The organism is Paenibacillus sp. GXUN7292 (assembly GCF_050864975.1).
Taxonomy (GTDB): Bacteria; Bacillota; Bacilli; order Paenibacillales; family Paenibacillaceae; genus Pristimantibacillus.
The window spans coordinates 1-57671 of record NZ_JBOZWO010000025.1; the positions used below are offsets into that span (position 1 = coordinate 1).

The 57671-nt window shown below is 46.3% G+C and carries 41 protein-coding genes and 1 pseudogene; 9 read left to right on the top strand and 33 right to left on the bottom strand.

Features of this window, described 5'->3' with window-relative positions:
* Positions 1-6 precede the first annotated feature (6 nt).
* The 8 genes from ACRRU2_RS18820 to ACRRU2_RS18855 form a co-directional block, all read right to left on the bottom strand.
* Complete coding sequence (locus ACRRU2_RS18820; RefSeq protein WP_331699009.1) at positions 7-2229, bottom strand: AraC family transcriptional regulator; 2223 nt, start codon at positions 2227-2229, stop codon at positions 7-9.
* Positions 2230-2320: 91 nt separating this feature from the next.
* Positions 2321-4438: a right-handed parallel beta-helix repeat-containing protein gene (locus ACRRU2_RS18825; RefSeq protein WP_432504040.1), complete on the bottom strand. Its 2118-nt coding sequence runs from the start codon at positions 4436-4438 to the stop codon at positions 2321-2323.
* Positions 4439-4466: 28 nt separating this feature from the next.
* Positions 4467-5102, bottom strand: coding sequence for a hypothetical protein (locus ACRRU2_RS18830; RefSeq protein WP_432504042.1), 636 nt, complete (start codon positions 5100-5102; stop codon positions 4467-4469).
* The gene (locus ACRRU2_RS18835; RefSeq protein WP_432504044.1) at positions 5095-5946 is read right to left on the bottom strand and encodes an amidohydrolase family protein; all 852 of its coding nucleotides are present in this window, start codon (positions 5944-5946) and stop codon (positions 5095-5097) included. The genes ACRRU2_RS18830 and ACRRU2_RS18835 overlap by 8 nt, the downstream gene beginning before the upstream one ends.
* Before the next feature lie 22 nt (positions 5947-5968).
* On the bottom strand, positions 5969-7096 hold the full coding sequence (locus tag ACRRU2_RS18840; protein ID WP_432504046.1) for a glycoside hydrolase family 88 protein: 1128 nt from the start codon (positions 7094-7096) through the stop codon (positions 5969-5971).
* 234 nt (positions 7097-7330) lie between these two features.
* Entirely contained in the window at positions 7331-9178 is a 1848-nt protein-coding gene (locus ACRRU2_RS18845) for a hypothetical protein (RefSeq protein ID WP_432504048.1), read from the bottom strand.
* A 12-nt stretch (positions 9179-9190) separates the two neighbouring features.
* Entirely contained in the window at positions 9191-10108 is a 918-nt protein-coding gene (locus ACRRU2_RS18850) for an aldo/keto reductase (RefSeq protein WP_331699015.1), read from the bottom strand.
* A 14-nt stretch (positions 10109-10122) separates the two neighbouring features.
* A complete protein-coding gene (locus ACRRU2_RS18855) occupies positions 10123-12036 on the bottom strand; it encodes a hypothetical protein (protein WP_432504050.1) in 1914 nt (637 codons plus the stop codon).
* Positions 12037-12151: 115 nt separating this feature from the next.
* Here ACRRU2_RS18855 and ACRRU2_RS18860 point away from each other — a divergent pair, with 115 nt between their 5' ends.
* Positions 12152-13036: a helix-turn-helix domain-containing protein gene (locus ACRRU2_RS18860; RefSeq protein ID WP_432504052.1), complete on the top strand. Its 885-nt coding sequence runs from the start codon at positions 12152-12154 to the stop codon at positions 13034-13036.
* 57 nt (positions 13037-13093) lie between these two features.
* Here the strand turns inward: ACRRU2_RS18860 and ACRRU2_RS18865 are convergent, their stop codons facing one another.
* The 8 genes and pseudogenes from ACRRU2_RS18865 to ACRRU2_RS18900 form a co-directional block, all read right to left on the bottom strand.
* Positions 13094-13882 (bottom strand): IclR family transcriptional regulator, encoded by a 789-nt coding sequence (locus ACRRU2_RS18865; protein ID WP_432504054.1) that lies wholly within the window; start codon positions 13880-13882, stop codon positions 13094-13096.
* Positions 13870-14781, bottom strand: a complete 912-nt coding sequence (locus ACRRU2_RS18870; RefSeq protein ID WP_331699019.1) for a fumarylacetoacetate hydrolase family protein — start codon at positions 14779-14781, stop codon at positions 13870-13872. The genes ACRRU2_RS18865 and ACRRU2_RS18870 overlap by 13 nt, the downstream gene beginning before the upstream one ends.
* A gap of 15 nt (positions 14782-14796) precedes the next feature.
* Complete coding sequence (locus ACRRU2_RS18875) at positions 14797-15570, bottom strand: SDR family NAD(P)-dependent oxidoreductase (RefSeq protein WP_331699020.1); 774 nt, start codon at positions 15568-15570, stop codon at positions 14797-14799.
* 365 nt (positions 15571-15935) lie between these two features.
* Positions 15936-16283, bottom strand: a pseudogene (locus tag ACRRU2_RS18880) (MFS transporter); the annotation flags it as partial.
* Complete coding sequence (locus ACRRU2_RS18885) at positions 16280-16732, bottom strand: MBL fold metallo-hydrolase (RefSeq protein ID WP_331699021.1); 453 nt, start codon at positions 16730-16732, stop codon at positions 16280-16282. The pseudogene ACRRU2_RS18880 and the gene ACRRU2_RS18885, both read right to left, overlap by 4 nt.
* Positions 16733-16987: 255 nt before the next feature.
* Positions 16988-17953, bottom strand: coding sequence for a helix-turn-helix transcriptional regulator (locus ACRRU2_RS18890; protein ID WP_432504057.1), 966 nt, complete (start codon positions 17951-17953; stop codon positions 16988-16990).
* A 545-nt stretch (positions 17954-18498) separates the two neighbouring features.
* Complete coding sequence (locus tag ACRRU2_RS18895) at positions 18499-19668, bottom strand: stalk domain-containing protein (protein WP_432504060.1); 1170 nt, start codon at positions 19666-19668, stop codon at positions 18499-18501.
* A gap of 50 nt (positions 19669-19718) precedes the next feature.
* The gene (locus tag ACRRU2_RS18900) at positions 19719-20075 is read right to left on the bottom strand and encodes a DUF4870 domain-containing protein (protein WP_432504062.1); all 357 of its coding nucleotides are present in this window, start codon (positions 20073-20075) and stop codon (positions 19719-19721) included.
* A 259-nt stretch (positions 20076-20334) separates the two neighbouring features.
* Between ACRRU2_RS18900 and ACRRU2_RS18905 the strand changes: the two genes are divergently transcribed.
* Together ACRRU2_RS18905 and ACRRU2_RS18910 are read left to right on the top strand one after the other, a co-directional pair.
* Entirely contained in the window at positions 20335-22401 is a 2067-nt protein-coding gene (locus ACRRU2_RS18905) for a hypothetical protein (RefSeq protein ID WP_432504064.1), read from the top strand.
* Between the two features lie 429 nt (positions 22402-22830).
* Entirely contained in the window at positions 22831-23742 is a 912-nt protein-coding gene (locus ACRRU2_RS18910) for an SDR family oxidoreductase (RefSeq protein ID WP_432504066.1), read from the top strand.
* 88 nt (positions 23743-23830) lie between these two features.
* Here the strand turns inward: ACRRU2_RS18910 and ligD are convergent, their stop codons facing one another.
* Entirely contained in the window at positions 23831-26257 is a 2427-nt protein-coding gene (ligD, locus tag ACRRU2_RS18915; RefSeq protein WP_432504068.1) for a DNA ligase D, read from the bottom strand.
* Between the two features lie 310 nt (positions 26258-26567).
* Between ligD and ACRRU2_RS18920 the strand changes: the two genes are divergently transcribed.
* The 3 genes from ACRRU2_RS18920 (at position 26568) to ACRRU2_RS18930 (ending at position 30762) form a co-directional block, all read left to right on the top strand.
* Positions 26568-27950 carry an ADP-ribosylglycohydrolase family protein gene (locus ACRRU2_RS18920; RefSeq protein ID WP_432504070.1) on the top strand — a complete coding sequence of 461 codons (1383 nt, stop codon included), beginning with the start codon at positions 26568-26570 and terminating at the stop codon, positions 27948-27950.
* A gap of 279 nt (positions 27951-28229) precedes the next feature.
* Positions 28230-29078 carry an AraC family transcriptional regulator gene (locus ACRRU2_RS18925; protein WP_331699029.1) on the top strand — a complete coding sequence of 283 codons (849 nt, stop codon included), beginning with the start codon at positions 28230-28232 and terminating at the stop codon, positions 29076-29078.
* A 508-nt stretch (positions 29079-29586) separates the two neighbouring features.
* Complete coding sequence (locus ACRRU2_RS18930) at positions 29587-30762, top strand: patatin-like phospholipase family protein (RefSeq protein ID WP_432504072.1); 1176 nt, start codon at positions 29587-29589, stop codon at positions 30760-30762.
* A 112-nt stretch (positions 30763-30874) separates the two neighbouring features.
* On the opposite strand, the gene ACRRU2_RS18935 is transcribed toward ACRRU2_RS18930, so the two are convergent.
* Complete coding sequence (locus tag ACRRU2_RS18935; protein WP_432504074.1) at positions 30875-31525, bottom strand: glycosyltransferase; 651 nt, start codon at positions 31523-31525, stop codon at positions 30875-30877.
* 281 nt (positions 31526-31806) lie between these two features.
* Here ACRRU2_RS18935 and ACRRU2_RS18940 point away from each other — a divergent pair, with 281 nt between their 5' ends.
* Positions 31807-32886: an NCS2 family permease gene (locus tag ACRRU2_RS18940; protein ID WP_331699031.1), complete on the top strand. Its 1080-nt coding sequence runs from the start codon at positions 31807-31809 to the stop codon at positions 32884-32886.
* Positions 32887-32903: 17 nt separating this feature from the next.
* Positions 32904-33455 carry a phosphoribosyltransferase family protein gene (locus tag ACRRU2_RS18945; RefSeq protein WP_331699032.1) on the top strand — a complete coding sequence of 184 codons (552 nt, stop codon included), beginning with the start codon at positions 32904-32906 and terminating at the stop codon, positions 33453-33455.
* Positions 33456-33667: 212 nt separating this feature from the next.
* Here ACRRU2_RS18945 and ACRRU2_RS18950 read toward each other — a convergent pair whose 3' ends face one another.
* The 14 genes from ACRRU2_RS18950 to ACRRU2_RS19015 all read right to left on the bottom strand — a co-directional run bounded on the left by ACRRU2_RS18950 (position 33668) and on the right by ACRRU2_RS19015 (position 55796).
* Complete coding sequence (locus ACRRU2_RS18950) at positions 33668-35287, bottom strand: response regulator transcription factor (RefSeq protein WP_432504077.1); 1620 nt, start codon at positions 35285-35287, stop codon at positions 33668-33670.
* Positions 35288-35319: 32 nt separating this feature from the next.
* Positions 35320-37038: a cache domain-containing sensor histidine kinase gene (locus tag ACRRU2_RS18955; RefSeq protein ID WP_432504080.1), complete on the bottom strand. Its 1719-nt coding sequence runs from the start codon at positions 37036-37038 to the stop codon at positions 35320-35322.
* A 78-nt stretch (positions 37039-37116) separates the two neighbouring features.
* Positions 37117-38742 (bottom strand): extracellular solute-binding protein, encoded by a 1626-nt coding sequence (locus tag ACRRU2_RS18960; protein WP_432504083.1) that lies wholly within the window; start codon positions 38740-38742, stop codon positions 37117-37119.
* 54 nt (positions 38743-38796) lie between these two features.
* Positions 38797-39666 carry a carbohydrate ABC transporter permease gene (locus ACRRU2_RS18965; protein ID WP_432504085.1) on the bottom strand — a complete coding sequence of 290 codons (870 nt, stop codon included), beginning with the start codon at positions 39664-39666 and terminating at the stop codon, positions 38797-38799.
* A 26-nt stretch (positions 39667-39692) separates the two neighbouring features.
* Complete coding sequence (locus tag ACRRU2_RS18970; protein WP_432504087.1) at positions 39693-40643, bottom strand: ABC transporter permease; 951 nt, start codon at positions 40641-40643, stop codon at positions 39693-39695.
* 66 nt (positions 40644-40709) lie between these two features.
* Complete coding sequence (locus ACRRU2_RS18975) at positions 40710-42539, bottom strand: FAD-dependent oxidoreductase (protein WP_432504089.1); 1830 nt, start codon at positions 42537-42539, stop codon at positions 40710-40712.
* Positions 42526-43371 carry a hypothetical protein gene (locus ACRRU2_RS18980; protein WP_432504091.1) on the bottom strand — a complete coding sequence of 282 codons (846 nt, stop codon included), beginning with the start codon at positions 43369-43371 and terminating at the stop codon, positions 42526-42528. Before ACRRU2_RS18980 ends, ACRRU2_RS18975 begins: the two co-directional genes overlap by 14 nt.
* Positions 43372-43510: 139 nt before the next feature.
* Positions 43511-44440, bottom strand: a complete 930-nt coding sequence (locus ACRRU2_RS18985) for a dihydrodipicolinate synthase family protein (RefSeq protein ID WP_432504093.1) — start codon at positions 44438-44440, stop codon at positions 43511-43513.
* A 15-nt stretch (positions 44441-44455) separates the two neighbouring features.
* Positions 44456-45634 carry a mandelate racemase/muconate lactonizing enzyme family protein gene (locus ACRRU2_RS18990; protein WP_432504096.1) on the bottom strand — a complete coding sequence of 393 codons (1179 nt, stop codon included), beginning with the start codon at positions 45632-45634 and terminating at the stop codon, positions 44456-44458.
* The gene (locus tag ACRRU2_RS18995) at positions 45631-46671 is read right to left on the bottom strand and encodes an aldose 1-epimerase (protein WP_432504098.1); all 1041 of its coding nucleotides are present in this window, start codon (positions 46669-46671) and stop codon (positions 45631-45633) included. The genes ACRRU2_RS18990 and ACRRU2_RS18995 overlap by 4 nt, the downstream gene beginning before the upstream one ends.
* Positions 46668-47483 carry an SDR family NAD(P)-dependent oxidoreductase gene (locus ACRRU2_RS19000; RefSeq protein WP_432504100.1) on the bottom strand — a complete coding sequence of 272 codons (816 nt, stop codon included), beginning with the start codon at positions 47481-47483 and terminating at the stop codon, positions 46668-46670. The genes ACRRU2_RS18995 and ACRRU2_RS19000 overlap by 4 nt, the downstream gene beginning before the upstream one ends.
* A gap of 285 nt (positions 47484-47768) precedes the next feature.
* Positions 47769-53918 carry an S-layer homology domain-containing protein gene (locus ACRRU2_RS19005; protein WP_432504102.1) on the bottom strand — a complete coding sequence of 2050 codons (6150 nt, stop codon included), beginning with the start codon at positions 53916-53918 and terminating at the stop codon, positions 47769-47771.
* Positions 53919-54172: 254 nt separating this feature from the next.
* Positions 54173-54811: a bifunctional 4-hydroxy-2-oxoglutarate aldolase/2-dehydro-3-deoxy-phosphogluconate aldolase gene (locus ACRRU2_RS19010; protein WP_432504104.1), complete on the bottom strand. Its 639-nt coding sequence runs from the start codon at positions 54809-54811 to the stop codon at positions 54173-54175.
* Entirely contained in the window at positions 54804-55796 is a 993-nt protein-coding gene (locus tag ACRRU2_RS19015) for a 2-dehydro-3-deoxygalactonokinase (RefSeq protein WP_432504106.1), read from the bottom strand. Before ACRRU2_RS19015 ends, ACRRU2_RS19010 begins: the two co-directional genes overlap by 8 nt.
* A gap of 382 nt (positions 55797-56178) precedes the next feature.
* Between ACRRU2_RS19015 and ACRRU2_RS19020 the strand changes: the two genes are divergently transcribed.
* Positions 56179-56865, top strand: coding sequence for a TetR/AcrR family transcriptional regulator (locus tag ACRRU2_RS19020; RefSeq protein ID WP_432504108.1), 687 nt, complete (start codon positions 56179-56181; stop codon positions 56863-56865).
* Between the two features lie 164 nt (positions 56866-57029).
* On the opposite strand, the gene ACRRU2_RS19025 is transcribed toward ACRRU2_RS19020, so the two are convergent.
* Positions 57030-57626 carry a TetR/AcrR family transcriptional regulator gene (locus tag ACRRU2_RS19025; protein WP_432504110.1) on the bottom strand — a complete coding sequence of 199 codons (597 nt, stop codon included), beginning with the start codon at positions 57624-57626 and terminating at the stop codon, positions 57030-57032.
* Positions 57627-57671 lie beyond the last annotated feature (45 nt).

Below are 57671 nucleotides of genomic sequence, written 5' to 3' on the forward strand. Positions count from 1 at the left end.
TATAGTTTAAGATTCCAATACAACTTGCTTGGATCTTTCCAAGTTGCGATATTGCAGCGGGGTAATTCCATACTTTGCTTTGAAGCGTGTACAAAAGTATTGCGAATTTCTATACCCTACGGAAACAGCAACTTCTGCTACCGTTAATTTTATCTGGTCTACAAGCATATCAGCGGCACATTCTAGCCGTACCCTGTTCAAATATTCTGAGAAGGATTCTCCCGTTATGGTGCCAAACAAGGTGGAAACATAATTGGACGACAAATGGACACGGGCCGCTAAACTTTCGAGTGACAAATCCTCGGCTAAATGCTCCTTCATGAATTGCTTTAATTCATTCATTTTTTCAGCATGGTTATCGTTTCGGCTTTCATTCATATACTCAGCAATGCTGATCGCCTGCTCTTTCAGAACAAGCACCATTTCATCCAGGGTGCAATGCTTCATTTGATCGTGGATATTCAGAGCTGAAAACATGCCGCCAAGCTTCTGTTCATTGGCAATCTGCGAAATAATTGTACCTAGACGCAAACAAGCAAGCTCAATGGCATCAATGCTTATATTCTGAGAACTCAGCTCTGCTTTGGAATGATTGAACCATTGCTCTACTTCGCTTGCATTGCCTGCTAACATTTTATTTTGCAAAATAGGATAGGACAGCTCGACAGATAATATCGGCTTCTTGTCAACAGATACTTCCTCGTACAAAACAATAGCTGTACGTCCCTGCAGAAATGTATATCTGTAAGCATGCTTGGCATCTTCGTAAGTACGATGGATATCATCGATGGAATCCGCTATTGATCCAATACCTGCTGCAAACGGAATATCCGAAATCGCATGCAAGGCATAAAGCTCTGCTTTTAAAGAAGCTATTGTGTCATTTATATCCTCATAGATGAATCCTAAGAGCACCCACTCTGCAGCGCTAAGTTTGATAACCTCTGATGCGAGGCTTGTGCGTTCTTTTATGAAATAGCAAAGTGCTTCCCCTCCCTCCGGCTCAGTTACTATATAAGCAGCAACATAGCTGCACTCCAGAGGAATAGCAGGCATCTGATCAAAACTGGCAGCCGTTTGCTGCCCAGTCACCAGGCCGGCTAGCTGTCTTATGCGCACTTCGTCTTTCATCTTCAATAAATTTAAATCGATAAACTTCAGCATATGATGAATCGCATTATACTCGGTACCTTCGGTCACTTGAGCCGGCCCATTGTATAAATCCCGTATGGAGTAGAGTAATTTTTTGAGAGGCATATAGAAATGACGAGACAGTAAGAAGGCGATTAAAATGCCAACCAGCAGCGCAGCCATGCATGCCGCCCACACTTGATGCTTCATTTTATTGGCGGATAAAAGAAACGACTCCATCGGCCGAACGACAGCATACGTCCAGGTATGGGCAGATTCATTACTGGATAGCACAGATATAACATTATCATTAATTCGTGTCGTAATATTTCCATGTGCCGGTTCATTGCTGAGCATATCATTAACGGCATTTTTGACGATAGTCATTTCCTCATTATAATGCTCATTTCCAACAATCGGGGTTCCGTGTTCATCGAATACATATAACTGGGTTTGAGGGGAGTTGAGTGCCAATTCCATCGTTTGAGTCAAGTATCCAATATCAATATCTAAATACAAATATCCTGCAATGCTTGTTAGATTATTTCTGCTAGGCAGCGCGTACACATAGGTCAGCACACTTGTATCTATACCGGGTTTTTCGCGAATGAACCAGGATTGAACGGGGACGGAACCAAGCGTTTGGATAAATGCAAAGTCAGACGAGTTTGCGGGACCCTCATAGTATCTTTGATCGTCGACGACATAATGCCCATGCTTAAAGTAAACAGTAATTCCTTCAATACCTTTCGTCATTTCCTTAATGAGGCTTAAATTCATTATAAAACTGACAATTTTGCTTGAATTCCCTTGTGCAGTTGCATCAATCAAATAATTAATTACATCTTCACTTCGCGGACTGACTAGTGAAAACACTTGATTATTAAAAACACCTTCATAAGATTGCAAATAATTTTCTTCTACTACACTCTTTACCTTTTGCAAAGAATAATTTGTATCCTTTGCTACTTCATTCATGACCATATCGTTTGCGTTGTTAAGTAAATATCCTCCCGTAAAGCCGATTAAAACAAGCGCCAGCACCGTATATGAAATGACCAGACGAATATAATAGCTGCTTCTCCATCTTGTAACCATTAGCAATGCCTCCTATTCTTTGTTCATTGAACGAATAAGGGGAAAGGAACACAGGATAAAGCTTCTATCCTGCATTCCGATTGCCGGCATTTCACTCATTCTTTAATCCTATCTTTGCAAATGGGATGTTCTCAAAGCCTGGAATATGACGGAACACGGGAGAGTCCGGCTTCAAAGCGAAGTTTTGTTCATTGGCATCAACAAAAGACAACTCCTCGCTCGTCACCCAATTTTGTTCAACAACGCCGTATTGTCTAGCATATTTGTGTATCAGCATCGTATCTTCATGATCAGAGACAGTATCGCCATCTACGTTGCTCGTTACGCCAGTCTTGTAAATTACATTTCGTTCGACCACATTGTATTTCGGGCATGACGGCATATCTTCCCAAAGCGTTAATAAGGCAGGGTACTTGCTGCGCCATGGCTCAGCATGAATGGGCATGGAAAGCAGTCTGCGGTGCATCACTTGCCCTTCCAGCGAATGATTGGCTGCCCATTCTCCCGGCATAGAACGCGCATCCAGCTGCACGGAACGAGCACAATTTAATATTAAATTGTTGCGCAATATGTTGCTGCGCCCGCCGCCTATCAAAACAGCCAAATCAACATCGTACAGCACATTTCCGTACATCTCTACACCTGAAGCCATATCATCCAAATAAATACCCATATGAGCCTGTGACACGTCGTTATGAATATGATGAATAAAATTATAGCGGATCGTATTTCCTTGTTCTGTCCAGTCGCGCCCGATATAGATCGCTCCAGCGTCCCCGGTTTCCATAAGTACCTTGTAAACCTCGTTGTACTCTACGGTATGATCATTGCCATACAACAGAATGCCAACATGCGGCGCATGATGAATATAATTATTGGCCGCTATATGACCGACACCCATTAATTCGACCGCAGCGCTATACGTTAGTTTTAGGCGGCTATAACGTGAAATATCATTGCAGCGCGCGTAATTGCCGCCAGCCTCGAGCGTTATTCTGTCACCGCCGGACAGTAAAATCCCGCCTGTACCTGTATCGTAGATTTTACAGTGAACGACGCCATTTCGCCTGCCTCCGCGAATATACCTTTCCTCGCGTTCCTTCGTGGCAGAATCTGCATTTCCGCTGCTTTCTTCGCCAATAATGACGGCCATGCTGCCCAATCGGCGCAACGTACATCCTGCAACGATATTATCCGATCCTCCAATGATTTGTATGCCTGCTCCGCGAGACACTTCAAAGGTCAAATGGCTAAAAGTAACATGGCTAGTATTTCGCAATAAAACAAGCGGCGCTACGAGGAGAGAAAGCTCTGCTTCAGCTGTTTCCAGCGGACCGGGCGGATAAAAATATAATATCCCCTTCTGCCGATCCAAGTACCATTCTCCCGGCGTATCCAATTCTTCTAAAATGTTGTAATAATAATAGCGTTGGTCGGCACGCATACTGTAATAACTCGCGCCTTCTGTCGTCAGTGAATGGCTGGAGGCATCAATAGAAGCTATTCGCAGATTACCATCCGCCCAATCCCATTGCCAATAACCGTACATCCATATATCTCCAGTATTGATCCAATGCAAAGGCCTGTCATCCTTGAACCGGAATGTCGCGGCTTTAGTCAGCTCCTCCGCGATTTTTACTTTGTCACCGTCATATTCACGCGGATTGCCTCCCGGATCGATGACCTTTTCTATTTTGACATAGCCTTCATTCGGATAGCGGGCAAGCGTCATCGTAGAGCCATTAAAAAACAGCTCCGGATTGGCTGCAACTGCCGGAAACCCAAAACCGCTTTTGGAGATTTGGCCAAATTCATTCAGCCCTAATGCCTTCAAGTCGATTTGCAGTACACGGTCACGTACATCTGCCTGCAATCTGGCTCTAACCGCTTCATCTGAGACCGGTAGAAAATGCTCTGCTGACAATGGAATTCCGCCGCTTATTCTAACCTCTTCTCCTTCGGCAGCTGTGTAGACGATTGGTGCTTCTGGTGTCCCGGAATCTTGTTCTTCCAGCACAAATGACTCCTCATGCCTATATAAGCCTTCACGAATATAAACGGTAATTCCGCCTTTAGGCATGCCATTGGCATGTTTAATAGCACGAATAGCATCGCGCGCCCCCGAAAGCGTTGCCAACGGTGCGTTTGCTGTTCCTGAATTACGATCGTCGCCGCTCGGGTCTACATAAAGATTAAAGGTTGCGCTCATTCGTAAAACTCCCCTTCTAAATGCTTATTTAGTAGGCAAACCATATATCTAGTTTAGTCCATACCGATTTTTCTGAAGCTTGCCCTGTCGTGAAATGCCTGGCCATTACGTCATGCCAATTCGATGGCGTATGATTAGTCGCCAGCTTGCCGACGCGGCTTGCTCCCTTTATCGCAGGAAGCTCATAGTACGAAAATAAAAGCGCTCCATGAAGCCCGATACAATAAGATTGGTTAAAGCTTCCCGGCATTTCTTCCTGCATCTGATAATGATAAAATACGTAACTGCTCACCATATCCGGCTTCAAGACAGCAATCGAGCCTATTCGTTCTATGCTCTCCCGCTGCTGTCGGCAGATTTGCGCTTCTGATACTGTTCCATCGTAAAACACATTCGGCATAAACACTTGATAGGTGTGCTCCTCAGCCAAATCTGGCCACGGCTCCAGCCATTGGTGAACTTCCTCAGGCCAACTCCAATCCTTGCTGTCAAAAGCAGCCTCTACATAAATAAACAGCGAGTGCTCAAAGGCGAAAATGCTGCAAGTCTCCGCCCCTTTTTTGACAAGAGCTTCCTTCCAGCTCTCCTGCACGTCTCTGAGAGCCTCCTGCAGCAGCTGCTGTTTCCCAGGTTTTACTTGTGCCCGATACATCCACCTATTCACTCGCCGCAGCCTCCTCTTGCCCGATGCCATAAAACCGATACCCATTGCTGCAGCGCACCGCGTGGCGCTCCGCCTCGCCCCATTCCGCCGGCAGCAGCTGTTCAAACAGCCGGATCACTTCATCATATGTGCCGCCCAGCAGTGCAACCGGCCAATCACTTCCAAACAACAATCTTCCGGATTTGAATGTACGTGTCAAATACTGCACATACGCCTTAAGCAGTTCGGGCTTATATCCTCCTGCTTGCGTAATCATACCTGACAGCTTCACCATCGTTTGCGGCAGAGCTTCTATGGAGCGCATATCGTTCATCCAAGTTTCCATCAACTGTTCTTTCACAGGAGGTACGCCAAGATGATTAATGACCGCTTTTAACTGGGGGACAGCGCTTAAGTAAGGGATAATGGCAGGCAGCTGATGAGCTCTGGCTAATAGATCGATGGAAAATTGATCCTTCTGGAGAAGAGCAAGATGATCGAGCAGCAGCTTATGTGTCCGCTCATCCGTCTGTTCGAATCTGGAACCATTCACGCGTATGCCTACGAATTTCTCCTTGGAGCGCAGCCTCCTATAGTTTTCCTCAAATGACTCTTGTGTCAAATCAAGCCCGCCCACTACACCTTTGATCCAACGATACTCCGCTGCCAGATTGAGCATGTAATCGATTTCGTCTGCCGTCGAGGCCGCTTCAACAAGAATTACCCCCGTAACACCACATGCTTCCAAAACAGGCTCCAATTGCGAAGGAAGCCGATCTTGGAATAGCATTTTGTTTTCAGGAGAGATCCAGCTATAATCCCCCCGATCCAGCTTCCAAAAATGAACATGACTATCCAAGTACATAAGCTTCCCTCCTGACCTCTCGTTACCAGTAACTCAATTCGTTGCCGCGCAATTTACTAATCGCCTCGGCGAAGTAGTAGTCTCCATAAATAATAGGAACTTCGACAAAATGCTTTTTAGGATAATTTGCAGTAGCTCTTCTGATCAGGCCTTCCTCGTTTGAATCATCCCATGTCCCGTAATATTGGTCTAGCAGCTGCAGTATTTCAATGGCCTTCTGTTCGTAGAACACAGCTTCCTCTTCTGTCACATGCTTGGCAAGCTCAAGCAAACCGCTGGCTGTACATGCCGCTGCGCTGGAATCCTGAATGGCCTTCGAGTCTGCCGGTGCTCTAAAATCCCAGGACGGCGCTTGACCAGGCTGCAGTTGTGACAGGAAGTATGCTGCTGTTTGCTTGGCCGCTGCCAAATAACGAATATCCTTCGTATACCGGTAGCTGAGCGTAAAGCCATAAATTGCCCAGCTCGTTCCTCTTGCCCAGGCGGAATCCTCCGAATAGCCCTGCCCGCTGATCACACTGATTCTTTCTCCCGTCTCTGGATCAAAGTGTACAATATGCCGAACCGATCCGTCCGGGCGAATAAATTCACGCAAGGTCGTATTCGCATGTTCGACCGCGATATGGTGAAATCTTGGATCGCCTGTTATTTCACTAGCCCAGTAAAGAAGAGGCAAATTCATCATGCAGTCGATGATAGCCCAGCCAACACGCTCTTCCTGGTTCCAGGCACGAATGAATTTTCCTTTTGCATTATATCTTCCAGCCAAGTGGCTGGCTGCGGTTAAAGCTCTTCGCTTGGAGGCTTCGCTGCCTAATAATTTGTAATGTGCAATGGCTGTCGGCGTCCACATAAAGCCTACATCATGATGCAGCCCAGTAAATGCATGCAAAGGCTCATCTAATTTCTCTTCGCATGCTGCGGCGATCGACTTAAGCCTTTCATTGCCGTTATGCTGATAAATAAGCCATAACAATCCCGGCCAAAAGCCGTTTGTCCACCAATCTGCGTCTTCATCTGTATAAGTGCCGTTAACCGAAGCATAAGGAAAGCTGACGCCAATTCTTTGGCTTGTCTGGCTGACCTTATTGACAATTTTATCCCAAATCTCATCGGCCCATCGATTTAATGTCTCATTCTGCAGCTTCATCACTTCCTAGTTATATTATCCAACTATGGTGAGAGGTCGCGCTACGATCAAGATTGGACTTACGACCGCTGTTGTATTCCAATTTTTTCGATTTTGTAATCCTATTATGGATAAAATTGTAATACAAAGGCGGCCACTACCGTTTCTCCAGTTCCAATCTTGCTCATCCGCTTGCCCATTCTTTGCCCCACTAATGTTGTGAGCAATTAATCAGTACTCTCATGGCTACTCTTACTAAAAGTCAATGCTTATACTAAAATTCAAGCTCTGCTCCGGCTCGATGCTCGACAGAAGAATACGATAAATCGTATGCTTATCCTCATATAGATACTTTACCTGATGTGTGTCAACATCAAAGGAGAACCTCTGTGCGTCATAGCTAATGACAGCCTCATCCAGCTTGATGCGGCCTGCCTCGATCAATTCAGGCTTGATTGACGATACTAGAACCTCTACGAATGATTTTGGTTTTTTTGAAAACTGAGCCTGGTCAGTAATCGTTAAACGGAAGTGCCCCTTATCACAATCAACCCGCTGCCAATTATACACTCTTGTCAGTTCGTTCAAATGCGTGCAATCATAAGCGTTAGTCAGATCCAGCTTGAATTCAACAGCCGCTTCTGTTGATGCATACTGGATGACCTCTGTTCTGTAATTTTCCCCAAAGCCTTGCCGGAAGCCGTCTACAATCGGAACGGAATGTCCGTGAGAGCCGGCCGTTATCATCTCATAGCGCGTGACTGGCTGGAAATATTCCTTCGTATAAAAGCCTGAGCCCAAATCCGCAAGCATCGTTTTCCCGTTCATATGGACGATGAAATGCCCTAGATCATTATGATTATGAGGCTCGGCATTATGTCCTCCTTTGGCTGCAAAAGCGTACAGCCCTTTGGGCGTCCATGTCTTCGATATGACCCATTGGTGTCCCTGGAAGAACTTGTCGTCAATAGCTTGTGCAGGCACATCCTCAGACACTGCCTCCGAGGTCCATAGCAATATTCGTGCAAAATGTGCCCAGTGATCAAACAAATCATTGAACTCTGGCTTCATCTTTGGAATGGCTACGTCAGGAAAATGCTCCTTCAGCCTGCTAAGAAGCCCGATGTTAATAGGAATATCTTCAACGGAATCAGAAAAGTTGACCACTTTTCCACCGCTAAGCATACATGCATTTGGGAATGTGGCTATACGGCCGATCTGTTCGCCTGCGAGCAAGTTAACTCGGCCATTCGTGCGATCCCTTAACATTTCTGAGAAGTAGACATAAAAACCAAAGCCGAACTGCCAATAGGTTACACCTTCCGGAGTTGCTCCTTCCTCGTCAAAGCCGCTCAAATGCTTTCGCATCGCTTCAATTACTCTCCATAGCATGCCGGCTAGAAGCTCGCTGTCCTTCACCTCATATATAGCAGTTACGCCAATGCCAGCCGAGCATACGGCCGGCCAATTATTCGTTTTCAGCTCCCAATTTTGCGGAACAGGATCGTAGAAGTAGACTTGTATAATTCGGCGGTCAAGCTCTTTGTGAACCCGCTCCACTACCCATGGATGCAGAGCGTCGCCAACGAGACTAATCGTCTCTGATAAAGCAAAGGCAGTAATAGAGGAGAACAAATCTATCGTTTCTCTTGGCGCATGCTCCCTATCCCAAATACCGCTTGGATACTCATTCACATAAAGTCCAACATGAGCCGGGATTACCCAGGTCGATTCCTCGCAAATGGCCCATATTAAATTTTCAAGCGCTTCTCCCCAGCGTTCCCTTCCTTCCGTTAGTACTAAAACCGTAAGTACAGATAAACGCTTTCTTCTCTCAAAATATTTACTTTCAAAAACTTTACGGTCACCGACCGTGCCGAACATAATAAATTCCGAAAATTTAAGCTCCTTTAAGGGGGCATGAACCGTTTCTTCCCCGTACTCGCGAATATCTTTCCACACTTCTGACATCAATGAGCTGTGAGCCAGCTTATTCCAATTATTAAGATCCCTGCTTTCAGGAAACAATTGATACCCTTCCTGTGCCGACTGCTCCAGTGCCAGCTTCAATTGCTTCAAGGTCAGATCATACATACCTGGCATTGTATTTTCCTCCTAGTATTCAAATAACGGCTTTTTGTTTTCTAATAATTGAAACACTCTGGCTTGTTCTTCTTCCGGTAATCCTGTCCCATCACAGCATGCGACATTTCTGAGCAAGGATTGTACGGACGTTGTACCCATCAAGGTTACGGCAATATCCGGACAATTCAGGCTGAATCGCATAGCTGGCTCGATCAAGCCTTTCGGTTCTGTTTTCCTTAGAAAAGAGATCTGCTGCTTCCGCTTCTCGGCTTCTTCCAGCAGCTGCTTTTTCGGCAGCAGGAAACTGGCCGGAGCATCCGCCAATATCCCCATTGCCAGCACACTGCCATTTATAACCCCTACCTTATTTTCACGAGCCAATGGAAATAGCTCTTCCTTCGCCGAGCAATCGATCAGCGTATAACGTCCCCACATTTGGACCGTATCAATTTGCCCTGTCCGGATGAATGGGAATAACTGCTCCACTTTTCCGCCATTAACGCCAATGGCCCTTACCTTTCCCTGCTCCTTCAATTTGAGGAAAGCAGCTACAGTGCCGTTCATTCCTTCCTCGAACGTTGTCATTTCAACTTCGTGGAGCTGTATTAGATCGATATAATCCGTTCCCAATCTTTTTAGGCTCTCTTCTACTGAACGCATTGTATTTTCATAGCTGTACGCTTCACCGCGCATAACAGCTTTCGTTGCCAGCACAACCTGATGACGCTTGCCGCCAGCCAGTGCCTTCCCTATTCTTAATTCACTTGCCCCATTACCGTACAATGGAGCCGTATCCATAAACGTAATGCCACTATCAATCGCTGCGTGAACGACATTTTGAACGATGTCATCATTCGTCTCACCGAAGCCGCCGCCGAAAGGGGCTCCGCCTAGACCAAGCCTCGATACTTGTATTCCTGTATTGCCCAGCTTCGTATATTGCATCATTAGTCCCTGCCTCTCTAAAGCTGTCTTCCTGCCAAAAAAGGTTTTGCAGCGTCTGCCACTGTCCATGGAGTATCATAGGACGGCCTATTCACATATCTGCTCATTTGGAAAACGAGCCTTGCTCCTGCCCCTTTGCCCAAGTGAACCTTAAACCATTTGCCTTCTAATGACTCCGCTCCTATTTGCTCACCATTCTCGTCATACAGCACGACGGATTCAAAAGCATGCTCGCCAAAGCTTCCCGCCTGCAAGATTACTTCCCTGTCCTCGAACAGGCTGAGATTGACCAAAGTTACTGTGACAGACTGATCTGTGAGTTTATCGATTAAAGCGCCGACAGATTCTGGCAATCCAGGCCTCTTATTGATCGCGTCGAAGTACCGAATTCTAGCATGTTGGAATCCCCCATGAGAAATATGCATAGGAGCGCCCAAAGTCAATTGAACGAGCGATTCCATATAAACAGGATTCATCTCCTGCCACTTATGAATGCCGTTAATATCTTCCCAATCCCATCCGGCCGGATTGCCGGCTTCCGATCTCATCTTCTCCAGCTGCTGTACAATGAGCCGATGATTTGCCTCCAAGATTAGATTAGGATAATCCGGATATTCACCTTGCATGAATAGAAACCAAGGAATAGTATTTCCTATAAAATGCTTCGTTTCCTTCTTCGTAACCGGATTGCGTCCTGATACAACGGGCACATCAATCTCCTTCAGGCTATCGGGGATCGTAATGCGTTGAATTCTTTCCAAATCCTCTTCCTGCATCGATACCATCCATAGCTGAATGGGATACACTGCGTTCTGAGTCCGATAATCGGTCCAGCCGCTGTCAAAATGCTTGTTCGGCGTTACCCAAACGCCATCCTGCTCTTTACCGAGCTTCCAGTTGTAGTCCAGCTGTCCCCTCGCCAGATCAAGCCACTTGGCATCCCCTGTTAACAAATACGCATTCATGACCGCGTTAACCATTGGCTCAATTATCGTCATGAAGCCATGCGGCCAGCGCCAGCCGTAATATCCGCCCCACCATTTGCCGTCGTTATATTCCCCTATCTCGCCCGACAGGCCGATATTGTCAGGGGTTAGCCCGCCGTTGCGAGCCGTGCGCTCTATCCATGCTTCCACATACTCCAATACCCATTGCTTATACTTCTCATTGCCCGTATACAGAAAAGCATTAGTAATCAGTCCAGTTGCGTTTAAATTTAACGGGACATCGCCTTTAGCTATCCGGCTGTTCATCTTGGCTATAATTTGTTTATATATCGCATCATTAGACCATGCGCACTTGCCGCTTTCAAAATCAACCCCGTCTATATCTTCAAAAGGCGCCAAATAATCATCGAGCACCCCTCTATGCGTAACCCAATCCTCTTCCGTCATCTCGAATCTAGGCCCGCGGCTTCCTGTAATAGGGGAGCGAATCAGTTTTTTCTCTGTATCATAGTTGGGAGCGAGCGGATCTTCACCCGTATACATACGAGCGAATTGGACAGCACGCTGTTTGTTTTTTAAAGAATGCGGATTGCTTAATCCGAGAAAAAAAATATAAAGATAACCCTCACCATGATGCATCCAATCATAATAAGCATCAAATTCACGATCAATTTGACCATATTGCGTCCACTGCCACGTAAGCGCTTCCCACATTGATTGAGATAGCTCTTTTACCTTTTCGCTGCCCCCAAGCGTATATAACAAGGACAGATACATAAAGGCTTCGTAGGGGTCGTCGGAGCCATCCATGCCCGGCCAATCCTGTCGCCAGATTAATGTTCCATCCTCACGCGTATAACGCTTTACATACTCAACCGCGCTTTGATTCAAAATATCTATAAGCAATCTTTCCATTAATGCCCATTGCGGGGGCGTCCAGCTTGTATAAACCTGCACTTCTGGTATCTGATTGTTATGAGGCATATTTTGATCTCTCCTTATAGCTTATATAACTATAAGGATACTAAAAGAATCCGTATCAATGTATCTCTACGATGTGCTAAAATACGGTTATATTGATCAGAGGAAGAGATGCCAAATGAAGCTCATTCATGAAATGGATTTAACTAAAATACCTTTTCATCTCAAGTTCCATTATGCTGCCTATTCCGAGCTGCCCAACTTCTATCATTCGCATCAAGGCTTGGAAATGATCTATATATATGCAGGACAAGGCGATATTCTAGTCAATCGCAAAGTATATGAAGTCCGTCCAAACAGCCTGTATATTTTTCAGCCCTACCAATTGCACCGGATTCGCCTTCATGTTACTACAGAAACCCCTTATATCCGTTCAAAATTTTTAATAGAGCCGTCTATTTTTTATGATCGTCTGCAGCATATGCCGCTGCTGCAAAAGTTTTTTTTGCAAATATGGAAGCATGAAATTGCCCAGCCCGTTATATATGACATGCAAAGCAATCCCTTTGTACTCGAGTTGATGAAAGAATACCAATCACGGATTAAAACGCCGTCACCTGCTCCGGAAATTCAAGAAGAAGGCTTCTTGTTTCTGACACAGCTTTTCCAGCTGCTCAAAAACAATTGGCAAACGCATCTGTTCGGTGACGCGCCTGGTGTACTGCAGAAGAGAGAGTATCATCAAGCCGAGCATGTGATTCATTGGCTGGAAGAATATATGCATGAGCCTTTGGAGCTCGATCGTATTGCAGATGAACTTCATGTCACCAAGCATCATTTGTCGCGCTTGTTCAAAAAAGCGACAGGCAGCACCATAAGCGAATATATGACTGTTCTCCGAATACAAAAGGCGCGCAGACTGCTTGAAACGACCGAGCATTCCATCGAGCAAATTTCCCAGGACATCGGGCTCGGCAACGTATCCTATTTCTGCGAAATATTCAAAAAGGCAATGGGCATTACACCGCTGCAATATCGTTTGTTTTTGCTGAAGCACCCTTAAAAAAGCAAGAAGTCCCTCCTGCGTTATGTTTTACGCAAGAGGGACTTCAAACTTAATTTATTGCTGTGCTGCTTGCGTGAGCTTGCGAGCCAGCGTCTTTATTTGCAATGCAGCTCTGTCTTTCTTCTCTTCCCAAACTTGCTGCAGCATCGAGCAGCTTACCGCAGCCACGACTTCCCCGCTGCTATTCGTAATAGGAGCTGCCACGCAACAGAAGCCTATAACCGCTTCCTGCAGATCAAATGCACAGCCCTGCTTTCTAATTTCGTCCAACTGCTTGAATAGCTCCCCGGAGTCTTTAACACTATTAGGCGTTGGCTGCTCCAAAGCCTGACCCGCATAGCGCAATCGAACCTCTTTATCCGTTAACCCTGCCAGCATCACCTTGCCTAGCGCAGTTATATGAGCGGGATAAGTCATGCCGGGCTCACTGACTAAGCGTACACGGGAATAGCTGCATTCTTCTTTTGCCAAATATACAACATCCGTATGCTCCAATCGAGCCAATTGAATCGTTTCGCCAAGCTCCTCAGCGTACAGGGAAGCTTCTTTTCTGAATTCGCTTATCAAATCATTATGCCTGTAGAAAGAAGCTGCCCACTGGGCAATAACTGAACCATTAGAGTAAGTGCCATCAGGTTCCAATACAATCCAATTTAAAGCCTCCATCGTCTGCAAAAGCGAAAACATGGAGCTTTTATTAATTCCAGTCTCATGAACCAAATCCATTAGCCGATACTTTCGCGGAGATGAGCAAACCAAATTCATAACCAAATGCGCCTTCTCGATCGCCGGTACCCAATATTTCGGCTTTTCCTTCTCTGTGATATGATTCACCTTCTCCATTCTGATCGCTCGTCTTTTTCCTCAACAAAATGATTCGTCAGCTGTCCGAGCTTTTCAATTTCTATCGTGACGACATCGCCAGGCTTCAGATAAACCTGCTTATCCTCTGGCAAGCCAAGCACAACGCCTTCAGGCGTACCTGTCAAAATAATATCGCCAGGCGTCAAAGTCATATGCTGTGAAATATAGCTTACAATCTCAGCGCAATTAAAGATCATATCCGACGTGTTTGAATTTTGCCTTACTTCACCGTTGACAATCGCGCGAATTTCCAATTGATTAGGGTCTCCTACCTCATCGGCAGATACAAGATAAGGACCGAGCGGGCTAAAGTCATCGCATGTTTTGCCAAGCAGCCATTGTGCAGTGCGCAGCTGCAAATCCCTTGCAGACAAATCATTAACCATCGTGTACCCGTAAACATAGCCCAGCGCATCTGCATTAGATACATATTTAGCTTCCTTGCCTATAACTATGACAAGCTCAGCTTCATAATCCAGCTTATCTGTCACGCGGGGGATCGCCACGTTTTGCTGATGGCCTGTAAGTGTATTATTGAATTTATTAAATAAAATCGGATAAGTTGGATAAGGAGCATTTGTCTCATCGGCATGTTTTCTATAGTTCAAGCCGATGCAAATGATTTTGTTCGGACGGGTTACACTCGGTCCCCATACGATGTCTTCTTCCTTCAGCCATAATTCTGGATTGGACTGAGCTTTGGCTGCTAAGGCTTCCAGCTCGGCCATTGCCGCAGTACCTCCAGCTATTAATTCCATATCAGTACGGGGAGCAGCGCCGCCGTAAATATTCCAGGCAGCATCAACATCCAAAATACGTTCAGCATCCTTCAGCCCAAGAGCTGGCATGCCCTTTTTCATAAATGTGATCGTTTTCATAGTTAAGCCTCCTAATTATGCATTTTTTCCAAAAGTAACGCCGCCGTCGATATACAAAGGTGAACCCATCATAAACGATGACTCATCCGATGCCAGAAACAACGCCGCCTTAGCCACATCTTCCGGACGGCCAATCTCACCGCTTAACTGCCTACGCTTAATGGAAGCAAATGCCGCTTCAGGATCACTGTAGGATTCTGTTAAGTACTTCTCAACAAACGGTGTCATAATCGTTCCTGGAAGCAAAGCATTCACCCTAATATTATACGAAGCATAGTCCACTTGCATAGATTTTGTTAAAGAAAGCACGGCACCTTTTGTAGCCGAGTAAGAAGCTCTTCTAGCCAGCCCTATCTCCGCAATGCAGGACGACATATTAATTATATTGCCGCTTCTTTGCTTCATCATTTGCAGGACAGCATATTTGCTTGGCAGAAAAACGCCTTTCACATTCACACTCATAATTCGATCCCACGTATCCGCCTCGACTTCGTGCAGAGCACCTACTCCGCTAATCCCGGCATTGTTCAGCAGCACATCGATCTTTCCATACGCTGCTACAATTTGATCGATCATATCCGATACGGATTCTGCAGCGGTTACATCTGCGTGGATAAACAAAGCCTGGCCGCCCTGCTCGCGAATTTCTTCAACGGTTTGCTTACCCGCAGCTTCATTAAGATCATTTACTATAACCGTCGCTCCCTCATTGGCAAACAGAAGCGCTGTGCTTCTGCCTATGCCTGACCCGCTGCCTGTAATTAAACATACTTTTCCGGATAATCTCATCGTTTTCCTCCTCATTATTGACTAAACGGTATTATCCACGACGTATTGCTATTACATTCTTAAAGTAACTTTGCCCAAGCATTAGTTAAAAACCATTCTTTTGCGTTCTTTAGTAGTTTATTATAAGGAACTAGGTTTTATATATTAATTTTTAAGTATCTTAGCACGTAACTCTAATCTCGTCAATTGTAAATTACAGCCGTTATTATGCGAGGCAACTTTTGTATGGAAAATCGTACACAGTGGCTGCTTCGGCACTGCGTAAACCCCTTGGGTATACTTTCCCAATAAACAAAAAGCTCAAGCAAAATCCGCTTGAGCAAAATAGAATTATTTCAGCTGTCTACAGAAACATTAGTGAGCGGAAAAACGAAACCCAAGCCATGCTCGTCTAGATGCATGACGAACGGAGAATAAGCCAGCAGGGTAAAAAATCCAAAGTTATACAGAAGCGCTGCGATCCCCAGTATGAGCAGGGCCGGATATTTTAGAGCACGAAACCGGTCCAAAATCGATGTCTTTTGGGCGGGTGGCGCCGCTTTCTTCAATGCTGCATTAGGATTGCGGGAGGGCATCATAAACAGAAGCAGCAGAAACGCTATCCCCATTAAGCAAGCCACACCATAAAACGGTCCTCTCCAAGAAATCGAACCGAGGCTGCCACCAAGCAGTGGTCCTACAGAGATTCCCAGCCCAATGGCCGCTTCGTTTAAATGATGTATGGACGCAATTCTACTGCCATATCCGTATGTCGGAACACACTTCTAGATTCTGCTTCAAGATCTGCCAAATCCTCAATTGTAATTTCCACAATCTTAATCGGATAACCCAAATGAGTTCCCGTTATCCGCAAATTCGTCTCCACATATTCACACAATCCTGGAGGTCCATAAATTTCCAAAGATTCTGTACATCCAAACGATGAGCGGCTACTTAATAAACCCGGGATACCATAGACGTGATCCCCGTGTAAGTGTGTAATGAATAATTTCATCAATCGATTAAGGTTCAAAGAAGTTTTCAACATTTGCTGCTGGGTACCCTCCCCGCAGTCAAACATCCAAAAAGATCCACTATTCTGATTTATTCGTATGGCTACAGATGTAACATTCCTTCCGCGAATCGGCATACCTGCACTTGTACCAAGGAACCAAAGCTCCATTTTACCTCACCTCTGAAATGTTTAACTTTTCTAATCTGTCATATATTATTTCACTTCGTGCTAGCTATTCTACAGTCTATTGTCTGTTTGAAATCTCAATAATATCCATATGCATAAGTAGTCAAGGATAAACGGCTTCCGCCGCCCTCTCGACGTGCGCGTTTTGTGAAAAATTTATAAACTCTTATATTTAAACAAAAAAGCAGTCTCAAGGTTATGTCCTCCGTTGACTGCTCATCATACCCATATTTTCGATTAATCCGCGTCATACATTTCAATAATATACTTTGCTTGCTGAACTATTTTCCCAATTAAATATTCAGGTTCCACCAGCTTCATCGCCCCGCCGAAACCAAGTACGTAAGCGATAGCTTCCTGCTCCGTGTTAAAGTTTAATGTAACAAGAATTGTGCCGTCTGTTAGCTGCTCATCTGCATCCACTTTTTCCACAAATTTATCCGTAAATGTCATACGGCCTACGGTTGTTGGATCTGCCAATACTTTCACTTCGAAAGAAGGCAATGATTCGGTAAATTCGCGTTTGCTTTGCTTCCAATACTCATTTAACTTAAAGTGCTCTGGTCTTGCAAATCCTTCATGTCCAGCTTCAGCCTGAACGATTCTTGACAATCTGAAGTTACGGTATTCACCATCTTCATTTAATCCAACTAAATACCAAGCACTTCCCTTCGCCACCAGGCCCAAAGGGCAAACAACTCTGTTTGAGCAGACGCCATCTGCTTTTTGGTACATCATATTAAGCTTCTTGTCCTCCCATAATGCTTGCTGAACGATAAGAAAGGTTTTATTTTTTACTTCGGATGTCTTCCATGAGCCTGTATCTATATAGATCTTCTCTAGATAATGCCGCCCTTCTGTTTTCGTTGAATGAGGCAAAGATGCCAGCAGCTTCTGGCGGATATCTGACCCATACGTCTGAACCCCCAAATCTTCCAGCATTTTTTCAGAGGGAAGGATAAATAATGCCTTCATATCCTCCAGCTTCAGACCGCTCAATTGTGATTGAAAATGATCCATTAGCCGCCATCCTCCCGTTTTTCCCCGCTCAGCAACAACAGGTATTCCAGAAAGACTCAAGGCATCCATATCACGTAAAATAGTCCGATCCGACACTCCAAGCTCGCCAGCCAGCTCATTTGTTGTCATTTGCATATTATTTTGGAGCAAAATCATAATACGAATAAGTCTGTCAGCTCTCATATTTTTCACCTCTGCTTGATCCATTCAATCATTAATCTTTTTCAGTTCTTTTGCCGGTACTCCTGCGACAACCGTATTCTCTGGCAATGATTAAGAGTAGCAATCACAACATTCATGCCAGTCATTGAACCCGTCGCGAGCTCTGATTCCGCCTCTTTACCTTATCCTGAATCGCCATATATAGTCCTCGCTCGAGAAAATAAAGTTTTCAATGAAATCATAGAATGATATGACTCAAATATCAATTGCACGACCTAGAATAGAATTAGGAACAGTTTTATTTGCAAGAGGGAACCGGAAAATCACATTAACGGAAGAACTACTGTCAGCAATGAGCTATCATACATCAAAACAGCAAGCTTTGCTTCATACCATTAAGTCCTCGATTAGAAGCTGACTTAAATTTCATTTGGAAAAAACATCAAGTATTTTCTAATGCAGTAAATAAATTTTTGGATCAGCTACGGAATACTATTAAAAAATAACGCAACCTAGACAGGTTGCGTTTTACTCATTGCTCTATCGGTTTCGCTTGCTTCACAGCATTAAGGAAATTGCAGTTCAAGTTGAATAAGATGATGGCCTGTAAACGGACTTTTGAAATTTGCCGTAATTTTCTCTTTATACTGTTCATTTTCCTTAAGGCTAACCAATAATGGAACTGCCTTATAACCGTCAGGTTTCCAAATAGCAGAAATTTCGTATGTGCCAACCGGGATTTGCATCAACCGATCCCCATCATGGCGAATAGGAAATCCGGTTATCGTACTGCCTGTACTTCCGTCTACCAGCTTGCCAACCGGTTTCAGCGTAAGCTCAACATCTTCCATCTCGAACCATGGCGCATTGTCATCATACGGGTATAAACTATCCCAGCTGTGTACTTCAATTTCTCCAATGTTGATATCAAGCGTAAAATCTCTTATCGCTCCAGTGCTTCCGGCAAAGCCTTGATTTGACTTCGGCTCCATATAAAAGCTATAAGTTTGACCTTCATACTCTGTATCTAGTCTTGCTCCCATCCGGTAAGATGTATTTGCATTCGGAAGTTCCAATCGGTAATAGCCGTTGTTATCGGTCGCCCCCAAGATATTGCTATTATACAGGAGCGTATTGTCTGCCCATACTTCTGCCCCCGGCACCGGTTGGCCCTCGATATTGACGATGCGGCCCTTAACCACAAAAGGCTCCACTTTATTATCAATCGGCGGCGTGGATGGCTTCGGAGCAGGCGGATTCTTCACAATGCCCGGATCTGCCGATTCCTCCGTGGCGCCAATTCCAATGATGAAAGTACCTGCATTATCAGCAAAATAAACATGAAACCCGCTGTTTTCTGATACGAATCGCAATGGGACAAGCGTTCTGCCGTTTCGGATCTGCGCTGGCACATCCAATGCAACAGTTTTCCCGTTGACTATTGCCTTATTGCTGCCAATCGTCAATTCAATCGTCAAGCCTGCCTTCTTGCCAATCACCTTGCGTACTTTTCCCTCAATCCACTCTATTTCAAAACCAAGCGTTTCAAAGATTTTACGAAATGGAACCATCGTGCGACTATCGATCAGTATCGGGTCAGTATCTTCGAATTTCAAGCGTTCTCCTTCAAAGTACACTTGAATTTCTCTGGAATTGGCTTCTGCCCCTTGCCCATTGACAGGAATCAAGGCGACGCAGAGCAAACATAACAGAAATATTCGCATTATTTTCTTCATTAATCACAATCCCTTCATTATTTAATCGATATTGCCAGTATTGCATAGGCCTATTTCAGTTGCTTCTCCGCCATGTCTCCGATAATCGGCAATTTGAACCATTGGCCTTGATAAGCTTTCATCATTAAAACAATCCACAAAACGAATGCTGCCAGCATGATAAAAATGCTGATTATAAGTCCTAATATCGGAATAAGATTTATTACCAGATTCAAAATTATGATCGCTGCAGATACAAAAATAGATTGCAACGCATGGAACCGCACAAAACGATTCTCTTTTTCAATAACCATAAAAATAATTCCCGTTATAAACCCGCATAAGTAACACAAAACGCCGGCCAGATTCTCATCCATTCCGGAACTTGTTGTACCTTTTTCCCTTCCAGATTGTTCATGTCTGTCCATGAGTTCACCCTTTCATAAACTGTTTTCGAATAGCTAGCTTGTTTTAGATCCCTCCTCAAGATTTCAACACAGTAGCTACAATTATACATTTCAAAAAATCTCAAATAATACGCCAAATTACTCTCATATTCATGCTTGTACACAAAATAATGAAAACGCTTCATTCATTCCGTCTATGATATAATTAGCTGTATTGAACTGGCTCGGCGGCGACCTGCCTGTCTATGATGCGTTGAGGAAATCGGGAGGACTGGTTCCTATGGATATAGGTGATTTATTGATCACACAGCAAAAAGCATTCTTTGTTGGGCGAAGCGAAGAATTAGCGATGCTCGAACAATGTTTATCAAACCATGATTGGAAACTGCTTCACATTTATGGTCCTGGCGGTATTGGAAAAACAACGCTGCTCCGGCTATTCGCACAGACAACTGGTTCCAGCCGATGCATATACCTGGACGGACATAGCGATTTCCAGCTTCCGCAAGATTTTTTGAAACAAATTCGACGTGCGCTTCCCGAATTCGCAGATGATAGGACAGAAATAGATATGCTCAATGCCTGCGCTGCTTCACATGGAAGTGTTATTCTGCTGCTGGACACGTTTGAGATGTGTGGTGCAATCGAAAATTGGCTGCATCAGGATTGGATTCCCAAACTTTGTCCGCTTGTCAAAATTTGCTCGGCTGGCCGCTATCCATTGGAAGATCAGTGGATGCGAGACGGTTGGCATGCTCTCGTTCATAACATGGAGCTGCAGCCGCTAACTTTTCAAGAAATTCAAATGTACGCCCACACACGTGGAATTGCCGATCAACAGATCGTCGCTGCGCTGCAGCAGTTTTCGAATGGATTGCCGCTCGCCTTGTCGCTTGCTTGTGAAATTATTGTACTTAAAGGAAACACTCAGTTTCTTGATCAATATCAGAAGGATCACATCATTACGTACTTAATAGAGGAATTAACCAGAGATTTAGAGGAGAACGATTGGAAACGTTATATGGAGGCATCTTCTGTAGTATGGCGCTTCGATCAGGAATTGCTGCAATCCCTGCTTCAGGAGAAAATAACTAACGACTATTTCAGAGAGTTTTGTCGACTTCCATTCGTCATCCGGCAAGCAGACGGCTGGTCCTTGCATGATTCGATCCGGCAATGGGTATTTACCGATCTGCGAAACCGCATGCCGCAAACTTTCCAAGCCTACCGCAGACTTGCATTAGATGCGTTATACAAACGGGCGGATCTCTTCCCGCACAAGAAAACAGATTTGGCCTTTGAACGGCTATATCTGCACGAACTGGACTTCGTTCGCGATTTCCGCTTTCAATGGGATGATCGGCTACGCTTTCGTGAATGCAGAGAGCAGGATCTGGATCTGGTCGAACAGCTATATCTGCAACATTTGCATAATCAAAGTAACTTTATTCCTGGCGAAACTCATTTGGAAGCTCTTATACGTCCACTCGGGCAAGTAGATCCGTCTGCCTTCTATGGTTTATGGCGGGATCAGGAACTGGTCGCTTTCTGCTCCTGCATCTTGCTCACAGAACAAACGGTGCGGATATTCCGCAGCAATCCGATCACCTTGCCCATAACTACCCGCATCCGTCCCGATCGTCGCCAGTATTTGCTCTCGATTACCGGGGTAGCCGCACATCTGGAACAAGACATTACAGGGTCCGTTGCCCGGGCATTAGTACAAATTATTGAACGGAACAAGGATGCTGACTTTCTCGATTTAATATCGATACCATACTGGCTGGAATATTTGCCGTTGCTTGGCTTCCAGCGAGCTCCTTGGGCAGACTCAACGACTCCTTTGGGCGTTAAATACTTTGGTCATCAGCTGGATCTCAGTCACGAAGATTTAGCCACTCGGCTGAATCGGATGTATTCATTGATGGAATCTTCTGTACCTGCTGAGCAAAAGGTCGTATTATCGCATTCAGAAGAAACAGGATTATCTCTTGAGCAGTCAGTCAAGCTGGTGCAGCGGGCGCTGAAGCATTTCCCGCGCTTGCCCCTTCATCCGGAAATTACCCATACTTTGCGCCCGTTATTGCCGCAATCCATTGCCGGGCAGGTTACAGACAAGATTGCTGAACTAATTCAAACCAACATTCGTGACATTATGCAAACCTTTCTTGACGGAAGTGAGGAAGAACAACGTTTCTATCGCATCTTGCAGCACGCCTATATCAAAAAAATAGGCACACATGAATTTGTCTCGGAATATTTGAACATCCCTATTAAAAGCTACTACAGATATTTGAAATTGGCTGTCCGATCGCTGACCTATCAGATGATGAAGATGAATGTATAGTATCGACAAAAAGACTACTTTCGCAGTTTCACAAATAAACGAAAATAACCCGCCTGGGTTCACGCCTGCGGGTTATTTTCTGGCCATAAAATCTTAATATGAATTGGCCTCCAATAAGTTTTTTATATATGACAAAAGATGTCGTAATTATAGATTACAATATTAAATAATGCAACAAAACAGGGTGTCGATTAATTGTGGGCAACTATTGATAAGCAATGAGAAAGGGGAAACGGAGAGCAAGAATGGGAATGGAGAAGCGTCAGCGTCCGCCTTTGTAGGCCAATTTTATCCTTTACAGGGGTTATTCATTCAGAAAAATTGGACTACAACAGCGGTCGGAATCCCAATCTTGATCGTAGTGGCATCCCTTTCTATTGCTTGTTGCTCTATCCACAAATCGACAACTTCTAAAAGGAGGCTAACGAGATGAAATCTTTACATGGAAAAATTGCTTTGGTTGCCGGGGGAACACGGGGCGCCGGGCGCGGTATCGCTATTGAGCTGGGAGCAGCTGGAGCAACGGTTTATGTCACAGGACGAACCACAAGAGCAGAACGTTCCGAATACAACAGACCTGAAACGATTGAAGAAACGGCAGAGCTTGTCACTAAGGCAGGCGGAAGAGGCATCGCTATACAAACTGATCATTTAATCCCTGAACAAGTACAGGCTTTGATAGAACGTATTGAGCAAGAACAAGGGCGGTTGGACATACTTGTGAATGATATTTGGGGAGCTGAACATTTGGCTGAATGGCATGTGCCTGTGTGGGAGCATTCATTAGAAAAAGGTCTGCGCATGCTGAGGCTCGCTATAGATTCGCATTTAATTACGAGCCATTTTGCACTCCCCCTCTTAATAAAAAACAAAAATGGGCTGATCATCGAGATGACAGATGGAACTTTCGAATATAATCAAAAAAATTACAGAATATCGATGTTCTACGATCAAGCCAAAACATCTATTAATCGTATGGCCTGGGCTCTTGCTCAAGAAGTTCAGCCCTATCAATGTACAGCTGTTGCACTGACTCCCGGCTGGATGCGCTCAGAAATCATGCTTGAGCATTTTATGGTGAAAGAAGAAAACTGGCAGGATGCCGCCGAGAGAGAACCTCATTTTCTAATATCAGAATCACCGCGTTATGTAGGGCGTGCAGTCGCTGCTTTAGCCGCGGATCCTCAAGTCATGCGATTTAATGGGCAGTCCCTTTCAAGCGGCCAGTTGGCACAGGTATATGGCTTCACGGATGTTGATGGTTCTAGGCCCGATTGCTGGCGCTACCTTGTAGAAATAATGGACGCAGGAAAACCTGCCAACGTTAGCGGCTATAGGTAAAGGTTAAGGTTAAGCAGGGAGATGCGAGAGAGATACGATTCCGGTGAATCATGCTGGCGTCTCCCTGCTGCCCATACTTACATTTTTCTTATGTTTGAAAAAAATCTTTCCAAGGATCGTTGCCGCCGATTCTTAAAAGCGCATCTGCCATATTAATACCATCAGGAGCAACTGTGTCAAGTTCGTCCCACGCGATAGGCATGGACACATTAGCCCCTTTCCTCGCTCTTATAGAATAGGGTGCGATACTTGTAGCGCCTCTGCCGTTTCGAATCCAGTCGATGAATATTTTTCCAGTGCGACTAGCCTTTCTGACATTGCTCGTGTAGCGGTCAGGCCACTTCTGCTCCATCACCTCAGCAACACGCTTAGCAAAATCATGAAACTTATCCCAGGTCATGACCGGTTTTAATGGGACAACCACATGGTATCCCTTGCCGCCGCTAGTTTTGAGATAGGAATGCAGTGAAAGCTCGGCAAGAATGCTTCTCATGTCCCTCGCGCCCTGTCGCACCCTGTCTAGCTCCATTCCTTCATCCGGGTCCAGATCAAATACCATCATATCAGGTTTTTCAAGCTCATCTATGCGGCTTCCCCAAATATGAAATTCCAGTGAGCCCATTTGCGCTTCGGATATAAGCCCGGATAAGCTCTCAATATAGAAATAATCTTCTGTTTTTCCACTGCTTGTAGTAATAGGTATCGTGACAATTTCCTTACTGCCTGGACCGGGATGCTTCTTGTAGAAGCAGGTCTGTGATATCCCCCTGGGGCAGCGTACAAGAGTGAGGATTCTGCGGCTCACATAGGACAGCATATGATCTGAAACCTTTGCATAATACCGGATCACGTCTTCTTTTGTAATGACAGGTTCGTCGAACAATACCTTGTCCGGATTCGTAATGGCTATTCCTTCGATAATGATGCTTTTTGAATTTGCTATTATTGATCTCTCCACTTCTATGGCGGGCGATTGAGGCTGTATTTCATCCTCTGTTTTTTCCTTTTTTATTTCCCTGGGATCTTTATCGTGCCTTAAGCCTTTGTAGCTTGCTTGCCTCAATAAATTTTCTTTGGTCCATTCGGCAAATTTGATTTCCGCCACCAGCTCAGGTTCAAGCCACGTAAGCTTTTCCTTCGGTCTAGGCTTTGGTGCAAGCTTGAAGGGCGCATCCAATCTCTTCAGTTTTTCAAATTTTTTCTCAAGAGCTTTCATGTCAATCTCGCCCATGCCCGTACCGGCGCGTCCGGCATAAACTAGTTCATCATCTTCATAGACACCAAGTAAAAGGGAACTTATCCCGCTCGTTTTTTTGTCGGAAAGAGAGTAGCCTCCGATGACGAATTCCTGTCTTTTATCGCATTTCAGCTTGATCCAGTCGCCGTTCCTTGTTCCACTGTAGTAAGAATTGGCCTTTTTACCTATTATCCCTTCCATGTCTGCCTCACAGGCTGCAGCAAAGCTTTCTTTTCCATTCCCTTTAATATGACGGCTATAGTAAAGGTTATCCGGAGCATTCTCCATCAGCGTCTCAAGCATTTCTTTTCTGTCAATCAGACGGCGCCCCCGAAGATCCGCACCATCCAGCGCAAGGAGGTCGAAGACGATATAGGTCAGAGTCAGCGTTTCGCGATTTTTCATATAGTTCTGCAAAGCCTGAAAATCTGTCTTTCCCGATTCATCCGTAATTGCAATTTCACCGTCGAGAACCATTGCCCTTCCTGCAGCAAGATCAATAAGGGATGAGGCTATGTTATGGAACCGCTCCATGTAGTCATTACCGTTTCTAGTTATCAGCCGGACACTGTTGCCCTCCACAAACGCAACAATTCTATATCCGTCGTATTTCAACTCGTAGAGCCAATCCTCATCCTTAGGAACCGTATTAACTAGCTTGGCAAGCTGCACCTCAACCCTGCTGAAAGGGTTCCTTATAATCTTTTCCTCTTCTCCCGCTTCTATTTCAGCCATGGTGCGTCCGGTTCTAATACTGGTGCTAAATTCAGATATCCCGTCATCAGTTCTGACATACTCATCTCTTTCCTTTATCAAAAGCCAGTTATCCCTATCTTCGCCGGCCTTCGCTTTCAACCGGACCAAAACCCACTTTCCCTTAAGCCGTGCTCCTCTCAGAATAAACTTCAGCTCTCCCTTACGAAGCCCTTCCTCCACATTTCCATACGGCTCCCAGAAGCCTTCATCCCAAAGCATCACTATTCCGCCGCCATATTCCCCCTTGGGAATTGTCCCTTCAAAGTTTCTATATTCCAGCGGGTGATCCTCCACCATTACAGCTAGCCTCTTGTCATGTGTATCATAGGAAGGTCCCTTGGGCACTGCCCAACTTAAGAGAACCCCTTCCCACTCCAGACGTAAATCATAATGTTCCCTTCTGGCCATATGGTGCTGGACGACAAATCTCAAACCTTCCTCCGAAGCTTCTGTTGCTCCTTCCGGCTCCAACGTTTTTTCAAAATTTCTTTTTTTGTTGTACTCCCTTAGTTTCACAGTCATAAAATCACGCCGTTTCCTTGTCCTTTTTCGCCTTCTCGACGCTGCCTTTAAAGGCTTTCATGAGCTGATACCTTTAAAGGATATTGTTTCCAAGTAAATGGCTAGTATTCAGACTATCTATGACCTCAACCTTGTAACAGCCCGGATAACCGACCTAAAGCGGAGATCGAGAATGCCTCGCCTGATTCAAAATCCATTGCTCGATACGCAAAAAATGAGAAGTTTTCGTCCATTTTTTGAGAAGCCATAATCAATCATACTGGCTATAATCAGGTAATAAAGAATACACATAGCTTGGGAGGACGCCGTTATGACAAAATGGATTGGACTGAACGAAATTGTTCGAGAGGAAATACAGCAACGCAAAGAAGAAGGCTGCGACGTAACGGGTTTTGCAGAAAGACTGGAATCAGCCGGCATGGCTGAGGCTCAAATTATGGATGTTTATCATGCACTAATGGCTCTTGAGCCGAGTGCCGATTTTAAGTATATTGAGCCGTCGGAGTTGGAAGAGATTCGTGCTCAACGCCCAGAAGGACCGCGCACTATCGTCAGTCATTTGGATGATAATGAATGGCAAAACAAGTTTTATGGCGCTTGGCTCGGACGCTCGGCAGGCTGCGCACTGGGCAAGCCGCTGGAGGCTCCTGCCTTTATGCGGGGCTCAGACGGCAGACCGGGCTGGCACAATATTAAGCTTTGGTTTGAAGGCGCGGGACAATGGCCGATTCGCCACTATACACCAAGCAAGTCAACTGCCGAGGCTCAATATGGCCTTGAGCTTGCCCTCTGGAGCAGTCTGGCAAGCTGCCGAGATCATATCAGCTACATGGAAACAGATGATGATATTCGTTACACCGTGCTAGGACTGCTCATGCTTGAGGAACGCGGCCTGGATTTTAACTCCTGGCATGTCGGCAAGCTGTGGCATCGTCTTCTGCCATTCGGTCAAGTATTCACTGCCGAAACACAGGCATATTTGAATTTTGCTCGAGTCACTTCGCATATTAACGGCGATCAGCCCGACGATTGGGAGAAGCATATCCATTGGGGACGTTCCTATTTGAACCCTTACCGCGAATGGATCGGGGCGCAAATCCGTGTTGACGGCTATGCATACGGTGCTGCCGGCCAGCCCCAGCTTGCAGCTGAGCTTGCTTGGCGGGATGCTTCCTTCTCACATGTGAAGAACGGTATTTACGGCGCCATGTTCTGCGCCGCAATGATTGCAGCCGCATTCGTTGAAAGCGATGTTAAACGGATCGTTGAGATAGGATTGAGCGAAATTCCACAGCACAGCCGTCTGGCAGAAGACATTGCACTGGCGGTCCAAATTGCCGAAAATACGACAGATCAGTTGGAACTGGTCGAAAAAATATGGGACGCCTTTAAGCACTATCACTGTGTTCATACCAACAATAATGCTGCTTTATGCGCGGCAGCGCTCATCTATTCCGGCGGTGATTTTGAAAAGGGTATTACTACAGCCGTGCTTGGCGGCTGGGACACAGATTGCAATGGCGCTACCGTCGGTTCCATTCTCGGTGCATCCCTTGGAGCGGCAGCACTGCCTGACACCTGGATTGCCCCTCTAAATGATACTTTGTATGCGGAGGTTAGTGGTTTCCACCCGATTGCCATTTCAGAATGCGCTCGCAGAAGCCATAATGTTTTCCGAAAACTTCAGCAGTAAACTCTGCTTTTTAGCGCTATTTGTTGCAAAAGGTGCAGTGCTTTGCCATGACCAAGGCTGCATATCCTTGCACGACAAATGCAATGCTCATGGCACTGACCCGGTCCGGTACCCATTCATCCTGGATCGGGTCAACCATGGCCGTTTATTTCAACAAGCGGATCGTAGTCCGTTTGCCTCCAAGTTGACCATTCCTAAATCATCTCCATGCAGTCAAAAAAGCGGCTCTTTATTGTATACTTACCTTATAACACGATTAATATCGGGGGTATTGATGCAATGAAACTGCATATAACATACGATCATCCGATTCCGATTAACGCTTTCGAATGGACACCCACCACTAACAGGCAGTCGCCTCACATGCATTCAAGTCTGGAAGTCGGCCTCTGTTTGTCGGGCAAAGGCTATTTCTTCTTCGGCGGCAAACGCTATACGGCTTGTCCTGGCGATTTATTTATCGTCAATAATGAGGAACGCCATATCGCACAATCTGACCCTGATGATCCAAGCCGCTACCTCTTTATTAACTTTGATCCCGCGCTGCTGTTGGCGGAGGAGCCCGGCCTTTTGCTGCCCTTTTCCTATCGTTCTACTCATTTTCGCAATCATATTTCCGGCAGCTCGCCTCTTGCGGGGGAGCTTGCGCCTTGGATACTTGCAATAGCACAAGAGCTGAGGGAAAAATCCCCTGGCTATCTAGCAATGGCTAAAAGCGCGCTTATTCAGTTATGCGGCCGCCTGCTCCGCCATTACAGCGAGCTGTGCAGCGATGATGAGCAGCAGACAATAGTGCAAACAGTGCGTCAAGCACAATCGCTGGCCAACTTGGTGGAGCGGCGCTTTCGCGAGCCGTTAAGCTTAGCGGGGCTAGCAGATGAGCTGGGAGTAAGTGCATCGCGCATCAGCCGCGCATTTCTGGAAACGACAGGATACCGTTTCCCTGATTATGTATCGCTCATGCGTGTCCAGGCTGCCAAGAGAGAGTTAACGGGGTCAGACAAAGCAGTTGCCGATATTGCATTTGAATGCGGCTTTCAAAGCTTACCGACCTTTTATCGGGTTTTTAAAGACATTGTAGGTGTATCCCCTGTTATTTATCGTCAATCTATGGGGCTTGTGCTATGAGCACAGCGTTTAGCCTCTGCAGTCTTATGTTAATAGACAACGTTATGTTCATTTGATGAAAACGGCAAAAGCCTGCCGTGCGGCAGGCTTTTTCAATTCAGAAGCGGCTCGCTAAAACATATATTATTTGTGACCCTTCTGTCTTCAAACACGTGCCAACTAAAAGTAGTTTTGAGGTGGCACCAACCGATTCTGTATGAATTTTCATATACATTTGTGTTTTTCGGGGCATTTCAGCGTAATGTGTATGAAATTTCATATACAATTAGCCGGTTTGAGGTGGCACCAACCGATTCTGTATGAATTTTCATATACAATTGTGGTTTTCGGGGCATTTCGGCTTATTCTGTATGAAATTTCATATACAATCGTGTTTTTCGGGATATTTCAGCGTATCGTTTCCAACTAACTAAATTGTTCGTATTCGGCATTCCATTTTAAACATTTTCATCATAACTTATAATAGATATTCTCAGAGTCTATCGTTTAGGACAGAGGGGTTGGAATCATGTCAGTTTTGGGGCTTGCACTTGAAGGCGGTGGTGCAAAAGGCGCTTATCATATGGGAGTTGTGAAGGCATACTTGGAGATGGGACATAGCTTCGGGGCGGTTGTAGGCACCTCCATTGGCGCCATCAATGCAGCGATTATTGCACAAGGGGACTTCGAACGCGGCTATCAGATGTGGGAACACCTTGACGCCCGCTCATTATTTAATATGTCTGACGAAGAATATTTTCTGTTGCTGAACCGCAAGCTGGACTCAAGCGCGTTGCGTCATTTGGCCGCGCGTACGCGCGAGCTGATCACTAGCAGAGGCATAGATACGCGAAAAATGAAGCACTTGATCGCGTCCATTGTCGACGAAGAAAGGCTGAGGAGTGCTGCAGCAGACTTCGGCTTAGTGACCGTATCCTTGACCGATCGAAAACCATATGAACTATACAAAAACAACATTCCGCCGGGACGATTGGTAGATTATCTGTTGGCCAGCGCTTCCTTCCCAGGTTTTCAGCCAACCGTTATCGACAATAAGGCTTACATCGATGGCGGTCTATATGACAACTGCCCCATTAACATGCTAGCTCACAATGGTTATACAAATGTGGTTGCAGTCCGGACGCGCGCAATCGGTGTTAACCGCAAAATTAATTATCCTAACATCACGCTTACAACGATATTGCCCTCCGAGCGGCTTGGCGGCATCATGAGCTTTAACCCGAAATCTATTCGCCGCAGCTTAGACATGGGCTACTATGATGCCATTCGCCTGCTCAAGGGCTTGCAAGGAAGCATCTATTGCATTGATGTCGGCAGTACGAGCGAGGAGATGTGCCAAGAGATGCTCGATTCCCTGCCTGATGCCAAGGTACTTGGCATCGGCCGCATGCTTGGCATGAGCGGCCTATCCTCTCGAGAGCTGTGGAGAAGCGCCATCGTGCCAAAGCTGTCAGGCAACATGCGGTTGCCGGCGGACGCTTCGGCAATGACCTTTATTATTCGTTTGACGGAGATGCTCGCCGCGGCCAAGGGAATGAACAAATACACGATCTATACTTTTAATGAATGGCTGCGCGCCGCTGCATCCGGGCCGCTTAGAAACACCTCCGGACTCGATTTTCATCATTTGGAGTTATGTATGGCAGCACAGCGGATATTGGAAGCCATTGAGCTGCCTGACTAATTTCCACATAAAAAGCCCAAAGACCCATTTTTACAATACAAAAGGCTTGAAGCTTCAGTCTATAGACGACTGCTGCTTCAAGCCTTTTATATAGGTAACCTATCACGTTATTTTAAAATTTTTCCGGAAACTGTTTGATAATGCCTTCTGTCAAAATGTCGGCTAAATGAATCAAATGGATCTCATTTTTGTCAGTTGCAGCAATATCAGCTTTCCAATCTCCTTTGAGACAACTGACGACTATTTCCGTAATCAGCTGAAGATGCGTATACAGCATATCCTGCAGCTCTTTAAATTGCCAGTTCGGATTTGCTTCGCTTAAAAATTTAGCAATTTCGTCGGCATTTCTGCGCCAGTCTGCCTCAAGCTTGTTGACTTCCGCCTGATTACCCGCTTTGGCAGCCGCTACTATTTTACCTGCGATAAGAATATGCTCTCTCAGAAGGTCAGCCAGTTTATTGCCAGCTGCTTCTCCATAATAAGGCTTGATCACATTGCCTATGTCCTGCTGGTTCCGCAAAAGCCGGTCCAATACGTCCTTCTGATCTGGACGATTAGATATGGCGCTGACAATATAGCTTCTTGTCCATATCGTGTGGTTGATCCAAACCTTCTGCATATCTGCTTTTAATTGCACCATTTCGGGACTTATGCAATCCATATTTTTCTTCTCAACGGCCTTAGCCTGCACAGATACTACTGGCATTAAGCTAAAAACAAGCGTCAAGATTAACAGCAGCGCCAGCAACCGTTTACTTTTCATATTTATCTGCTCCTCAAAATGTTGGAATAAAACTCTGTATTATTATGGATAGAGCCGCCAGATTTATACAAATACAAGGATAAACGGCTTCGCTATCCTTCGCTTTAAAGAAGGAGGCGCGTTTACCGATGAAAGATAGAGATAGAGATTGCCATCTTCCACTGTAAAGCTTGTTTTCGATAAAAAATGTCGAATAATATTGAATATTATTCCGTAGTGTGATAATTTTTTATAGTTATAATGAAAAAAACTACTTCTAAATAGGGGGAAATGACGTCACAATGGAAATACTTCAAGACATTCTCGCTGCTCTCAGTGTGGTTCTTAACGGATTGCCGCAAGGGCTTATGGCGCTCGCGTTCGGCTTTGCCTCAGTCCCGACCGCACTGGCCTTCATCGTCGGAGCAGTCGGAAACGCCGCTACGAGCAACGTTGCGGTCGTCTCTTATCAAGCAGAAACAATTACTCTTGCCGGTACAATGGGCAAATCGATGCGGGAACGCCTGTCCATGGTCTTCTTCGGTGCCTGCATCCTGCTCATTATCGGCTTGTTCGGCTTGCTCGAGCGCATTATCGATTGGATCGGTCCCATTATTACAAGCGGAATGATGGCTGGGGTCGGCATCATGCTCTCCAAAGTAGCATGGGATATGGCAAAGAACGATCGGATTATCGGTGCAACCTCCATTTTTAGTGCATTAATCATGTATATGCTGACGAAGGATCTCGTTTATACAATCACTGTATCTGTCATCCTCTCAAGCATTGTGTTCAATATTATGCAGAAAAAGTCCGGTTCCGATAAGCAAGAGAGCAAATCAGCACCTGAAGAAAAGCTGAAGTTTCAAAAGCTGATGTTAAACACATCAGTCGTACGCGGCGCTCTTGCATTGGCGTGTCTAAACATCGGTGCCAACATTGCATTCGGCAGAATCAACGAAGATATTGCCGGTCAATCCGTCAACGTAGATGTTCTATCCATAATTAGCAGCTTAGCGGATATGGTTTCTGCATTATTTGGCGGCGCACCTGTGGAAGTTGTTATTTCTGCAACAGCCAGCGCTCCGCATGCCGTATGGTCCGGAGTTCTCATGATGGTACTGATGGCAATCATCTTAATTACAAAGACATTGCCGAAGATTGGCAAATACGTCCCAAGTTCTTCTATCGCTGGATTTCTAATGATTTTGGGCGTAATGGTCACTTTGCCTGGCAATGCGGCAGCAGCCCTCACAGGCGAAGGCGCAGGCTCGGGTATCGTTGGCGGCGTGACGATGGTCATGACGGCAATTACCGATCCGTTTATTGGCATGCTGTCAGGAATTGTTGTAGAAACTTTAATGAATTGGATCGGCATGTAAAAGGAGGATAAAAGAACATGAACACATATACTTTACAAATCGGAGAGCTGACTAGAGAACTTCCCATCATTCCGATATCAGATTCCCTTAGCATTGCCAGCTTTGTCATTCTTGGCGATACTGAGCTCGTCATGCAAGTAGCGAAAGATATAGCGGATAAACTGCCTGATGTAGATATTCTTGTGACGGCAGAGGCGAAAGGCATTCCATTCGTATACGAATTGTCCAAGCAGTTAGACATGAAACGTTACGTCGTTGCAAGAAAAAGTGTTAAAGCTTATATGGGAGAAACGATCTCTCATAAAGTCAACTCTATTACGACACAGAAGCAGCAGGAGCTTATATTGGAAAAATCCGATGTAGAATTGATTCGCGGCAAGCGCGTTGCTGTTGTCGATGATGTCATCAGCACAGGCGAATCCCTGCTTGCTTTGGAACAGCTTGTAGCGAAAGCCGGCGGAGAGGTAGTTGCAAGAGCAGCAATCCTCGCAGAAGGCGATGCCGCCAAGCGCGAAGATATTATCTTCCTGGAAGCTTTGCCTTTGTTTCCTCACCCGGCAAGTTCTTAAAGACAGGTTTCGCAATTTTTAAAAATCATTATTGTACGTAAAGCCTCAGAGCACTTTCTCTGAGGCTTTTTTCGTTTGCTATATAATTTCGCCTAACCAAACATCTCCAACTTTAACTTTATAAACAGTATTCTCACCGCTACTAAATTTTACAGACTCGTACTTGTATGCTTTGTTTTTTATAGCTTCAATATCCTTAGCCGTCCTGAATATTATATTTGTTTCGTCCCTATTTTTTTGCGGTATTGCCCAGGTGTCTCCCCCATTTTTTGCTTAAACAACGTACAGAAATAAGCCTCATTTATAATGCCCACCTTGTCGGACAATTCTTGATTCGTGTAATTATTGTATTTGATCAGCTCTGCGGCCAATTCCACTTTTTTCCGATTGATGAAATCGACCAGGCTTTCCTTCATTTCTCGTTTAAATAAACTGCTAAAATAAGCTGGCGCCAGATTCACCTGTTCAGCAATCACTTGCAATGACAGACGGTTAGCCAAATTATGCTCGATATAAGAGACTGCCTTGGCAATCTCCACTCTTTCCGGCAGCTCCTTCACTTGGAGATACCTCTCCATGTGGCTGAAAAGAAATTCCATTTGTTCGTCCAATGACATGAAATCCAGCAATGCTTCATCCAGCTCGACTAAATTATTGTTCCATTTCGAAAGTCTAATGTTTGCGGCGCGTAAGAACTTTTTAAGCCATCCTGTCAGTTCATGGCGCTGAATCCGTTCTTTTCTGGCCTTATCTTTGAATATTTCTAACTTCGCTCTAATATCTTTAAAGTCCATTTCTCTGTGGACCATGGCCAACAGTTCCCCTAGCTGCTCATGCAGCAACTGAGCATTGCCTGCAATCGTCGTCCTCTCAAGCACAGATGGGGTAATAATGCTCTCCGGCTTCTCGTAATATTGCAGTCTGCTAGTCTCCATGGCTTGCGCGTAGGCCGAAGTAACCTTTGACCACCCTTTGTGGGGACGGCTGAACCCAACGGATACACTTTGCTTCAAATAAGTGGATACGTTGCTGACTATCGCTTCTCCAACGTTTCTATACTTCTGCTCCATAGCCATTTGACTAAACAAATTAGACCATTGTACAAAAGCGATAAACCGATGTTGTTCTATTTCAAATGCTAATCCTTTGCCATGCAGCTGTATTGTTTCCTCGACTACGTTCAAGATGCCGTATTTCAGAATGCTCTGTTCAGATAAAGGATATTTATTAATAAAATCAACAAAATAGTTCATTTCTATCAATATACAGCAGTAATCTACCTGAAATATATTCATATCGAAGCCAACCGAAGCCAGGTTGACCTGCGTCGCTGCAATCTGTCCGCGGAACAGCTCCCGAAAAAATTGTTTGTAGATGCGATACCGATTTTCCGAAATAGACATATTCAAGCTGCGTAGCCGCTCGTCCTTGCTGCGAACTGTTAAAAGTTCAGAAGACGCTTTTTCCATCGCCCGAAGCAAATCCGCTTCATTCAACGGCACCTTCACGATATATTCGAGAACATCAAGCTGTATGGCCCGTTTGGCATAATCAAAATCGGAATATGCTGTCAATATAATAAATTTAGCCTGCGGCAGAATGATCTTCATTTGCTCAATCATTGCGATCCCGTCCATACCCGGCATGCGAATATCCGTTATAATAATTTCCGGCTTCAGACTGGCCGCCATTTCCAGGCCTTCTTGTCCTGAGAATGCTTTGCCAATCAAACGGAATGGGCTGTCCGTGGCGGACAAGTCGTCAAAAAACATGGTCAGCCGCTGAATCATCAGCTCCTCATCATCTACTATCAGACAATGCACATCGTCCACTTTAAGCACCCCTCTTGAGCAAATTCGTATGATTATGACCCTTTCTCCGCCGGGAAAATCGCTCTCACAACAGTCCCTTCCCCTAACACGCCGCTAATGCGCAATCCGTACTGTTCCCCATAGTTAAGCTGAATTCTCGCATGTATATTCGCAAGGCCAATGCGCTTCCTTTGATCTGAATCCGTTTCTTCTTTGGATAGTAATAATCCCCCCATATCTTCCTCGCTGATCCCGATTCCTTTATCCCGGACTTCAATGACTACATTCTGCTCCTCGCAATACGCGCGAATATGAACTTCTCCTTCCACTTGCCCGCCTCTGTATCCATGAAAGATACTGTTCTCCACAATCGGCTGCAAAAACATACGAAACACTTTAAAGGATAATAGGCTCTCCTCTATTTGCTCCACAAGCTTAAACTCGCGATTGTAGCGAATGTTTTGGATGGATAGATAGTCCCTGGCATTGCGCAGCTCATCGAGCAGCGGCACCTTATGAGAAGGGTCCTTTATTCCATATTCCAAAATCGCGATTAACGAACCAATAACCGGATCCACTTTATCCGTTTGCCCCAAGCGCACCACATTGCTAATCGCTCCAAGTGTATTGTACAGGAAGTGAGGGTTGATCTGTGATTGCAGCACTTGAATCTCCAGTTTTTTCTGTTGTTCTGTCTGCTCCTTTACACGATTGAAGAGCTCTGAAATTTGACGAAGCATACTATCAAACTTTTGCGACAAATAACCGAATTCATCCTTGCGGTTCAACGACATCTGAACTTCCAGATTGCCATGCTCAATTCGCCTCATTTGCTGGGTCAAAAAAAGGACAGGCTTCCGGATATAACGGGTTATCATAAATGCGACGACTAAACTTAAAATCAGGCCAAGTAAAAATAAACGAATAAAATGCTGATTGATTTGCTCTAAGGTTTGCATAAGCCTGGATCCGTCGCTCACTGCTGTCAGCAGCCAATTAAACTCCGAAGCATACTTTTTTATAATAAGATCTTCCGCACCAGTTTCATTACTGTTAAACCATCGGCTGTCAGGATGCGAAATAATATCCTCTATAGGAATATTGAGTATTTGGCCAGATTCCCTGATTTTATCCGTATCTTGTCTGGACGAGGCAAGTATGCCGCCTCCGATATCGATTATGTAGAGTTGCAGCTTCTCCTCCTCGTGAATCTGAAGCAGCTTTCTCTCCAATTCTCGGAAATTAAGATCAACCGCAATGACCAAAGAAGAGTTGGATTTGGCCACACGAGACATCGTAACCGTCCAGCCGGAGAAACGATTGTAATAGGGTTCACTTACCGAAGTCGAATAGAGCTTCTCTCGCGTCGAATTATAAATCTGTTCAAGCTCCGGCATCGGATCATTCACAACACGAGTAATTGTGCGACCGCCGATGATGCTGAAATCCTTCTCGATTACATAAACGTTGGAGATCGCTTGCAAATTCATATCATAGAGTGAATCCAGATATTTGCCCAGTTGCAGTTCGTTGTTAGCGTTCGAATCGATGAATGATTCCACCGAATACAAAATCGTATTCATGGATGAGAAGGTTAAAGTCAAATACTCATTCGTCTTCAATAATATTTGATTGATAAATTCCTGATCCCGTTCGCTTGCCTGGTTTCTTACGAAATTAGATGATAGATGACTTATGATCGCGACACATAAAAAAGCGAAGGTTAAGCAGATAATGAATAATTTGAAAGTTAAGCTACCCATACGTTTCATAAGGATCAGTCCTCGAACAGCTCGTTTTATGTTTATTCGGAAAAACGGCGAGAGTAATCGCTCTCGCCGTAATCGCCGCTAGTTCAGCAAACCTTGTTCCTTGAATTGTTCCATTGCTCCAGCCAGATATTCCTGAAGCTTATATGTGCTTTCCAAAGTAGACACATATTTATCCCAGTTGCTGATCGGCTCGCTTCCATAAATAAATTTTAACAATGTTTCATTTACATACTTCATTCGATCTTCATACAGAGTGTCGGACTCCTTCGGAACCAGGTACACGCTCGGTAATGGAGGAATGCTATGATCAAGATTTGTTTGATGCGCAGCACCTGTAAACTCTAATTTATTAAAGTTATAATACAATGCGTCATGAGCGCCGCGATTCAATTTGTAATGCGTATTCCAGCCGTATTGTGAAATAACTTCCTGTTCAGGCCTATGGCGAATAATCTCTTTGTTGCTGCCGTAATCCCAGAAAACTCCCTTCGTTCCATATGCGAAATAAGGATACGCCTCTTTATCAGTATACCAGTATTCCAGCAATGCCAATATACGCTCTACCTTGCCCGGTTCCTTCGCGGCATTTGCCGATATTCCCCAAAGATTGCTTTGGAAAGCGAGCTCTCCCAAAATTTGCTTGCCATCCGGCCCTTTCACTGGAGGAATCGAAACCCAGTCTGCATCCCCGCTTATTTCAATCATCTTCGTCGGGTTATCCATCATTCTCCAATCACCTACAATCACGCCAAGCTTTCCTCTATTGATTTTATCGCCGCGCGGTCCTGCGTCGGAAGTCGTCACCCAGTCGGGATCAATCAGCTTTTCATTCACCATCCGGTTAATGAAAGTTACCGCTTCCTTCATCCGTGGATCAGTGTTATGGTATACAAGCTCGCCATTTACAATGTCAATCTTATGCGGATTTACGCCGAATAGCCACATCACCGCATCCAAACCCAGCTTCAATGACGGATTGGCAATATTACCATCCTTAGGCACCCCGGCAAAGAAACCATACGTATCATTCTGACCGTTTTGATCCGGGTCATTATAAGTAAAGGCTTTCATAACATCCAACAGCTCTTCCGTTGTTGTCGGAATCGGCAGCTTTAATTGATCCAGCCAATCTTTACGAATCCACCAGCCGTTAATTCCGCTTACAAGCTCAAGCCCTGGCGTACCGATTGTCGCTCCTTTATGCTTAAGAGCACCCCATTGATCTTCCGTGAAAAACTCTTTAAGCTTCGGAAAATTATTCAAATATTCATCAATCGGAATAAGCAGCCCTTCTTCATAAAATTTAATCGCTTGAGCGCGATCATTAAAGAACATAATGTCCGGCGTTTGCCCGGAAGCAAGCAATGAATTCAACTTTGCATCTGTCTCGCCTACAGGCGGAATCGTCATCTGAAGGTCGATATTAACAGCTTCTTCCAACATGATTCGTTGCTCGTCATCATTGCGGGGAGGAAGAGCGTCTGCTCCCCAGGTTCCTCCATTAAACATACTAATGGTCATTTTCTTCTCAAAAGGGTTCGTTGTGGCCGGTTGATCGCTGCCTTCCTTATTGCCTGGCGACGAATTCGATGCGCCGGGCGTGTTTGCCGGTTTGTTAGAGTTATTGGAACTGCATGCTCCCAACACCAGAATCAGACAGACCAAAACTAAAATTAGTCCTTTCCACTGCTTCATTTTCCTCATTGTTCGACCTCTCCTCTTTCATATCTTAATTATATTGATAGGGTCTCCCCCAGATCAACCTTTAACTGCTCCTAAGGTAGCGCCTTGAGTAAAATATTTTTGCACGAAAGGATATACAACAAGAATAGGCAATGTTGTAGATATAACTGCAGCCATCTTAAAAGCCAGCTTACCAACGGTGTCGTTCGTTTCAATCGCCTCTACAAACAGCGATTCCACAGAGAGCAATATGTTTCTAAGCACGACTTGCAGCGGGAATAAATCCGGATTATTCAAATACATAACCCCGTCGAAATAACTGTTCCAATGATATACGGCGTAGAATAAGCCCACCGTGGCCATTACTGGCAGCGTCAACGGAAACACGATTTTAGACATCGTTTGCAACTCGCCGGCGCCATCCACCTTGGCAGATTCCTCAATCTCCGGCGGCAGCTGCTCGAAGAAGCTTCTCATAATAATAATGTTGAATGCGCCGATAATTCCCGGCATAATAAGCGCCCATACCGTATCCAGCAGACCTATGCTTTGCACTACGAGATAGGTTGGAATCAGGCCTCCGTTGAACAACATTGTGAATACAATATAAAACATAAATATTGACCGCCCTGGAAGCATTTTTCTAGAAAGCGGATAGGCCGTTATGAACGTCACTACAAGACCGAGAGTCGTTCCGATAATCGTACGAAACAAAGTGATCTGATAAGCTTTTATTAATGCAGCGCCGGAAAATAAGCGTTTATATGCATCAAACGTAACTTGATCTGGAAACCATACAATTCCTTTGCGAATTAGCTCTGTTTCTGTCGTAAGCGATACGACTACAACATAATAAAACGGGAACAAGCACACGAGTGCTATAACGAAGAGAACAACGTAGTTTATCGACTTCGCCATTTTTTCACCTTTCGAAAGGTATTCCATCTGCTCACCCCACCATAAACGTAATACTAGAATATTTGACCATCAAACTTTTTGGCCACTTGATTGGCAATAACTACAAGCACCAGACCGATAATAGATTTAAAGAAACCAACTGCTGTTGCAAGCCCCATCTGCAATCGTTGAATGCCCTCCCGATATACCCAGGTGTCGATGATATCAATCTTCTCGCTGTTGAACGAGTTGGCGAGCATGAAGATTTGATCGAAGCCGGCATCCAGAATGTGGCTCAAACGAATAATTAACATAATGATAATAACGTTGCGGATACCAGGCAAAGTAACATGCCAAATTTGCCTCCACTTCGATGCGCCGTCAATGCGGGCTGCCTCGTACAAGCTGGGATCGATGCCGGACAGCGCCGCCAAGTAAAGGATGGCCCCCCAGCCAATATCTCGCCATATATCAGATGCGACCACTATAAATCTTGCCCACTCGGGAGCCGTCAGAAAGTCGATGGTCCCAAAACCAAAGCCTTTGAGCAACACATTGACAAAACCTTCTCCGGGCGACAATAGCGAGACCATTAAGCCATAGATGATGACCCAGGACAAAAAATGCGGTAAATAAGTAATTGTTTGAACAGATCTCTTCAACCATTTTCGAGAAACTTCATTCAACATTAATGCCAAAATGATTGGCGCCGTAAATCCGAAAAGCAGCTTATATAAAGAAATAAGCACCGTATTTTCAATTAAATTCCAGAAATAAACGCCTTCTATAAATCTTTGAAAATTTCCGAGCCCGATCCACGGACTGTCCCAAAATCCTAGCACCACGTTATATTTTTTGAATGCCAGTATTAATCCGAACATCGGAATATATTTGAATATGAAAAAATAAATCAAGCCTGGCAGCAACAGCAAGTACATCACTTTATGCCGCCTAACGTTTCTCATGGCTTTAAGCGCTAACCCCGGTTTGGCCTTCTGAGTATTGACCGCTTCTGCTAGGTTCATCCCCTGCACCTCTCTTTGTTTTATATCACTATCATAACGATTCCGGGATTGTCATATTTCTCAACTTTATCGATGTTTTTTCAAAATTTTTAGAAATTTAGTTTGTTCGATTGCCCGGACTATGACATGATTCATAGAATAAGGAGGTTCTCCACGGTCGGATAACATAATCGTTAAGTCCAAATCTTTGCGCTCAAGCAGCTTGCGGTATGCTTCCGCAATTTCCAGACGCAGATCGGAATGGCGTTCGCCAATTCGCGCCAAAGCCATGACGGAGAATGAGATGTATTGAAAATAAACCTCCGCTTGCTTTGTTTCGCTCGGTAATTCCAGTATGCCGTATAGTTCTTCCACTGCTGCTCTATTCGCCAACATTCCTAATAGAAAAATAGCTGCATAGCCTCGCGCATAGTTGCTTCTATGCGGCACAAACGAATCATGCTCGCGAACCATCCGGCGCAGTAATGGAGCCGCCGCCTCATCCCCTGTCATAGCAAGCGCGAAAACGCTATGTCTGCCAAGATGCTCCTCCGGCTCTTCCTCCATCCATTGCTTCAGTTGCGGACGCATGCTGTCTCCGAGTACCGTCGCCGACCAGATCGCCAGACCCGGCTTTGCACTGGCCAATCCTTGCCTGATCTCATCCGGATCGGTGAGCCATTGCACGACCAGATGCGTTGCGTCGTCCTGGGAATAGGCTTCTTTCATCTGCACATGCTCACTTCGCGTAAGGCAGCCTGTTTCTTCAAGAAGATCCAGTAATTTCGTGTAAGAAACCTGTTTCAAGGGTACTTGCTCTTTAATTGATAAGTAAGCGATGGCGGCAGCGGCTTCGCCAGACTTCTGCATATCCCGCTTCATCCGTACACACGCGGCAATATCATGATCGACTGCCATGCATCTGCCCGCAACCAACAGCCCTTCAATCCCCTTCGGAATTAAAGCGCCTAGCGGAATCGGTACCTTGAAGTTGTAACCCAACATACCGCTTACCACAATCCATTGTTGCTGGAGTTCACTTTCGAATGCGACGTCCTTGCTGTGATTGTCCAGGTTGGCATATGCAAAAAATAACGGTTGTGCGGTATGCTTGCCCTTTATATAATCGGCGAATGTGACATTCTCTTCCCCTTCAATAAATCGTCCTTCTCGGATGCCAAGCATTGGCGAAGTACGCAGCAGCCGGCTCTCCTCTTCATAAACGTCTCTTAAATGCGTAGGAGCAGTCGCTGATTCAAGAATGGCTCGCGACAGATCTTGCGGATCTCCCTGATTGACATAGCCTGAATCCACATGCCCATACCGTACGCGCCCATTATCGATATAAACCCATACATTGGAATAGGGCTGCGCTTGCCCTTCAAATTCGCGTCCCCGCTTGAAGCGGCCCCCCGCAAGCCCGCTGACCTCTGCTTCGCTGGTACAATCTATTACAATCTTCGATTCTGCGACAAACCGGCCTTCGGCGGATATCCACTCAATTCCGCATAGCTTGTTTCCGCGTATAAGCGCGCCTATGACCGTGCTTCCATAACGAATATCGACACCGGCCTTGGCCGCTTCTTGTTCCATCACGGCAAGCTTGGCTTCCCCGTTCACGCCGACGGCTGGAGTAAAGCAGCCCCTTTGCAGCGTTTGCGCCTGAGCATCCAGTTGTTCGTAAAGGCCGCCTTTTGAGCCGAAATAATATGTCCAGACGGCTCCGACTGTTCCCGTGCCCCCCATCCCGTGCAGCCGCTCTATTGCAAGCACCTTTAATCCTTTGCGCGCTGCCGCTATCGCCGCTATGGCGCCTGCAGTGCCCAAACCGGCAATAATGACATCGTAGCAGCCAATCAGCTTACCGGTGAAAGGTTCCTTTCTAATCATGCCATCATACTGTCTACAGATTTCCATTTTCGTTATCCACCCCCAAGCTTCGATATACAAAACCATGCTCCATAGCCAGCAACGGATGATCATACCCGGCAGACGGGAGCCAATGCCAACACTCGCCTAACTGGCGGGCTCCAACCGGTACTCGATACTCAAGTTCAGTCGCTGTTGCGGCAATCGTCCACGGTTGCAGCGAAGCGGGCCGCGATGCCCAAAACCGTACCAGAGCATCTCGCGCAGCAAGCCAATCCTCTTCGGGGGCTATCCGCCATTTAAGGATGTGTTCCGAAGCAAACCTCCCTTGAACCAATTCCACGGAAGGGTGCTCGAGTGAAGGAAGCGCAAGTTCGGGATCATTGGCCAAAATATAGGCGTTCAAGCTTCTCGCTACAGATTCCAAACGCTCACCCGGGCAAGTCGCCCGCCGTGATGTCGTATCCAAAATATTAGATACTGTAAACACCTGCCAACCCGCCGCATTACATATCGTTACCTCGTAACCCCGCTCATGGGGCTTAACCGCAACGATTTCGGTCAACAGCAATATTGAAGCTTGCGCATCCAGCAGCTTCCGGCACAATACCGGATGAAGAGCCGGAAGATGAAGCGGTCCTCCCGCAGGCTCGATCAAATTACGGGCGACAAGTTCCTCGTTTATATTTCTTCCGAAATGAGTACTGAGTGACAAGCTTCCCGGTTGGCCCGGGTTAATGGCCTCGATATACTCTCCGCCCACCATTGCTGTCCGCTCCACAATGAGCGCATTGTCTGGCGAAGCGAGCAGCGCGCCTACCCCGCTGAATGTAGCTCCACAGATCAATGTGTTATAATGTCGATCCTTATCTTGTATCATGTTTTTCCTCTCCTAACCTGATTCACTCAATCTTGGCATCAAGGCACGGGTACTTACCGGTTGAAAAAAAGCAACCCTGCCTCGATGACCGACGTGACGTTGCACAGACGTTCATCGAGCAGGGATATGCGGTTGCTTGTTATTCCGATCGATTCCAATTCAATGCAAGCGGATTTAAGCCTTCAAGCGTTTCCAGTACTTCCCTGCGCAAAAGATCGTCGATCGGCGCATTCGGATTGCGGACATACGCCGATTCGATAACGCCTCCCGCCTTAAGTACTTCTTTATGTACTGCCATCGCGTAGCCACCGGCTATCGTCCCAATGCGAATGAACGGAAGATATTTGTAAAACAGCTCCCTCGCCGCTTCATGCTGTCCCGCCGTGAACAGTTGATAAATTTGTACACAAGCGTCAGGGAATTCGCATGCCGGCATAATCCCCTTCGCGCCACGGCATAATTCTTCATAGTAATACATACCATTCAATCCGCCGAAGACAGTTAAGCGCCCTTCGGATTGTTCAATCACTTCCGTTATTTTGACAGTTGTCGGCGGCGCTTCCACCTTCACATACGTAATGTTTTCAAAAGACTTCGCGAGCTGAACCATCGTACCGACCGGAATACTGACCCCACTGGCAATTGGCGCATCCTGCAGCATGATCGGAATGTCCACTGCTTGCGAGATTGCGGCAAAATATTCAAACATCCGTTTGCCATCCGGCTTAATCATATACGGCGGGAGCACCATAAGCGCGTCCGCGCCAGCCCGCTGCGCCCATTTGCTCAGTTGAACCGCACCCTCAAGACCTGTATGTCCGCTTCCGAATACGAGCGGAACTTTCCCCTTTACCTCATCCACGACAACTTCAGCAATGAACTCCCGTTCTTTATCGAGCAAGGCATACATCTCGCTCGCATTGCCGAACAGCGCAATTCCGTCCACCTTGGCCGCTAGTTGGAAACGCACCAGCTCGCGCAAACTGCGTTCATCAACTTCTCCAGTACTGGTGAAAGGTGTTGCCAAAATCGGGTATACACCCTCTAATTTGATCTGTGTATGTTTCATCCCCATCTCATCTCCCTACTTCACAGTAAATTGTTCAGTTACAAACTTCATTAAGGAAGGCTCGTCTATCTCCACGCCTAATCCCGGATCATCTGGAACAATACATTCGCCATTTTCAAATTTGTATGATGCCGTAGAATATAGTTCACTTGTCTTCAGTCCATTGGGCTGGTATTCATAGATCAGGAAATTGGAAATAGCAGCAGATATATGAATCGAAGCCGCATGGCCAATCGCCTGATGTACACTTAAATGCGGACCGAACTTCACATGATGGGCTTCCGCCAGATGGGCGATGCGCATCATCTCCGTAATGCCATTCCTCCCGATATCCGGCTGTACAATTTCAGCGGCGCCGCTCGAGATCCACTCTTGAAACGTATATATCGTGCGCAGCGGTTCTCCTACTGCTATAGCCACATCTACTGCCTCGGCCAGTTTGCGGTGGCCCGACAGATCCTCGAATGTAATCGGTGTCTCGAAAAATATCGCATCCAGTTCACCTAGGGCCCGTCCCAGCGTGTAAGCTTCCGTATGAGTCAGCTTGCCGTGCGCATCGTACATCAGATCCACTTCATCGGCCCCGTACTTGCCCCGCACAGCTTGCAGCACCTTCAAATCTGCAGGAGCGCCTTGGCCAAAGCTGTGGATTTTGAACGCATTGAAGCCTTGACCCATCAACCGATCAATATGCTCCAGCTTCTCTGCCGCACCCGCTCCCGGAACGCTGGAGCAATAGCATCTCAGCTTGTCGCGATATTTGCCGCCCAGCAACATATATACAGGCAGGCCCAGCATCTTGCCCTTCATGTCCCAGAAAGCGATGTCAAGCCCTGCCATTGCATCGACCAGATATCCGCCCGTGTAACCTCGCTCGCGCAGCGTATCCAGCATCCTGTCCCAAAGAACCTGGTTATTCATTGGATTTTCGCCCAATACCAACGGCGCCAGATGATATTTCAAAATCGAGGCTACCACCTCAGGATGGGTAGGAGCCAAAATCTCTCCCCAGCCTACAATGCCTTCGTCGGATGTCAGCTTGACGAACACGGTCTCCATGTTCGTGGAATATACACACGATCGTCTGCCTTCATTAATAAAGTAAGACTCCGTAATAAAGCTTCGATTACTTCTATCGACGGGACCGCTGGGCGGGATTTTCACTACATAAACATCAACACTAACGATTTTCAATTTACTGCCTCCTCGTCCATGCGCTTCGCAGTTATAGTCCAATTCAAACGCTTCTTTCCATAGGGTGCCAATTCCATAACTCCCGTCTCCGCTGGCGGCAATGAAAGATTAAAAGCGTTAGGTACACATGTATGGGGCTCCAGCGAGACGGCTTCCCCCCAATCAGGGAAAAAAAGCACTAGCTTGGAAAAACAACGGTCCACCTCAAAAGCAATATTCACCTTCCTTGCCCGATCGGCAATACGGCATACATATGCAGAGGGAGACGGAGCGCCTTTCTCCAAGCAGTCCGGCGACCCCACATCGCCTTCGCCGCATTCCAGAAAGAATAACCTTCCCTCCACCTGGCTCCAAGCGGTTCCCTCTTTCAGCTGCTCTGCCGTGGCACGATCTGTTGAAAGAGCGAGCGCATGCCCCGATTGATCTTTATCCCACTCCGCACGGGCAGGAATTTGCAAGCTCACTTGTTCCTTGCTTCCGAGCGTCTGGAAGTAAGGATGGAAGCCAAGCGCGAATGGTGCGTAACGCTTGCCGTCATTTTGGATACACGCCTCCATAGATAACACTCCATCAAGCAACGTGTAGGTCAGGATATAGGTTAAAGCTTGCGGGAAGTATGCGAAACGCTCTGGATCATCCCGATAAGAATAGCTGGCCTGGATATACGCCCCCCTCTCATGATCCGCGCCAATCTGTTGCATTTTCCAAGGCAGCCTGCAAATCTCCCCATGCAGATGATGGGCCCCTCTATTGAGCGGAAGCTGGTAGCGCACCCCGCGGTGCTCGAAAACGCCATTTTCCGTCGAACCCGGCAAGCTCAATATCGGAATTCCATAACGAGTAGGCCGTTCCCGAAGTGCTGCAAGCGACGGCGGGGAAAGGATTAGCTGTTGCCCCTGCCATATAAATCGCATGACGTTCATGCCGCAGGATGCCACAATCTCAACTAAACTCACAGTCGTCCTATCGCGCAATTGATAAACGGTTTCGCCATCCTGTTCATACCGATTCCATTCATACCGCTGAGCGCTGTTCAAGCTTCAATCCCCTCCAAGCGATATTCGCCCTTCTTCCAGCGTTCGCGCAAATCCGGGCGAATGAGGGCAGTCGGATTGAGCAGCGACAACCCGCCGTCAACGACGAGATTGATTCCTGTAATAAAAGCGGACAGCTCGGAAGACAGAAACAGAGCGGCGTTTGCAATATCATTCGGACGCCCGGTGCGCCCTATCGGATAGCAATCCACCTCCAGCTTATATTTGGGGTCGTTCATTCTCGCCTGAATTTGTTCTTCTGAGCCTGTCCTTCCCGGGGATATACAGTTTGCTCTAATACCATATGCCGCTGCTTCAAGCGCCAATTGCTGGGTGAACGCAATGATCGCGCTCTTCGCCGCCGAATAGACCGGGAAACCAGGCACCATGCGAATGGCATTAATCGAAGACATATTTACAATAACCGGAGCGCACGACTGCTTGAGAAGCGGCAAAGCGTATTGGCTGCATAAGTAAACGGAAGTCAAATTCAGACTTAACATCGTGTTCCACTCCTGCAGTGTCAGCTCTTCAATCTTCTTCCCTCTTGTGACACCGGCATTATTGATTAAAATATCGAGCCGATCAAGCCCCTCCATAACCCGCTTTACGGCGTCCTCGTCCGTCACATCCAACAGAACAGCTTCTATCCCGGAATAACTTTCGCCGAGCGTGTCTGCGACTGCTTTTAATTTCCGCTCATCCACATCGGCGATGACTACCTCGCAGCCTTGCTTGACGAACAGCTCGGCAATCGCCGAGCCTAAAATCCCTGCCGCTCCGGTGATCAAAGCTTTCTTGCCATTCAACAACATATATAGCCACTCCTCAGGATTCGCGAATAGACGAAGAGGAAGAAACCGTACGGCCGATCGAAAGGTGTCGATTAATTGTGGATAGGGCAACAAGCAATAGAAAGGGGTGCCACTGCGATCAAGATTGGGATTCCGACCGCTGTTCGCTTCTCCATTCCCATTCTTGCTCTCCGTTCCCCTTTCTCATTGCTTATCAATCGTTGCCCACAATTAATCGACAGTCTCGATCGGCTTACTAAATCGGTTCCCAGACTTCCTCAATCGTCGTTCCTCTCAACACTTTCCTTATAACGGTATTGCTAAAGCTCTAACGATGATGGCGATTGCCTCGGCTCGCGTCGCTTTCCCGCTTGGGCGGAAGCTGCCATCAGGATACCCCTTTGCAATGCCTTGTTCCGCTGCCCATGCTACGGCAGCTTGAGCCCATGAAGATATGTTGGCAGCATCCGTAAACGTTGCCCGCACTTGATTTGCCTCAGGAATCTTATGCAACCGCATGATTATGACCATCATCTGCTCTCGCGTAATACTGTCGTCCGGACCGAACCTTGACGTACTTAATCCGTTAATAATGTTATTTGCCAAAGCTGCGTTGATGGCAGGCTGCGCCCAGTGGCCGGTAATATCATCGAATTGCCCGGGGCTCGCACCATCCAGCTTGAAGATGCGGACAATCATGGTGACGAACTCCGCCCGGGTCATACGCTGGTCAGGTCTGAAAGTATTGTCTGGATACCCCTTGATTAAGGATTGTCCAGCCAATTCTTTAACCTCTTTCTCCGACCAATGTCCTGCTAGATCAATAAATTCTACCGGCTGCTCCGTATGCGACGGACCAGGAGTTGGCGTTACTTCCGGGCTCGGCGTGTGAGTCGGGCCAGGTGTTGGTGTTGCTTCCGGCGCCGGCGTCGACGTATGAGGCGGCTGCGTCACAACCGGAGCGTTGTACACCCGGAAGCGCCGAGACGTCATACTGGTTTCATTGCCTAGAAGATCCGCCGACTGAATATGCAAATACCAGTCTCCGTTTGTTCCGCTAACAGTCAGTTCCTCGTCGCTGGCGAAGGACTGCCAGTTGGCGTTTGCGTCCGGCGCATTTGAGCCGGTCGTCCAAATATAGCGCAACGTGCCGGGAGCAACTCCGCTGCCAGAATCCATAATCGTCACAGCCGTCGTTGGCTTGGAAACCGTTGTTTCGCTGCCATCCGGCGAGAACTCAACGACTGGCCCGGTCCTATCGAGCATGAAGCGTTGCGAATGGGCATGAACTATTTTTCCCATAATATCTGTCGTGCGAACATGCAGGAACCTCTCCCCTTCGCCTTCAGATATCTCCAAGGTTGCGTCATTTGTGAACGACTGCCAGCTCACCTCTGCCTCTTGCAATGTCTCATGCGGCGACCACACATACTCTAGAGTCGAACCGCCGCGCTCGACATGAACCACTGCCGCTGCGGAACGTTGCCAGGACTCATTTCCATTTGGGCTGAAGGCGATGCTAGGCGAAATATTGACGAAATTGTGGAGTTGCGCTGCGGCATAAGCCTCTGCCGATGATTCCGAATAGCCGAAGACGGTTAACCCCTGAGGATTGCTCGTGAATAACCCTTCGCCTAAGATGGTGTCTGTGCCGCCGATAACCACTTTCGTCAGCGCATTCAAGCGAAAAGCAGCATCATCAATACGCGCAACACTGCCCGGAATCGTGACACTTGACAACTGATTGTCCCGGAAAGCCGAATGTCCAATGTGAGTCACGCCCTCAGGAATGCTGACTTCGATCAATTTCTTATTCTGGAATGCGGAATTGCCTATCCTTGTCACCGGCAAACCTGCAATCGTGCCGGGAATATGTGCAATCCTTGTGCCCAGAAATCTTGTAATAGTGACGGTCTGCTCAGCCGGGTCGATTGTATATTCAAATTCGTCCTTCATCAACGCTTCACTGTTCCGCCATGTCCCGCCCAATTCGGGATGCAGGGTGAACCAGAAATTATTGTCGGAGGCCTCATACACCGCGCGCGCCACGCGCGAGGTAGGCCGAACGATCAAAATATAATTGCTGCCGCTGCTCTCAGCGCCCACTATCATCGTGTCCAACGGAAGAATAGTGCCGTTCGCTTTATTCTGAATCTCCCCGGAAAGGCGGTAACCGTTCAGCATCTTGGGCATGGTCAGCGTGAAAGGCAGGGAACTTTTAGGTACAGCAATACGCAATAGATTCAATGAAGGGTTCTGCCCAATAATATTCGCCCCGAATTGAATTGGCTCAGCCAAATTCAATTCCGGCACAACCAGCTCAAGATCCAGCGAGTATTCCGTCAATTTGTAATTTTTCCGCGGCACCTCATCTGTCGCCTTAACGACTAGAACAGCCTCGCCATTTGTCCTGACTTCAGTAGCTATAATTGCTGAATCCAGATTCAGAACGGTCTGGTCCGTCAAACTGGAAATCGTGCCCGCTAAATGATAGCCGACCAAACTGTCGGTAGAAATCTCGAATGGAAAATCGCTCTGTCTAACGACAATCCGAATCGTATTGTTAGTTATGTTTTCTCCCATATTGACGACTGTAATCGGATACTGATCCCGATCAAAGCTGATCATCGAGTGCGGCATCGCTACCTCCAGGAGAATGTCATAGTCCGCATAGGTGCCCAGCGGTAACTGAGCGTTCCCTTCCACAACCACGACCATCGTCCTGTTCGTCCTCATTTCATTGCCTACAACTTTACTGTTAAGGGTCATGGAAAGGCCATTCGTACGATTTCTAAAGCTCGCTTTGACTGGCAAACCCGCGAGAGAATTTTCTGTAGCCACATACGGATAAAAATCCTCTATTGCCACGACAAACCGATGCGTATTCGAACTCGGATTGTTGCCTGTCTGCATCACCCAGCTTCTAATATTTACACCGTCGGTTGCAGGCTCCTCACCTATTGTTATTCCAGACTGGCTAAAGCTGTTAACTTTCAATGTGCCGCCGCCCATCGCTTCAGCCGCTCCAGCCAAATTCTCCGCCGTCAGCTCATACTCGAATGCAGCGTTCGGATCGTCAACTTTAATCAAAAACTCAAAAGGATAGCTGTCCTTTGTAACCGTACGAGTTTCTTCGCCAATGTTATAAGTCATTGTAAGCTTGCTCGTTGTTTTATCCATATCTGTGATGTACACATAAGCATGATAGCTGTCAGGGGAAACTTGAAGCACATAGCCCTTCCCTCTAGTATGCTCAGATACCGTATCTTCCGTTTTATCGGAAAACTCGTAATCGGTATTGGCATAAACAGGCGTCTTCACTGTAGCCAGACCGTTCAATACAACCGACATAATCCCTTTAGACGGAATAGTTAAATTGAACTCACCATTGACAACTTCAATGCTGGACTGATGGCCTTGTGCATCGTACACTGTTGCGGTACCCGTATAGCTGGAATCCGGGTCTACCTTCTCTCCAAGCTTGATCGTTTCCGTCAGGTCGCGATTCCCTTCATTCATCAAGGCAACGCCTAGTACGCCTTCTTTCCTGGCTGCAATATAGTCGATCTCAACACTGTTCGGCTCTACAATACCGCGGTCAAGCCATAGCCACATCTCATCTTGATCGTAGAACTTGCCGGGCGCATGCCCATATTGATTCGAGATAAAATACGCATAACCCGACTGGTACAAAGACGGAAATGCGATCTGCTGCTCCGACTTGGCCCAGGCGCTGTTAATTAAAAATTCCTCTAGCATCGTAATAAATACAGGGATGTGATGCCAATACACAGAGGTATAATCCGGTCCTGCATACGGATAATTTTCCTTCATCTGATGATAGATTATCCGATCCTGGTAATAGCCAGCGTAATTTCCGAAACGTCCGAGAATTGCGCTTCTGGCCATCGTATTAAAATAGTCGTCGCCTGTGTACTCCGCCAGCCGAATTAGATTGCCGGCCCAATTGTTCATCGTAATGACATTGCCATGCCCAGGCGTCCCAGCATGCTCCGTCCCCATGCCAGCGCGCGAGCTGACCCAGCTCGGTGCAGTTTCTTCCTGTATGGCGGGACCAGAAATTTGAGGCGGATTGGCCTGGCCGTCCGGGTTGCCGAGACGCCATTGCCGATCTCCGTGCCACCAGAATGTATAATTGTCTGCAAAGAGCATGCGGTCCCCGGTTTCGGGAAGAACGGTGTATTCCGTTTCCATCAGGTCGCCATGATAGCCTGTCGTCCATAGACCCGTCATTAGCAAATGGGCGTTTTCTTCTGCAGCATCAAGGAATCGCTGCTCCCCCGTAATTTCGTAAGCACTTAACAACGTCGCTACCATCGGAATGTAATCCCCGTATACAAAACCGTCTATGAATCTTTTTTCGCGATTCGCTCCTGTATTGGGATGGTTCTGGATATAATGATCCGCCAATTCGATTACTTTATCGCGGTACCGTTCATCGCCGGTATACTTATAGAGCGCGCCCTGATCGGTCACGCCTGCGAAGTTCGGCCCCTGCGACGCGAAATTAAGCGCATAATCCAGCAAATATGGAACGCGGCCTTGTGTCATCTCGTACAAGCCGCTAAACACCGCGGTTGAATATTGTCTGACGGGCCCTCCCATTGGCGTCGGCAAAACGCTGGAATAATTTGCCCCGCCTTGGCTGTCGGTAATTTTATAATGCGAATTCAAACGGTTCATCATGAACACAAGCGTTGGAATCGCCCTTTTGTCGAGCAGTTCTTCATTCTCTGTCAGCAGATAACGCTGCAATGCCGCCATCCCATTGGCTGTTGTGGTCATATCCTGTTCTTCCATGTTGTAATGCGCCATATTGACGGAATCCCAGCCGCCGAAGTCATCGTCCATCATCAGATCGGTGGCGTTATAGATCGCTTCGTTAACAGAGTGAAAATAATTCGAGCGGACATCCTTAGCGTTATACAAATCCTCCGCAACGTGCTTGAAGGTGTCATACCAGGAGCCAGTCTCGTTAATGATCCGATACGAAACCGAATAGCTGCTGCCCGCGTCAAATTCACTATGCTCTGTGCCGAACATCGGCGCGGCAAGCTGCGGTCGGACGTCCCCTTCGGGTCCGCGGAGCACCAATGCATAAGCAGATGTATCCGGGAAGGCATATTGCTGCGGCACGGAGTTTGGATCCAAGGCGATGCCGGATGTTACTTCCCTGCCTTGGAACCGCCCATTTCCTTCCGCATAATGCAAGGTGGCCATCGGCGTGTACAAATACGATTGCGGGATCATAACGGGCTTGTCCGGCACGTTTTTCTTCACATAAAGCATGGGAGCCGTAACCGTCTCGTAGTCATCATAATTCGTCTCATTCCCGCTAAACAGCATGAACGAATAGACTCCGTCCTTCGTAAATTCGGCATTGAGCGTCACCTTAGGGTCATAGCTCAATTCATCGAATTCGAACAGCACCTGCAGCTGAGTCTCCGCATCCGCAAAGCTGAGCTCAATCTTGTTTTCATCGATTTGTGTGAAGTCTGTCGGAATATACCAGATGGGAATGCCGGTTCGGAAAAAATTCCCGACAGCCATCCCTACTTTATTCCCGCCGAGCTCCAGCTCTTGCCGAACCATGGCAAATTGGTCGTCCTGCCCGACAAATTCGCTGCTAACTGCTTGCATCATCAAAAAGCCGAATTGCTCGGTTTTCTGTTTGACCGGCAGCCAGTTTTCTCCGTCCTTGATGAAAATCTCATTCTGAACGATTGCTCCATTCTCCCCATTCCCTTGATAAAACACGACTCTCGTCTTGCCATTCTCGATCATCGCCGTTTTTATCGGAACAACGTCCGCTTCCGCCCATTCCGGGAAGTTGGCAGAAGGCAGCCATCCGAACGGATCTTCCGGCGGGGCAATTTGCGCCAGCAGTTCCTTGTCCTCCGGCGGCACAAAATCCAGATCTTTGGTTAAAAAGAAACCTTCGCTTCTTGCATAAAAACCTGATGTGTCGATCAGAGATAGTTCATGGCCGCCCGCATTCAGCTCGAATTCGCCGACTTCCGACCAGCGAAAGCCTTCCTGGCCGTGGGTGCCAAACACTTTATCAATGCGTACCCCATCCACCCCTACATGAAACGATCTTGTCCCTGGCTGATTTGTCGCATAATCGCGATCGCGCACCCAGAGCTTATAAGTTCCGGTAGATTGCACATTCACAATCGCTACAGCAGGCTCGCCGCCGTCGCCGCCATTGGCCTCGCCGGGTGTAGAAGCAGTCGCGCGCCCTGTCACCCAATCCCCGGTCAAGCTCCATACGCCGTAGGAGTTGAAATTATGAGGTGTAATGTAATAGTGCAGCTTCTCTGCGACTTCTTCCGCTCCGGCAGCCTGGGCACTGTCACCAAAGCCGCCGGGAACAACGGTTAGTTGCGAAACAAACAATATCATGGCCAAAAAAGATAGCAATCTTCTTTTCATATGTACCTCCTATTTAGCATTGAATTGATTCCAAACAACTTAAACCTAACGATATTCCGACCGCTTTCGCTTATTTCCGCCCCCCTTTTCAGGTTACAGCTTTCCTACATTCTAAAAAAAATGGCCATCTATTATTTTTAAAATCTTTTGAATTCCTATTAATATTTAATGAAACTGTAGAAGCTGTCGATTAATTGTGGATAGAGCAACAAGCAATAGTTGCCCACAATTAATCGACAGCTTCCTGTAAATCGTCAAGATATCTCTCTTAGCTGTTGAATAAGTTGCAAGGCATAATCGGTCAACTTCTCGTATTCATGCTTGCGCACCCATTCCTTATTGATCAGACTGCCTCCTACCCCCGCTCCGATCGCTCCAGCCTTCTTGTAGGCTGTGATATTGTCTACACCAATTCCGCCTACAGCCAGCATAGGAATATGACTAAGAGGTCCTTGCAGTTCCTTTATATAGCCGACCCCCAGGCTTGTGCATGGGAATACCTTGACCAGAGATGCACCGAAACGGACGGCTTGAACGATCTCGGTAGGCGTCATCACACCAGGCAATGGCATTATTCCACGGGAGATTGAATACCGGATCATACCTTCATCCACATTCGGAGAGACTAAAAATTGCGCCCCGGCCTCAATCGCCTCGCCAGCCATATCTTGGTTGAGCACAGACCCCGCACCAACCCACATACGGTTGCCATACTGTTCACGCATGCAGCGTATCGCTTCTAAAGCTTGGTCCGTATTCAAGGTAATCTCCGCTATTCGGATGCCGCCTAGATAGAGCGCTTCGAACACTTCCTTGATCTGCCCGAATGGAACTCCGCGAACAATCGCGACAATTTGATATTCTTTTAATTGCTCAATGGTGAGCTTACTCATAGACTTTCCCCTCCTTATACTTTTGGTACAGGAAGGCGGCACCCTTAGCGCTCAATTCATCAGACAACTCCTCGGAAATGATTGTAACCTTCAAATGGGGGTAACGCTCCTGCACAATCGGCTGAAATATCGTTGGGAACAACGGCTTTCCATAAAAAACAACCTGTTTTGTTTCCGCCGTTAACAGATCACTCAACATGGCCAGATCCAATGACAATAGGGCACCCAAGAATAATCCCGTCGCCTCTTGCTTGTCCCGTCCATCCATAACTTGCATTACGCGGGAGCTGAACAAGGCCCGTCCGAAGCCCGACTGCTCAGCAATGGCAAGTCCGGTGCGAACATCCTCTAGCCGCAGCTCCATCTCCGCGGGGGCAATCAGACTGCTCTTCAATATTGTGCCTTGCAGGATTGCCATCATAAGCTCGCCTGTAATGGACGTTGCGCAGCGCAGAATCTTGCCGCCACCCAGCAAAATCCCTTTATGATGCGAGCCGTAATGCATAAACAATACCGGTTCATGTGCTGCCTGTCCCAAATATGACAGATAACCAAAAATCTCGGCCTCCTCGCCGCGCATCATATCCTTTTGAGAGAGTCCGGCTTCACCCATGAAGCCGGTCTTCACTCCTGGTATGAACAGAATCGGCTTGTCCACAATTGCCGGGAAGCTGCGACTGACCATCGCTGCTGCGACTTCATCTATACCAACTGGCGCCGATAGATGAGGGATTTCAGTTAAGCCGATATTGGATGTGATCATGCCCGAAGCGATGATTGCCTCTATATCATGCAAACTAACGCCATTGTTTTCCACAACCTCCAGAATCGCCTCCTGCAACGCTTGCTCCAAAACTTCTTTATCACCGGTAACGGCAACATCTTTGGAACCAACGCTTCGATGAATAGCAGCAATTACCCGATCTTCTTTTATTAGTCTTACCCGGCTGTTTGTTGTTCCTGAATCTATGACAAGCAACTTCATATGGCGTGCCCCTTTCGTGACTTTTCTATTACACCATTGATTCTATCTGTCATCCCGAATCGTTATTATTAATATTTATAGATTTTCTATCGTTTTTTTTCGATGTTACATGCAACACAAAAAACACCATGTGACATGATCACAAAGGCTTGCTCACGGGTAATAGAATCATCAGGTCTAAAACGTTCCGTCCTGATAACCCAGTATCAACTTATACTTGGATGCCGTTTGTATTTCATCTGCCTACCATTCATTGCCAGTAATATCCGTATAGGCTGACGAAGTCTTATCAAGCTTTAATCTTAACGCACGCACCATAATAGCTGAAAATGTTGCATAACATGTGTTACATAACATATGTATTATAAAGGAGTGAACATCAATGCCGCCAAAACCGAAATTTTCCAAAGAACAAATCATAAATTCTGCTTTCCACATTGCCAAAATAGAAGGACTCGATAAAATCACGATTCGAAAAGTAGCGGATCATTTGGGCGGCTCCAGCGCCCCTATTTATGTCAACTTCAATGATGTAGGGGAACTCAAGCGGTCAGTCATTCATAAGATTGTGGATTTGAGCCAGCAAATGCTCCGGGAATACCGATCGGGGAACCCTTTTAGAGATATTGGGATTGCCAGCCTTAAAATGGCGATAGAATATCCTGTATTAATTCGGGATTTCGTTCTAAAACCGAATGATTACTTAAAGGATTACAAGGAAACGATCAAAAAATTCAAACCAAAGTACAAACTGATCGCTTGGGTTCAAAATATATTTATCCCTCCAGCTTCCTATATGGTAGATAAATATTTTAAGATTTGTACAGAAGAACAATTTAATCATACAACAGGGAAACTTTTCAACGATAAAACCGAGATCATGTTACCATCACCGAATGAATATCCTGGTTTTATCAAGCAAATGAAACAAATTTTTGGCACCAGTGTTTACCCTGCTTACACAGAAAATTCTAACGTCAGCGATAAACTGTGGGCATTATGCGCAGAGCTTACTGGAAATCCAATGATTGCTTATGAGAAGCATAATCTTGACCCAAAGATTGAGTAAGAACTCTCTTCGATCATATCAGCATATCTCCTCGACTGTATTTATCTCTTAAGATAACGGTGATGCGTAACGTGCATGCGTTTTATTGCAAAAAAAAAGAGGACGTCCACTTTAATACGCCCCTGACATTTTATGTTTTAGATTGTTAATCAAACAGAATATATTTAGCGAAGTGTATTTTTCTTAAATCCATCTAAGAAAACGGAAAAGACGTTCATTATTTCATCTAAAGTTTTCGGCTGTGCGGATTCATTGGCAAGCCAGAGCGCCATCTCATTCAAGCCGCCTGAAATAAAATAAGTTAGCACATCGAGGGGAACCATTTGTAGATCTCCTTGCCTTTGCATGATATCAAGCTGCTCTCTCAATAAACGCATAGAGTGGTTCTTATCCATTTCTCTCCATGTTTCCCAGCCTAGAATCGCCGGACCATCTATCAGCATGATTCGTCTATTGTTCTCTTCAACGGCAGCCATAATAAAAGCGCGGCAACCTAAGTAGAGCTGCTGCCATGAATCTTCGCTTGTCGCGGCTTCACTCTCCACTCTTCCGGCGACCTCCCGCTGGACATCCTCCAATACAACCCGAAACAATTCCTTCTTGCTGCGAAAATGATGATAAACCGCCCCACGCGTTAGTTTCGCTTCATGAACGATCGATTCTAACGCCGCATTCGCATAACCATACTCGGTAAAATGCATTCTTGCGATTTCAATCAATTTGCGTATTGTTTCTGTTGTCTCCGCTTTGCTTCTCCTCATGATCAACAAATTCTCCATTCATCAGGCATTTATGATCTCAAAAAT

What these genes read in the sequence shown, in the direction of transcription:
- ACRRU2_RS18825 (WP_432504040.1), bottom strand. Translation starts at nt 4,438, where the DNA reads ATGAGCGCAACCTTTAATCTTTATGTAGACCCGAGCGGCGACGATCGT.
- ACRRU2_RS18860 (WP_432504052.1), top strand. Translation starts at nt 12,152, where the DNA reads ATGAAGCTCATTCATGAAATGGATTTAACTAAAATACCTTTTCATCTC.
- ACRRU2_RS18875 (WP_331699020.1), bottom strand. Translation starts at nt 15,570, where the DNA reads ATGAGATTATCCGGAAAAGTATGTTTAATTACAGGCAGCGGGTCAGGC.
- ACRRU2_RS18910 (WP_432504066.1), top strand. Translation starts at nt 22,831, where the DNA reads ATGAAATCTTTACATGGAAAAATTGCTTTGGTTGCCGGGGGAACACGG.
- ACRRU2_RS18845 (WP_432504048.1), bottom strand. Translation starts at nt 9,178, where the DNA reads ATGCCAGGTATGTATGATCTGACCTTGAAGCAATTGAAGCTGGCACTG.
- ACRRU2_RS18840 (WP_432504046.1), bottom strand. Translation starts at nt 7,096, where the DNA reads ATGAAGCTGCAGAATGAGACATTAAATCGATGGGCCGATGAGATTTGG.
- ACRRU2_RS18920 (WP_432504070.1), top strand. Translation starts at nt 26,568, where the DNA reads ATGACAAAATGGATTGGACTGAACGAAATTGTTCGAGAGGAAATACAG.
- ACRRU2_RS18820 (WP_331699009.1), bottom strand. Translation starts at nt 2,229, where the DNA reads ATGGTTACAAGATGGAGAAGCAGCTATTATATTCGTCTGGTCATTTCA.
- ACRRU2_RS18850 (WP_331699015.1), bottom strand. Translation starts at nt 10,108, where the DNA reads ATGATGCAATATACGAAGCTGGGCAATACAGGAATACAAGTATCGAGG.
- ACRRU2_RS18980 (WP_432504091.1), bottom strand. Translation starts at nt 43,371, where the DNA reads ATGATACAAGATAAGGATCGACATTATAACACATTGATCTGTGGAGCT.
- ACRRU2_RS18955 (WP_432504080.1), bottom strand. Translation starts at nt 37,038, where the DNA reads ATGAAACGTATGGGTAGCTTAACTTTCAAATTATTCATTATCTGCTTA.
- ACRRU2_RS19015 (WP_432504106.1), bottom strand. Translation starts at nt 55,796, where the DNA reads ATGAAGTTGCTTGTCATAGATTCAGGAACAACAAACAGCCGGGTAAGA.
- ACRRU2_RS18835 (WP_432504044.1), bottom strand. Translation starts at nt 5,946, where the DNA reads ATGTACTTGGATAGTCATGTTCATTTTTGGAAGCTGGATCGGGGGGAT.
- ACRRU2_RS18905 (WP_432504064.1), top strand. Translation starts at nt 20,335, where the DNA reads ATGGATATAGGTGATTTATTGATCACACAGCAAAAAGCATTCTTTGTT.
- ACRRU2_RS19005 (WP_432504102.1), bottom strand. Translation starts at nt 53,918, where the DNA reads ATGAAAAGAAGATTGCTATCTTTTTTGGCCATGATATTGTTTGTTTCG.
- ACRRU2_RS18985 (WP_432504093.1), bottom strand. Translation starts at nt 44,440, where the DNA reads ATGAAACATACACAGATCAAATTAGAGGGTGTATACCCGATTTTGGCA.
- ACRRU2_RS18895 (WP_432504060.1), bottom strand. Translation starts at nt 19,668, where the DNA reads ATGAAGAAAATAATGCGAATATTTCTGTTATGTTTGCTCTGCGTCGCC.
- ACRRU2_RS18930 (WP_432504072.1), top strand. Translation starts at nt 29,587, where the DNA reads ATGTCAGTTTTGGGGCTTGCACTTGAAGGCGGTGGTGCAAAAGGCGCT.
- ACRRU2_RS18940 (WP_331699031.1), top strand. Translation starts at nt 31,807, where the DNA reads ATGGAAATACTTCAAGACATTCTCGCTGCTCTCAGTGTGGTTCTTAAC.
- ACRRU2_RS18970 (WP_432504087.1), bottom strand. Translation starts at nt 40,643, where the DNA reads ATGAACCTAGCAGAAGCGGTCAATACTCAGAAGGCCAAACCGGGGTTA.
- ACRRU2_RS18945 (WP_331699032.1), top strand. Translation starts at nt 32,904, where the DNA reads ATGAACACATATACTTTACAAATCGGAGAGCTGACTAGAGAACTTCCC.
- ACRRU2_RS18855 (WP_432504050.1), bottom strand. Translation starts at nt 12,036, where the DNA reads ATGCCTCATAACAATCAGATACCAGAAGTGCAGGTTTATACAAGCTGG.
- ACRRU2_RS18885 (WP_331699021.1), bottom strand. Translation starts at nt 16,732, where the DNA reads ATGGAGCTTTGGTTCCTTGGTACAAGTGCAGGTATGCCGATTCGCGGA.
- ACRRU2_RS18925 (WP_331699029.1), top strand. Translation starts at nt 28,230, where the DNA reads ATGAAACTGCATATAACATACGATCATCCGATTCCGATTAACGCTTTC.
- ACRRU2_RS19000 (WP_432504100.1), bottom strand. Translation starts at nt 47,483, where the DNA reads ATGTTGTTGAATGGCAAGAAAGCTTTGATCACCGGAGCGGCAGGGATT.
- ACRRU2_RS19025 (WP_432504110.1), bottom strand. Translation starts at nt 57,626, where the DNA reads ATGAGGAGAAGCAAAGCGGAGACAACAGAAACAATACGCAAATTGATT.
- ACRRU2_RS18960 (WP_432504083.1), bottom strand. Translation starts at nt 38,742, where the DNA reads ATGAGGAAAATGAAGCAGTGGAAAGGACTAATTTTAGTTTTGGTCTGT.
- ACRRU2_RS19020 (WP_432504108.1), top strand. Translation starts at nt 56,179, where the DNA reads ATGCCGCCAAAACCGAAATTTTCCAAAGAACAAATCATAAATTCTGCT.
- ACRRU2_RS18865 (WP_432504054.1), bottom strand. Translation starts at nt 13,882, where the DNA reads ATGGAGAAGGTGAATCATATCACAGAGAAGGAAAAGCCGAAATATTGG.
- ACRRU2_RS18890 (WP_432504057.1), bottom strand. Translation starts at nt 17,953, where the DNA reads ATGAGAGCTGACAGACTTATTCGTATTATGATTTTGCTCCAAAATAAT.
- ACRRU2_RS18965 (WP_432504085.1), bottom strand. Translation starts at nt 39,666, where the DNA reads ATGGAATACCTTTCGAAAGGTGAAAAAATGGCGAAGTCGATAAACTAC.
- ACRRU2_RS18900 (WP_432504062.1), bottom strand. Translation starts at nt 20,075, where the DNA reads ATGGACAGACATGAACAATCTGGAAGGGAAAAAGGTACAACAAGTTCC.
- ACRRU2_RS18935 (WP_432504074.1), bottom strand. Translation starts at nt 31,525, where the DNA reads ATGAAAAGTAAACGGTTGCTGGCGCTGCTGTTAATCTTGACGCTTGTT.
- ACRRU2_RS19010 (WP_432504104.1), bottom strand. Translation starts at nt 54,811, where the DNA reads ATGAGTAAGCTCACCATTGAGCAATTAAAAGAATATCAAATTGTCGCG.
- ligD (WP_432504068.1), bottom strand. Translation starts at nt 26,257, where the DNA reads ATGACTGTGAAACTAAGGGAGTACAACAAAAAAAGAAATTTTGAAAAA.
- ACRRU2_RS18870 (WP_331699019.1), bottom strand. Translation starts at nt 14,781, where the DNA reads ATGAAAACGATCACATTTATGAAAAAGGGCATGCCAGCTCTTGGGCTG.
- ACRRU2_RS18975 (WP_432504089.1), bottom strand. Translation starts at nt 42,539, where the DNA reads ATGGAAATCTGTAGACAGTATGATGGCATGATTAGAAAGGAACCTTTC.